The organism is Deltaproteobacteria bacterium, assembly GCA_019310525.1.
In the GTDB taxonomy this organism is placed as follows: Bacteria; Desulfobacterota; DSM-4660; order Desulfatiglandales; family HGW-15; genus JAFDEE01.
This window is the reverse complement of record JAFDEE010000014.1, coordinates 1-44,547: the sequence shown is the minus strand read 5'-3', so window position 1 is coordinate 44,547 and position 44,547 is coordinate 1. Positions and strand designations below refer to the sequence as shown.

Annotated in this window: 40 protein-coding genes; 24 read left to right on the top strand and 16 right to left on the bottom strand. The window is 53.6% G+C overall.

Features of this window, described 5'->3' with window-relative positions; translation table 11 throughout:
- Positions 1 to 315 precede the first annotated feature (315 nt).
- The 9 genes from recO to JRF57_03945 all read right to left on the bottom strand — a co-directional run bounded on the left by recO (position 316) and on the right by JRF57_03945 (position 11,135).
- Positions 316 to 1,059 carry a DNA repair protein RecO gene (gene recO, locus JRF57_03985; GenBank protein MBW2302857.1) on the bottom strand — a complete coding sequence of 248 codons (744 nt, stop codon included), beginning with the start codon at positions 1,057 to 1,059 and terminating at the stop codon, positions 316 to 318.
- A gap of 161 nt (positions 1,060 to 1,220) precedes the next feature.
- On the bottom strand, positions 1,221 to 1,820 hold the full coding sequence (locus JRF57_03980) for a hypothetical protein (protein ID MBW2302856.1): 600 nt from the start codon (positions 1,818 to 1,820) through the stop codon (positions 1,221 to 1,223).
- Between the two features lie 48 nt (positions 1,821 to 1,868).
- Entirely contained in the window at positions 1,869 to 2,681 is an 813-nt protein-coding gene (locus JRF57_03975) for an ABC transporter ATP-binding protein (protein MBW2302855.1), read from the bottom strand.
- Positions 2,682 to 2,733: 52 nt separating this feature from the next.
- A complete protein-coding gene (locus JRF57_03970) occupies positions 2,734 to 3,978 on the bottom strand; it encodes an ABC transporter substrate-binding protein (GenBank protein MBW2302854.1) in 1,245 nt (414 codons plus the stop codon).
- A 212-nt stretch (positions 3,979 to 4,190) separates the two neighbouring features.
- Complete coding sequence (locus JRF57_03965; GenBank protein MBW2302853.1) at positions 4,191 to 5,291, bottom strand: branched-chain amino acid ABC transporter permease; 1,101 nt, start codon at positions 5,289 to 5,291, stop codon at positions 4,191 to 4,193.
- Positions 5,292 to 5,420: 129 nt separating this feature from the next.
- Positions 5,421 to 6,305, bottom strand: coding sequence for a branched-chain amino acid ABC transporter permease (locus tag JRF57_03960; GenBank protein MBW2302852.1), 885 nt, complete (start codon positions 6,303 to 6,305; stop codon positions 5,421 to 5,423).
- Between the two features lie 79 nt (positions 6,306 to 6,384).
- A complete protein-coding gene (locus tag JRF57_03955; protein ID MBW2302851.1) occupies positions 6,385 to 8,307 on the bottom strand; it encodes an AMP-binding protein in 1,923 nt (640 codons plus the stop codon).
- A 7-nt stretch (positions 8,308 to 8,314) separates the two neighbouring features.
- The gene (locus JRF57_03950) at positions 8,315 to 9,136 is read right to left on the bottom strand and encodes an ABC transporter ATP-binding protein (protein MBW2302850.1); all 822 of its coding nucleotides are present in this window, start codon (positions 9,134 to 9,136) and stop codon (positions 8,315 to 8,317) included.
- A gap of 892 nt (positions 9,137 to 10,028) precedes the next feature.
- The gene (locus JRF57_03945; protein MBW2302849.1) at positions 10,029 to 11,135 is read right to left on the bottom strand and encodes an HD domain-containing protein; all 1,107 of its coding nucleotides are present in this window, start codon (positions 11,133 to 11,135) and stop codon (positions 10,029 to 10,031) included.
- 475 nt (positions 11,136 to 11,610) lie between these two features.
- Here JRF57_03945 and rpsB point away from each other — a divergent pair, with 475 nt between their 5' ends.
- The 14 genes from rpsB (at position 11,611) to coaD (ending at position 22,987) form a co-directional block, all read left to right on the top strand.
- Entirely contained in the window at positions 11,611 to 12,459 is an 849-nt protein-coding gene (rpsB, locus tag JRF57_03940; protein ID MBW2302848.1) for a 30S ribosomal protein S2, read from the top strand.
- 1 nt (position 12,460) lies between these two features.
- A complete protein-coding gene (gene tsf / locus JRF57_03935; GenBank protein ID MBW2302847.1) occupies positions 12,461 to 13,066 on the top strand; it encodes a translation elongation factor Ts in 606 nt (201 codons plus the stop codon).
- Positions 13,056 to 13,787, top strand: coding sequence for a UMP kinase (locus tag JRF57_03930; GenBank protein ID MBW2302846.1), 732 nt, complete (start codon positions 13,056 to 13,058; stop codon positions 13,785 to 13,787). Before tsf ends, JRF57_03930 begins: the two co-directional genes overlap by 11 nt.
- On the top strand, positions 13,784 to 14,341 hold the full coding sequence (gene frr, locus JRF57_03925; GenBank protein ID MBW2302845.1) for a ribosome recycling factor: 558 nt from the start codon (positions 13,784 to 13,786) through the stop codon (positions 14,339 to 14,341). Before JRF57_03930 ends, frr begins: the two co-directional genes overlap by 4 nt.
- A gap of 166 nt (positions 14,342 to 14,507) precedes the next feature.
- Positions 14,508 to 15,287, top strand: a complete 780-nt coding sequence (locus JRF57_03920) for an isoprenyl transferase (GenBank protein ID MBW2302844.1) — start codon at positions 14,508 to 14,510, stop codon at positions 15,285 to 15,287.
- On the top strand, positions 15,287 to 16,087 hold the full coding sequence (locus JRF57_03915; GenBank protein MBW2302843.1) for a phosphatidate cytidylyltransferase: 801 nt from the start codon (positions 15,287 to 15,289) through the stop codon (positions 16,085 to 16,087). Before JRF57_03920 ends, JRF57_03915 begins: the two co-directional genes overlap by 1 nt.
- Before the next feature lie 102 nt (positions 16,088 to 16,189).
- Positions 16,190 to 17,155: an SDR family oxidoreductase gene (locus JRF57_03910; protein MBW2302842.1), complete on the top strand. Its 966-nt coding sequence runs from the start codon at positions 16,190 to 16,192 to the stop codon at positions 17,153 to 17,155.
- The gene (locus tag JRF57_03905; protein MBW2302841.1) at positions 17,152 to 18,312 is read left to right on the top strand and encodes a 1-deoxy-D-xylulose-5-phosphate reductoisomerase; all 1,161 of its coding nucleotides are present in this window, start codon (positions 17,152 to 17,154) and stop codon (positions 18,310 to 18,312) included. Before JRF57_03910 ends, JRF57_03905 begins: the two co-directional genes overlap by 4 nt.
- Positions 18,313 to 18,379: 67 nt before the next feature.
- Positions 18,380 to 19,459 (top strand): RIP metalloprotease RseP, encoded by a 1,080-nt coding sequence (gene rseP, locus JRF57_03900; protein ID MBW2302840.1) that lies wholly within the window; start codon positions 18,380 to 18,382, stop codon positions 19,457 to 19,459.
- 6 nt (positions 19,460 to 19,465) lie between these two features.
- Positions 19,466 to 20,200, top strand: a complete 735-nt coding sequence (gene tsaB / locus JRF57_03895) for a tRNA (adenosine(37)-N6)-threonylcarbamoyltransferase complex dimerization subunit type 1 TsaB (GenBank protein MBW2302839.1) — start codon at positions 19,466 to 19,468, stop codon at positions 20,198 to 20,200.
- A 173-nt stretch (positions 20,201 to 20,373) separates the two neighbouring features.
- Positions 20,374 to 21,051: a phosphatidylserine decarboxylase family protein gene (locus tag JRF57_03890; protein MBW2302838.1), complete on the top strand. Its 678-nt coding sequence runs from the start codon at positions 20,374 to 20,376 to the stop codon at positions 21,049 to 21,051.
- Complete coding sequence (pssA, locus tag JRF57_03885) at positions 21,048 to 21,911, top strand: CDP-diacylglycerol--serine O-phosphatidyltransferase (GenBank protein MBW2302837.1); 864 nt, start codon at positions 21,048 to 21,050, stop codon at positions 21,909 to 21,911. The genes JRF57_03890 and pssA overlap by 4 nt, the downstream gene beginning before the upstream one ends.
- Before the next feature lie 27 nt (positions 21,912 to 21,938).
- The gene (rsmD, locus tag JRF57_03880) at positions 21,939 to 22,499 is read left to right on the top strand and encodes a 16S rRNA (guanine(966)-N(2))-methyltransferase RsmD (GenBank protein MBW2302836.1); all 561 of its coding nucleotides are present in this window, start codon (positions 21,939 to 21,941) and stop codon (positions 22,497 to 22,499) included.
- The gene (gene coaD / locus JRF57_03875; GenBank protein ID MBW2302835.1) at positions 22,499 to 22,987 is read left to right on the top strand and encodes a pantetheine-phosphate adenylyltransferase; all 489 of its coding nucleotides are present in this window, start codon (positions 22,499 to 22,501) and stop codon (positions 22,985 to 22,987) included. The genes rsmD and coaD overlap by 1 nt, the downstream gene beginning before the upstream one ends.
- 32 nt (positions 22,988 to 23,019) lie before the next feature.
- Here coaD and JRF57_03870 read toward each other — a convergent pair whose 3' ends face one another.
- From JRF57_03870 to JRF57_03860, 3 genes are read right to left on the bottom strand one after another with little or no spacing between them, the layout of a single operon-like run.
- Entirely contained in the window at positions 23,020 to 23,805 is a 786-nt protein-coding gene (locus JRF57_03870; protein MBW2302834.1) for a septal ring lytic transglycosylase RlpA family protein, read from the bottom strand.
- The gene (locus JRF57_03865; protein ID MBW2302833.1) at positions 23,802 to 24,305 is read right to left on the bottom strand and encodes a cyclic nucleotide-binding domain-containing protein; all 504 of its coding nucleotides are present in this window, start codon (positions 24,303 to 24,305) and stop codon (positions 23,802 to 23,804) included. Before JRF57_03865 ends, JRF57_03870 begins: the two co-directional genes overlap by 4 nt.
- Complete coding sequence (locus JRF57_03860) at positions 24,302 to 25,510, bottom strand: NAD-binding protein (protein MBW2302832.1); 1,209 nt, start codon at positions 25,508 to 25,510, stop codon at positions 24,302 to 24,304. The genes JRF57_03865 and JRF57_03860 overlap by 4 nt, the downstream gene beginning before the upstream one ends.
- 417 nt (positions 25,511 to 25,927) lie before the next feature.
- On the opposite strand from JRF57_03860, the gene JRF57_03855 reads away from it, so the two are divergent.
- The 4 genes from JRF57_03855 (at position 25,928) to JRF57_03840 (ending at position 29,913) form a co-directional block, all read left to right on the top strand.
- Positions 25,928 to 26,680 (top strand): 3-oxoacyl-ACP reductase FabG, encoded by a 753-nt coding sequence (locus JRF57_03855; GenBank protein ID MBW2302831.1) that lies wholly within the window; start codon positions 25,928 to 25,930, stop codon positions 26,678 to 26,680.
- 35 nt (positions 26,681 to 26,715) lie between these two features.
- Positions 26,716 to 27,822 (top strand): 6-hydroxycyclohex-1-ene-1-carbonyl-CoA dehydrogenase, encoded by a 1,107-nt coding sequence (gene had / locus JRF57_03850; GenBank protein MBW2302830.1) that lies wholly within the window; start codon positions 26,716 to 26,718, stop codon positions 27,820 to 27,822.
- A 74-nt stretch (positions 27,823 to 27,896) separates the two neighbouring features.
- The gene (oah, locus tag JRF57_03845; GenBank protein MBW2302829.1) at positions 27,897 to 29,048 is read left to right on the top strand and encodes a 6-oxocyclohex-1-ene-1-carbonyl-CoA hydratase; all 1,152 of its coding nucleotides are present in this window, start codon (positions 27,897 to 27,899) and stop codon (positions 29,046 to 29,048) included.
- A 97-nt stretch (positions 29,049 to 29,145) separates the two neighbouring features.
- Positions 29,146 to 29,913, top strand: coding sequence for an enoyl-CoA hydratase/isomerase family protein (locus JRF57_03840; GenBank protein MBW2302828.1), 768 nt, complete (start codon positions 29,146 to 29,148; stop codon positions 29,911 to 29,913).
- 100 nt (positions 29,914 to 30,013) lie between these two features.
- Here JRF57_03840 and JRF57_03835 read toward each other — a convergent pair whose 3' ends face one another.
- Positions 30,014 to 30,412, bottom strand: coding sequence for a cobalamin B12-binding domain-containing protein (locus JRF57_03835; GenBank protein MBW2302827.1), 399 nt, complete (start codon positions 30,410 to 30,412; stop codon positions 30,014 to 30,016).
- Between the two features lie 151 nt (positions 30,413 to 30,563).
- Complete coding sequence (locus tag JRF57_03830; GenBank protein MBW2302826.1) at positions 30,564 to 32,243, bottom strand: methylmalonyl-CoA mutase family protein; 1,680 nt, start codon at positions 32,241 to 32,243, stop codon at positions 30,564 to 30,566.
- A 665-nt stretch (positions 32,244 to 32,908) separates the two neighbouring features.
- Here JRF57_03830 and JRF57_03825 point away from each other — a divergent pair.
- Together JRF57_03825 and JRF57_03820 are read left to right on the top strand one after the other, a co-directional pair.
- Entirely contained in the window at positions 32,909 to 34,051 is a 1,143-nt protein-coding gene (locus JRF57_03825) for a sodium ion-translocating decarboxylase subunit beta (protein MBW2302825.1), read from the top strand.
- 37 nt (positions 34,052 to 34,088) lie between these two features.
- Complete coding sequence (locus JRF57_03820) at positions 34,089 to 34,565, top strand: hypothetical protein (GenBank protein ID MBW2302824.1); 477 nt, start codon at positions 34,089 to 34,091, stop codon at positions 34,563 to 34,565.
- 244 nt (positions 34,566 to 34,809) lie between these two features.
- On the opposite strand, the gene JRF57_03815 is transcribed toward JRF57_03820, so the two are convergent.
- On the bottom strand, positions 34,810 to 36,360 hold the full coding sequence (locus JRF57_03815) for an acyl-CoA carboxylase subunit beta (protein ID MBW2302823.1): 1,551 nt from the start codon (positions 36,358 to 36,360) through the stop codon (positions 34,810 to 34,812).
- A gap of 57 nt (positions 36,361 to 36,417) precedes the next feature.
- Positions 36,418 to 36,630, bottom strand: a complete 213-nt coding sequence (locus JRF57_03810; GenBank protein ID MBW2302822.1) for an acetyl-CoA carboxylase biotin carboxyl carrier protein subunit — start codon at positions 36,628 to 36,630, stop codon at positions 36,418 to 36,420.
- Positions 36,631 to 36,913: 283 nt separating this feature from the next.
- Here JRF57_03810 and JRF57_03805 point away from each other — a divergent pair, with 283 nt between their 5' ends.
- The 4 genes from JRF57_03805 to JRF57_03790 all read left to right on the top strand — a co-directional run bounded on the left by JRF57_03805 (position 36,914) and on the right by JRF57_03790 (position 44,146).
- Positions 36,914 to 38,122 (top strand): type II secretion system F family protein, encoded by a 1,209-nt coding sequence (locus JRF57_03805; GenBank protein MBW2302821.1) that lies wholly within the window; start codon positions 36,914 to 36,916, stop codon positions 38,120 to 38,122.
- 11 nt (positions 38,123 to 38,133) lie between these two features.
- Positions 38,134 to 39,843 (top strand): PAS domain S-box protein, encoded by a 1,710-nt coding sequence (locus tag JRF57_03800; GenBank protein MBW2302820.1) that lies wholly within the window; start codon positions 38,134 to 38,136, stop codon positions 39,841 to 39,843.
- 194 nt (positions 39,844 to 40,037) lie between these two features.
- Positions 40,038 to 42,554, top strand: a complete 2,517-nt coding sequence (locus JRF57_03795; GenBank protein ID MBW2302819.1) for a TIGR03960 family B12-binding radical SAM protein — start codon at positions 40,038 to 40,040, stop codon at positions 42,552 to 42,554.
- Positions 42,555 to 42,613: 59 nt separating this feature from the next.
- Positions 42,614 to 44,146 (top strand): Rne/Rng family ribonuclease, encoded by a 1,533-nt coding sequence (locus JRF57_03790; protein MBW2302818.1) that lies wholly within the window; start codon positions 42,614 to 42,616, stop codon positions 44,144 to 44,146.
- Positions 44,147 to 44,547: the final 401 nt, after the last annotated feature.

Sequence of the window (44,547 nt, the reverse complement as noted above, 5' to 3'; positions counted from 1 at the left end):
ACTACCCGCACTAACTGCTTGAAATGTCAAGCAAAAAATGACGCCGCCATGAACTTTTTCTCAAACTTTCCACTCATCTTATGCAAAAACTTAACCGGACATTACTGAATAAATCTGATATTTCCTGAACTGCACCTTTTCGGTGAATGTAATTTGATCTGGAAAGATGTCCAACAATCCACAATCATTAAAGAAACAGCTTCTTTCAAAATTTGTCATGCATAATCTGGGTTTAATCCCTTGTGCCGCCCTGCCCGTTAGGGACTGTAAAATGACATAGAGATCCGTGGAATCCGGGGGGCCTGAAGACTGAAATTACACGCCGAGATGGTGGAGACTCTTCAGCCTCAGACCGAGATGGTATTCCCTATGGAGTCTCAGGACGGATCCCAGAAGGTCCATGATTTCCTTCCCCGCTGCGGCGGACAAGGCGGATTTCAGGGCCCCGGATTGCAGGTTCGCCAGATATTTCACCGCTTCCGGATTCAGCTCAGGCGCCTCCTTGGACGGCCGGGCGCACCTAAGACAAGCGATTCCCCCCTTTTCCTTCAGGAATACGGCTGTTCCCTTACCCTCGTAGTCGCGGCCGCAGTGACAACATTTCTTGAGATCCATCCCGTATCCTCCCAGCTCCATGGCCCGCAGCTCAAAGGCCATTAGGAGGCTCCGGGGGTTCGGATCTTCCTCAAGGAAGCGAAGGGATTCGCGGAGAAGGTCAAACATCTCTTTTGACACGACTCCCCATGGAAACAGGATCTCGGCGAGTTCAACCATGTAACTGGCCCTGGCAAGGGCGGAAAAGTCCTTTCTAAGACGGGGATGGGCATGGAGTAGTTTTCCGGAAGTAATCAGGCAGAGATCCCCTTTGCCCGGCCTGTATTCCAGTTCGGCCAGACAAAGGAGATCCAGGCAATTCACAAACCGTTTGCGGCTCTTCCGCGCTCCCTTTGCCACTCCGCGGCGGAGTCCCCGGTCCCGGGTGAAGAAGGTCACCAGGAGATCGGACTCCCCGATTTCCCTGACCCGAACGATGATCGAGGGTGAAATAAAGGTGTTCATGTATCCTGTGTTTTTATTAGTCGTTAGAACACTAAAAAATAACAGATAGGAATAGCGGGGTCAAAGGTGGAGGCCTGAAAAAAAGAGGCACCAGGAGGAGTAAATCCCCCTGCTGCCTCTTTTTCCCCTCTTATTCCTTGGGAGGGTGTAATCCGTAAGGATTAAGGATACTTGATGTTGATGGGAACCACCTTTACCACTCCGTCCGCGCTGAAGGTGAAACTACCTTCCTTGAGATCGATGGGGAAGGACATATCCGGCAATTCCTTCCACCATTTCTTGATCTTATCCCAGGGCTTGTCTCCCCTTTGCACGGCCAATTGTTTGCCTGCCAGCAGGAACTTGGCATAGGTGGAGAAAGGCGTCAGGGTGACGGTCAACACTTTGTCGTTGGTCTTTCCCGGGGGGATCCACATGGGGTTGGAATCCTGCACAATCCGTAGTTCATAATCTTCGAAATAAAGAAAGAAACTGCCGGATTGATACTGAATGGGATAGGGGTTGGGATTGGTGATCTCAAAGACGAAGTTCAATGTGATCGGTGAGGACCCACCGCCCTTTGGCGCTTTTCCCATAGCTGGCTTGGCCTTTCCGTAATACCAGAAGCCTTCATAATAAGAGAGTTGGATGGAGTCCAGGGTGATCTCCGGTGCCTTGAAATTGGACTCGCTGGGTTTCGTCATCATGCCTGCACAGGAGACCAGGAAGGTCCCCAGGACGAGCACGAAGGTCAATGACAGCAGTTCTCTTTTTTTCATCATAACCTCCCTTTTTTTAGCTTGCCCCCTTGAGACAAACTTTGCAGCTGTTCAAGTAAGCCATCGTTTTCTGCGCTTGTAATGTTTCACGTCCCGAAAGTTTTTCCTCCGGCCACCCTTATCGGTCAACCCGAGGTAGAAGTCCTTGATGTCCTCGTTTTCACGAAGTTTTTCCGAGGTGTCATCCATTACGATGCGGCCCGTCTCCATGACATAAGCATAAGGGGCCACGTTCAAGGCCAGTTTAGCGTTCTGTTCCACGAGGAGGATGGAGATCCCCTGTTCGTGGTTTAGCAGCATGATGATGTTGAAGATCTCGTGGATGAGCTTCGGCGCCAGCCCCATGGAGGGTTCGTCCAGGAGCACGAGCTTGGGTTCCGTCATCAAGGCCCGACCCACGACGGTCATCTGCTGTTCTCCCCCGCTCACGAATCCGGCCACTTCATTGCGTTTGACCTTCAACCTCGGGAAGTAATGGTAGACCAGGTCGAGCCCCTCCTTAACGGAACCGCTCTTTCGAAGATGGGCGCCGACCTTGAGGTTTTCTTCCACGGTCAGGTGTTCGAATACCCTGCGTCCCTCGATCACCTGGACTATCCCCATCCTGGCGATATTGGCCGCACCCTGATGATGAATCTGCTGCCCTTCGAACAGGATGGCGCCGTCCGTGACTTCCCCGTCCTCGGTCTTCAAAAGGCCGGAAACCGCCTTGAGGGTCGTGCTCTTCCCGGCCCCGTTGGCACCAAGGAGGGCGACGATCCCTCCTTTCGGCACCTCGATGGAAACGCCCTTCAGGACCAGGATCACCTCATGGTACTTGACCTCTATATTGTTGATTTTCAGGATTGCTTCCGCTGCTTCCAAGGGACTCACCTCCAAGGGTGTCGGTTCAAATAAAAAATTGCCCGGGAGGGATCTACCAGCCGAGCCATTCCTTTTCCCACTTCTCCGGCCAGCGGGCCTTGAGGTCAACCCTCTCGACCTCCTGGAATTTCCCGTTCTTCCATTCCTGAACAAGGCATCCGGTCGTGGGCCTGTGATCACTGGCAGTATAAGTTATTGGAGAGGCACCGAGTCCGATATCGAAATTCTTCATTGTCTCAAAGCCTTTTACCATGATCCCGTTTCCGGAAAGATCCCCCGCCTTGTCTGCCCGTTTCAGGGCTTCCCATACTATCAAGGCATCTCCCCAGGCCTGGACCGTACGGATCAGCCTCTTTTCCTGGGGAATTCCAGGATGGTATTTCTTGGCCGTCGCCACGACTATGTCCATGTTCTTGTAAGGCTGGCCATAGAATGCACACGGGGTGGCGCCCATAACACCTTCGGCCGCTTCACCGGCCAGGCGGGGAAGATTTTCATCAAAACCCCAATTATTCACGATCCAATCCGCACCCAGCCCGAGGGCGTAAGCATCTCTGATGGTGGCTGACACCGACATCGTCGTGTTGCCGTGCCAGACCACATCGGGTTTGAATTCCTTCAAGGCCATGATCTGGCTCTTGGTGTCCAGGGCAAAGAGTGAGACATCCTGGTCTGGGCCGATTTCAAAGCCAAGAAGCTTAGCCTGATCCTTTATGGCCTTGATGGGCGCGCTGCAATAAGGTGATGCAAACATGTAAGCGCATGCGAACCTCGGCTTCCTCTTCCCGTAATCCGGGTGCTTGGGCCATTTTTTGTCAAACCAAGCCGTGAGACAGGCTCTCGCATTTGTGGAATAGTCGGAAGAGAAAAACAGGTTATAACGCGATTTCTTCGGATTGGTGAGGTGGGCCGAGTAAGAGGCTGAAACATAAGGGATCTGATCCTTGTTGACTGTAGGTGAAAGGGCTTCGGTGTCACCGGTCCCCCATCCCATGATCACGAGGGCTCCCAGCCTCTTTAGGAGCTTATATTTAGTTATGGCCTCTGGAATACGATAACCATAGTCAAACCATGTATACTTGATTTTTTTCCCGTTTACACCGCCCTTTTCGTTGATGTACTTGAAGGCCTCTTCCATGCCGATGGCGTAGTCTTTTCCGACATCCGACGTGGCGCCGGTGGTGTCCATGATCCCGCCGATCTTTATGGCCTTGGCAGAGGCCAGACCGGAGAAAGCCAAGATCAAGGCCGTTGCCAGAATCGGGACGAGCAGGTTCTTAAAGACCGTGTTTTTCATGTTCCTTCCCCTTTCCTTAATCGGTTATCAAACTGACAAAACGTGGACATCCATTACCCGAGGACCTTTCTGAACTCCGTTCACCTCCTTTCCTTGTCCTTTCCGGTTGAAAAACAATGAAGGCGGCGGTTTTTTTCCTTTCCCCGAAAATTGGACGGTTCGAGGGGCGAATAGGATTCATGAACCGCTCGAATGCTCTTCCATACAGGTGCCTAGTAGGAGAATGGCCACAGGTTGAAATAGTTCTTGATCTGCCACCACCGGTACGCCAGCCCGTTGGGTTCGTAAATCAGAAATGCGCAGATAGCCAATCCGAAGGACATGTCTTTGACATAGGCGAAATCGATGAGAAGTTTGGGGTAATACTCAGCAAGAGGGATAACACCAAGTTGCAGCAGCTCCATTATGACGACCATGAACATGGAACCGTATATGGCCCCGTGGATCGATCCGACCCCACCGATCAGGATTACCCCGACCAGCCACAGGGACCAGAACCAGGGAAAGTGCTCGGGGCTCAGGGCTGCCGTGTTGCTGACCCAGAAGGCACCCGCCACCCCGCCGATGAACCCGGCCACGAAAAAGGCCAGGAGCTTGTACCAGACGATGTTGATGCCTAGGGCCTCGGCCGCTATGTCGTTGTCCCGAATCGCCACCCAGGCCCTGCCGACCCTCGAGCGAAGCAGGTTGGCCATAACGATCACAACCAATGTGAGAAGCACGGCCATGACGTAGTAGATCTTGACTTCCGAGTCGATGGTCCAGGGGCCGATCTTGATGGTCCCGGGGGGAAGAGAGAAGGCCTGGCCCCGTCCGCCGATCTGACTGACGTACTGGGTCAGGATAAAATCGACGGTAATGAACTGGGCGGCGATGGTGGTCAGGATCAAGTAGAATCCTTTCACCTTTGCCGAAGGGAGTCCGAAAAGTACGCTCCAGAGTCCAGCCACTATCCCGGCCGCCATAATGCTGATGGGGTAGGCGAGCCCCCAGCGGACGATGAAAGGGGGCCATGGATATTGCAAAACCAGGAGAGTGCTGGTATAGGCCCCCACGGCTATGAATGCGGCGTGTCCAAGGGTGATGAGTCCGGTATAACCGATCAGCAATTGAACCCCCAGCGCCCCCATGGCCGTGTACCCTACCATGGTTCCTACCCCCACCCAGTACTCGGGGGCAAGGAGCGGGATGCCTATGAACACGGTGGCAAGCAACAGGATCATCTTTCCTTTGATGACTGGAGTCTGCCACCATCCCTGGTCATGGGCGTAATCCTGATGGTATTTCCCGCAAGGCAACCAGACACTGGACATAGGAACTTCTCCTCGATAGATTTGGGAAGGATTATTTATTTATGGACGGCCATCTCCACGACGGACGTCCTTGTTCTTTTATCCAAAGTTTCGGGTCCTTCGACATCCCTTCAATACGACAACCACCGGTTACACCCTCTCTATTCTCTCCCAACCCCAAAGCCCGTATGGCTTGAAGAGCAAGAAAACGGCCATAAAGGCATAAGGAACTATTTCCTTCACACCACCCGGAAAGTATTGGTCGAGGTAGGAGCCGGAGAGATTCTGGAGAACACCGATAATGATTCCCCCCACGATGGCCCCTGGAACCGAATTGAGACCCCCGAGGACCACGGCCGGAAGCACAAGCAATCCCAGGTGTCCAACGGAAATATTGATTCCGTTGATGTTCCCAAGGAGGGCCCCACCCACTCCAGCGCTCATGAAGGCAATGGCCCAGGCCGCAGCGTAAACGAAACGGGCGCTGACTCCCAGGGAGAGGGCCGCGGTTTCATCGTCGGCCGTTGCCTGCATGGACAGGCCCCAGCGGGTATACTTGAAGAAACACACGAAAATGATCAGCAGAACGATGGCGAGGATGAAAGACCAGAGGTAAACCGGGGATACCTTAAGAAAACCCATGGTGATGGGTTTGATGGAAAAGATCGGCGGGTCGAAGACCTTGGTGTCCGTACCCCATATGAACTCCACAAGGCCTTTTAAAAAGAATGAAAGCCCCACCGTTACCATGATCACCGTCAGGATGGGTTCGCCTATGAGCTTGTCGAGGAAGATCCTCTCGGTGAGGAACCCCAAGACGATGCCGACGAGCAGGGTGCAGACAACCGCGAGGATAAAGGGAAGTCCCATCTCATAAAAACTCAGGGTCACGTAGGCTCCGATCAGGGTCAATTCCCCCATGGCCAGATTCAGGACCCCGGAACACTTATAAATTAAAACCCATCCAAGGGCCACCAGGGCATAAATTCCTCCCACCATGATGCCGGTAATCAAAGTCATCAAAAAAAGTTCCATGGACTTCCTCCCGAGTCTCAAAGAAAAACCGAGTACTCCTTAAGTGCCGGAGTTCCCGTTAATCTCCGTCCAGGTACGCCTAATCCTCCACCTTTTGAATCCTGAGATCTGTCTTGATCCGCTGCTCTCTTCCGTCCTCATAAGTGATGGTGGTATCCATGTGGACCGAGTCCGTGTCTGAGTAAAGGGCATCCACGATATCCCGGTAGCGGTTCTCCACAAAAGCACGCCTTAATTTGCTGGTCCGCGTCAGCTCTTCGTCGTCCGCGTCAAACACCTTGTACAGGTTCACGAACTTCCGGATCTTGGCGGGGGTGGGTAGGTCCTTGTTGGCTTCCTCGATCTGCTTTTGCACCAGATCATAGACCTCCGGTTTCTGGGAAAGCTCGTGGTAGCTTGTATAGGTGATCTTTTTGTCATCGGCCCACTTTCCGACGACCGCGTAATCGATACACATGACGGCGGTCACATACTCCCGCTTGTCACCGATTACCCAGACCTCCTGGATGTAGGGGCTGAATTTGAGCCGGGTCTCCAGATACTGGGGTGAGAAGGGCCTCCCGTCGCTGAGGGTCATCACGTCCTTTGAGCGGTCGAAGACCACCAGGTGCCCGTCTTCGTCTATGAAACCCCGGTCTCCCGAGTAAAGCCATCCGTCCACAAGAGTTTTTCGGGTCGCCTCCTCGTTCTTGTAATAACCCTGGAACACCGATGGGCTTCGGGAGATGATTTCTCCATCTTCGGTGATCCTGACCTCTGTTTCAGGAAGGGGCGTCCCGACAGTATCGAACTTTACGTCTCCGTCACGGTGAACTATGGAGATGCCTGCGATTTCCGTCTGGCCGTAAATCTGCTTGAGGTTCACCCCCAGGGCATGAAAGAAGCGGAAATGATCCGGCCCCATGGCCGCTCCCCCAGTGTAGGCATGGCGGAGACGTGACATACCCAGGTGGTCCTTTAACTTTTTTTGGACGGTGATATAGGCGATCCATCCGAGGATTTTCAAGTACCAGGGGACAGGTTGTTTTTCGAATTTCAAATCGGCGATCTTGTAACCTACCTTGGTCGCGAACTCGTAACATTTTCTTTTTATCCAAGTCGCATCTATGTATTTGACCTGTACTTGGCGGGTCATGCCCTCGTAAAGCCTGGGCGGTGCGAACATCACGTGGGGGCCGATTTCCCGGAGGTTTTGGAGGGCGGTTTCTGGTTCTTCCGGAAAATTGAGGGTGTAACCCACCTGGAGCCCGCAGGATATGGACATCATCTGCTCGCCGATCCATGCGAAGGGGAGGTAGGAGACAAAGTCGTCCGTGTCGTAGCAAGGATCAACGGCCATGAGATTTTTCCCCATGGTCAGCATATTCCAGTGACTCAGGAGGGCCCCCTTGGGAAGGGCCGTAGTCCCCGAGGTATAAAAAAGGAGGCAGATGTCGTCGCCGTGCCCCTCATTGATCCTTCTTTCGAAAAGTTCGGGATCTTCCCTGTCCAGTTCCCTCCCGAGTTCCTGGACCTTTTTCAGACTCATGAGGAAATCTTGATTGTAGTTTCTCATCCCCTTGGGATCATCCCAGAGAATCCATTCCATTTTGGGACAGTCGTCCTTGATGGCCAGGGCTTTGTCTACTTCCTCCTGTGTTTCTCCCACAAAGAACTTGGCGTCCGAATGGTCGACGATGTACTTCACCTCGTCCATCATGCAGTCCTGGAAAAGCCATACCCCGATCCCTCCGGCGCAGATAGCCGCCATCTCCGCCCAGAGTCCCTCCGGACGGTTGTCCCCTATCATGGCGACCTTGTCCCCTTTCTCCAGCCCGAGGCGGATCAATCCCAAGCTCAGGTATTTTACGTTCTCGTAATAGTCCTTCCAGGTATAAGGGCGCCAGATGCCGAACTCCTTTTCCCTCATGGCCACTTTCTTGTCCCAGTATCTCTTGCACTGGTGGACGAAAAGCTTGGGGATAGTGAGGTCTTTTGTGATCTCCAGTTTGGATCCGCCCATTTCGTGATTACCTCCTCGTGGCATAGAGGTCTTCTTCGCCCAGGTAGGCCTTTATGACGTCTGGGTTGTTCTGAACCTCCTCAGGTGTTCCGTCGATGATCTTATTCCCGAAGTTCAAGACAAAGACTCTGTGGGAGATGTCCATCACTACGCCCATATCGTGTTCCACCAGAATGCATGTGACCTTCCACCTCTCTTCTTCGTTGATATCCAGGATGAAGCGGGCCATGTCTTCTACTTCTTCCAGGTTGAGTCCGGCCAAGGGCTCATCCAGTAGAAGCAGTTCAGGATTCAGGGCAAGGGCCCTTCCCAGTTCCACCCGTTTCTGGAGACCGTAGGGGAGCATATGAACGGTTTTGTCCCGGATACTCTCGATCTCCAGGAGATCGATGATTTCCTCCTCGATGAATTTCCGGGTCTCCAGTTCCTCCCGTTTGGTTTTCCCTACGTAAATAGATCCGCTGAGGATCCCTGATTTGAGGTGAATGTGCCTGCCCAGGCGGATGTTGTCCAGGACAGTCATACCCCCAAAAAGCTCGATTTTCTGGAAGGTCCTGGAAATCCCAAGCCTGGCCCGTTGGTGGGGGCGCAGATCGTTGATTTTTTTTCCTTTGTAATAGATGGACCCACGCTGGGGTTTGTAAAGGCCGTTGATGCAGTTCATCATCACCGTTTTTCCTGCTCCGTTGGGCCCGATGATGGAGTGAATCTCTCCTTTTCTCACCTCGAGATCCACACCTGCCAGCGCGGCCACCTTGCCGAAGTACATGTGGATGTCTTCTAGTTTCAACAAGGGCTCGGTTTCCGGAAGATCATTGGTTGGACACATACTGAAAGGCCTCCCCTCTGGAAGTCACTGTTTGTGTAAAAGGAGGATAGAGGTTGGAAAAACCTGTTAAAAAGGAGAAAAAGATGGTTTTCTCCAAACCAGCGATCCACATTGACGGTTCAAGGCATACCTCGAATCGGATCTTTTGAGAAAGGCATGCCTCAGTTTCCGGGGGCACGACAACTCTAAAAACAGGACGAATCATTCCGGTTTCTAAGGAGGGGAGGTTCGAGACCGCAGGTTAAAGGAATAGAAAAGAAAGGGGCGCCGAAACACCTCCTGCCAACCGTGTCGTTTCTCATGTTACGTTTGAAGGGCACCCGAAAGGGAGTGCTGGCTGAAACCGGCTGATCGTCATTTAGTTTCGTGTACAGGATTTATGGGTAACGTCCGATGTTTGAAAAAAGATGCTTTCCGACACAAGCGGTGCATTGAGAAGCTTATGTGACACGCCCCTTCCCCGGGCCGGGAAAGGGCTTAATTCATACCCCAGGTTGGACCATTAAAAGGTTTCTTTATGCTTAACGTTTTTAACCACTTTTTGTCAACCCAATTTCTTCAGGCATTCCCACAGGTTGGGATTCAGTTATGAAATAGCTGTTTTGTGGCTATTTTATGGCTGATTTATGGCTGATTGTTCCGGCCTGAAATGGGTATCCGTGCTGTTGTTTTTATTATATGGATTCCTTGCCATTGAGTGTTTTGCGTTTCAAAGTGCGGTGTGATTCTTTCCTCCCTGATGCTGGAATCGATGATTTTCCCGGTCGGCCAGTCACCTGAGTGCACCATGCAACAGGAGCGTTGGGAGGCGAGGTGTCTTTCCATGTTGAAAGTGCATTTCCCAGGGTGCATCAAGGATCCAGGCGGGTGCCGGTGAGTCCTGGGGGCGGATTCAGGAAAGGGACCACTGGACCAGACCGCGTTCTTTTCGGGTGGGGATAAGGCGTTTTCGGCATTGCCCAAGGAAATATTCATCCGTCATCCCGGCGATGAAATCCCTTGCTATGGCCGGAGGCGGTGTTTCATTTCTGTAAGTGTCAGACATCCCGTCCAAAAATTCGTGGTAGACATCGGATGCCTCATTTCCCGTTTCCAGGTCCTGGAGGTACTTTTCGAAGAGGAGTTCGAACATGAGGCGGATTTTTTCGGTCTGTTTCCATCCCTTTTCGTCTTGGTATATCCGGGACATGTTGAAATCCTTCAGTTTTTTGAGGCTCTCGCCGACCTCCCCGCTGAAACGGAGGTAGGGAGACTCCAGGCTGTTGGCCACCAGATCCTCCACCAAGGTGTAGACGATGGTTCCGTTGGTGGATCCCAGGATGCGCCTGCAATCCTCTGGGATTTCCTCTCTTCGGATAAGTCCCAATCGGATGGCGTCCTCGATGTCCCTGCCAACGTAACTAATGGTATCGGCCATTCGAACCACGCATCCCTCAAGGGTCATGGGGCGGATATTCGTGGAGGGATCCTTTTCCTTCAGGGCTATCTCCATATCCAATTTTTCGAAGGTTTTTTCCCCATCCGGTGTCAGGGTTTGGGTGTGAACCTCCCCGTCATGGGAGAGGATGCCGTCCAGAACCTGCAAGCTCAGGTTCCATCCTTTTCCCTTTCTCTCGATCTTTTCCAGAAACCGAACCCCCTGAACGTTGTGCAGGAAGTGACCCAGGCCGTGGCGCAGGGAGATGTCGGAGAGGAACCTCTCCCCGTCATGGCCAAAGGGACAGTGACCGATGTCGTGCCCTAGGGCGATGGCCTCTATCAAGTCCTCATTGAGCCGCAAAAGCCTCCCGATAGTCCTGGCGATCTTGGAGACGAGTTGAACGTGAAGAACCCGGTGGGTGATGTGGTCATTCTTGATCAGGTAAAAGACCTGGGTCTTGTCAATGTATCGGGAATAAGCAAGGGAGTGAAGGATACGGTCTGTGTCCAGGGAAAAATTCTGCCGGTGTCCTTCCTCAACCTTTTCTTCGGGGTGCCTTCTGACCGCAGAGAGACTCATGCACGCCCATGGAGAAAACCTGTCCCTTTCCTGGGCGTCCAACCTAATACGGATATCTCGCAAGCGTCTGGATTTCTTCACGGATGCTTTTCCTTTGAATCACTCCAACAGGCCAAGGGAAGATGTACGCTTACCGGCCAGCCGGTTTTTTGAATCAAAGCCCCTTTTCTTTTGCGGAACCAGTATACTCTATCGTATCCTGTCCCACTCGGGAGTATGAAAAATATTATGATCGGGACAAGGATTCACCGCGTTGGGCATTTTTCCCTTGATAAAGAGTGTGGTTAATGTTAAAAAACCAAGTTTATTGATTTTTTGACCCCTTTAAGGGGTTGGTGCAGGGTGGTTACACCCATTTCCATTATACCAAATTACGCACGTTCAGGTCGAACCCCGGTGCCTTTCTTAATGAAAGGGTAAGCAGGTTGGATAGGCCCTGAACGGAGGAAAAAAACCGCGGGAAAGGGAGGAACACATGCCATTATCCATCAACATGAAGCAACTGTTGGAGGCCGGTGTCCATTTCGGGCATCAAACGAGACGTTGGAACCCCAAGATGAAGCCGTACATTTTCGGCTCTCGAAACGGCATCCATATTATTGACCTTCAAAAAACTGTCAACCTTTTTGCTTCAGCTTACGATTTTATCGTCCAGACTGTGGCGGACGGGTATTCTGTTCTCTTCGTTGGTACGAAAAAACAGGCCCATGACTCCATTGTCGAGGAAGCGGAGCGATGCGGAATGTTTTATGTGGTGAACCGTTGGCTGGGCGGTACCCTGACCAATTTCCAGACCATTCGGCGTAGCGTGTCTCGACTGAAGGAGTTGGAAAGCATGATCCAGGACGGAACCATCAGCCGTTACACGAAGAAGGAAGCGCTCAAGATGGAGAAGGAGTTGGTCAAGCTGGAGAAGAATTTAGGCGGAATCAAGGATATGGACGAATTGCCGGGAGCCGTTTTCATCGTGGATCCGAAGAAGGAACATATAGCGGTGAGAGAGGTGAGAAAACTGGGTATTCCCCTGGTGGCCATCGCCGACACGAATTGTGATCCCGATGACATCGACTATATCATTCCGGGCAATGATGACGCCATCAGGGCCATCCGGCTGATTTCATCCAAGATCGCCGACGCTTGTATAGAAGGACACAAGATTGCGGAGGAACGACTCAGGGCGGAAGCCGAGGCCGAAAAAGAGGAGGAAGAAAAGCAGCCCGTAACCACCCCCCCTTCGGAGGATGAAAGCGGACCGGAAGTGATCGTAGTCGGAAAGCGGGAGGGTGAACCGAAAACTCAAGAAGAGATCGCGGAGGAATCGTAAATTGGAAATCAAAGCGACATTGGTTAAGGAGTTGAGGGAAAAGACCGGCGTGGGGGTCATGGATTGTAAAGAGGCCCTCCAGGCCTGTGACGGCGATATGGAAAAGGCCGTGGAATATCTCAGGAAGAAAGGGATCGCCACAGCCCAGAAGAGGGGAGGTCGGGCTACTTCAGAGGGACAGATTCAGTCCTACATCCATGCAGGCGGAAAGATAGGCGTCCTGGTCGAGGTGAACTGCGAGACGGATTTTTCGGCCAAGACCGATGACTTTTCTGAATTCGTCAAGAATATCGCCATGCAGATTGCGGCCACCAATCCACTCGCCATCGACCGGGAAGGCGTGCCGGAGGAAATCCTGGCAAAGGAAAAAGAGATTTACGCAACCCAGGCTAAGGCCTCCGGTAAACCGGAAAAGGTGATCGATAGGATCGTCGAGGGAAAATTGAAAAAGTTCTATTCCGAGGTCTGCCTGCTGGAACAGGCCTATGTGAAAAATCCCGATATCACGGTCCAGGACCTTCTCAATGAACTGATGGCCAAAACCGGAGAGAATATCGTGATTCGGCGTTTTGTCCGGTATCAACTGGGGGAGGCAGATGCCAAGTAAGCCCCCCCGATACAGGCGAGTCCTGCTCAAAGTGAGCGGGGAGGCCTTGATGGGGGATCAGTCCTTCGGTATTGAACCGGAGACCCTCGGAAAGGTGGCCCGCGAAATTCAGGGACTCCAAACTAAGGGCATAGAGGTGGCCGTGGTGGTCGGCGGAGGGAATATCTTCAGAGGGTTGAAGGCCGGCGAGTACGGCATAGGCCGGGTACCCGCCGATCACATGGGCATGCTTGCCACGGTAATAAACGGTATCGCGTTGGGTGAGGCCCTAAAGGGACGGGGAGTTGAGACGAGGGTCATGTCTGCGGTTGAAATGAACGAGATCGCCGAACCCTATATCCGATCCCGCGCCGTGGACCATCTCCATAAGGGGCGGGTTGTGATCTTCACGGCGGGGACCGGTAATCCTTTTTTCAGTACGGATACGGCAGCCACCCTGCGGGCCCTGGAGATCCAGGCCGGCGTTTTTTTGAAGGCAACAAAGGTGGATGGAGTGTTCGATGCCGATCCTGCGGAGGTCCCCACGGCCAAGCGGTTTTCAAGATTGACCTATGACCAGGTTTTGGCCATGAATCTCAAGGTCATGGACTTGACCTCGGTCTCCCTGGCGAAGGACCAGGGACTACCCATCGTCGTCTTCAATATGAAAAGACCTGGAAACATCGAGAGGGCGGTTTTCGGGGAAGACGTGGGAACACTCATTTCAGGAGGCGAATCATGAAAGAAGAGATTCTATCTGAGACGCGGGAAAAGATGAACAAGACCATCGAAGCCCTCAAGAGGGAGTTTTCCAAGCTCCGCACCGGCAGGGCCTCGACGGCGCTCCTGGATGGGATACGGGTCGATTGCTACGATACACAGATGCCCCTGGACCAAGTGGCGTCTCTTTCGGTGCCGGAAAGCCGCTTGATCCTCGTTAAACCCTGGGACCAGTCCATTATTGGGGAGATTGAAAAGAGTATCCTTAAGTCGGAATTGGGCCTGACCCCCATGAACGATGGAAAGATGATCAGGATTCCAATTCCACCGCTCACTGAGGAACGGAGAAAAGAATTGGCCAAACTGGCCAAAAAGATGGCTGAAGAAGGTAAGATCTCCATTCGAAATCACAGGCGGGAGGCGAACGAGTACCTGAAGGAATTGAAGAACGAAAAGGAGATCTCCGAGGATGAAGCCTTCAGGGGGCAGGAGGAGGTCCAAAAGATCACCGATGAATTTATCAAGAAGATCGACGAGATCACCTCGGAGAAGGAAAAAGAAATCATGGAATTCTAGGATTCCCATCGGAGTCGGGATACCCTTTTCCCCGCCCCACAGAGAACCGCGCAACCTGTGCCGTTGGATCGCCGGCCCGGCGGGATCCGGGGAATATACCGGGGAGCATTCCTCCGCATTAGGCCGGCATGGCGGCACTCCCCCATCCATTCATAAACCTTGAAGAATGCCCAATATCGATCCTGAAAAATTACCGAAACACGTGGCCATCATCATGGACGGAAACGGCCGGTGGGCCAGGCAAAGGGCCATGAACCGCGTCCGGGGCCACGAAGTGGGGGCCGAATCGGTCCGGGTGATTGTACGCACCAGCAGGGAACTCGGGATCCGCTGGCTCACCCTTTATGCATTTTCAGAGGAAAACTGGGTGAGGCCGAAATACGAGATCCGGGCCCTGATGGGATTGCTGAAGCGTTTTTTGAAGTCCGAACTCCAGGAGATGCTGGAAAACGGAATACGCCTGAACACCATCGGGAGGATCGGAAAGCTGCCCGCGGACGTGCAGGAGACCCTGAGGGAAACCAAGGAACTTACCTCCGGGAACAGCAATATGGTCCTCACCCTCGCCCTGAGTTACGGATCGCGCCAGGAAATATTCGATGCGTTCCAAAAGCTGGCCGCCCGCATTGAGGCAGGAGAATTGTCGGCCAAGGCAATCACGGAAGGGATGATCTCCGATGCCCTTTATACGGCCGGAATGCCGGATCCCGATCTGTTGATCAGGACCAGCGGGGAGTTCCGATTGAGCAACTTCCTCCTTTGGCAAATGGCCTATACGGAGATTTACATCACCCCGACCTACTGGCCGGATTTCAGGAGGGAGGAATACCTCAAGGCCCTCGAGGAATTCCAGAAAAGGGAAAGGAGGTTCGGGGCCACAGGGGATCAGGTGGCGGAAGGCGGAAAACCCATTTCTCCACGGGACGCGGGGCATGTGACGCAGTGATGCACCTCAAGAGATGGCTCACAGGAATCGTCGCGGTGCCGGTGCTGATCTATCTCATCGGAATCGGCCCCAGGTGGTGTTTTCATCTCCTCGTGGCCATTTTTGGCGTCATCGGCCTTTGGGAATTCTTTAAAATCGCTTGCCCCGGATCGCCTGCCTGGATCAAGGGTGGAACTTATGGCCTGGCTCTTTGCCTCTTTCTCTCAGCCTCCCTTGGAAATTTCTATTCTGTTCCAGTGCTGATTTTCCTTTTCGCTGCTTTGCCGCTGGCCCTTTTAATGCTGTTCACCGGCATATCCTTTCGGGAATCAATCGATTGGGCCGGAAGGACGGTTTTGGGGTCCGTTTATATCTGCGTACCACTCTCCTTTCTTATCATCATTGATCGTTTCCCTAAGGGTAATTACTGGATTTTTTTCCTCCTTTTTGTGGTCTTTGCCAGCGATACAGGGGCCTTTTATGTCGGACGCACCGTGGGAAAACACAAGCTCTACCCTTCGGTCAGCCCCGGAAAGACCTGGGAGGGGGCTGTGGCTGGATTGTTGAGTGGCATTGGAGGAGCATTGGTTTTCCCCTTCCTCCTGCCCCTTTATCGGGTTCGACCGGGAATCCTGCTTCTCGCGGGTGCACTGTCCGTTTTGGGTCAGATCGGTGATCTGGTTGAGTCCATGATCAAGAGGCTTTGCGGGGTCAAGGATTCGGGAGGTATACTTCCGGGACACGGAGGGGTGCTGGACAGGATCGACGCTCTTCTCTTTGCCGTACCCCTTTTATATCTATATCTGTCCTGGTCGGCATGATCCCGGGAGATTCGGAATCGAAGATAAAGACCCCCACAGCACTGCGAAATACCCACCCATAAATTCTCAATGAGGATCCGAAAGGAGAAAGGGAAGGATTTCATGAGCAGAACCTCGAAATTCGACAGGGTAAGGGTCCTTGTCACAGGGGGTGCCGGCTTCCTGGGGTCCCATCTATGCGAACGACTCCTGAAGGACGGATGTGATGTCCTTTGCCTGGACAACTACTTCACCGGACAAAAGAGGAATATTTTCCACCTGTTGAAGGACCCCGGCTTTGAGGTCATCCGTCATGATATAGTGAATCCCATCTTCCTAGAGGTGGACCAGATTTACAACCTGGCCTGTCCGGCATCTCCCATACATTATCAATTCAACCCGGTCAAAACGACCAAGACCAGCGTCATGGGCGCGATCCACATGCTGGGGCTGGCAAAGAGGGTGAAGGCCAAGGTCCTTCAGGCCTCCACCAGCGAGGTTTACGGAGATCCGACGGAACATCCTCAGGGAGAGGCCTACTGGGGAAATGTCAATCCAATCGGCCCGAGGGCCTGTTATGATGAGGGGAAACGGTGTGCGGAAACCCTTTTTTTCGACTACCACAGGCAGAACGGAGTCAATATCCGGGTCGTACGGATTTTCAACACCTACGGCCCGCGGATGCATCCGGATGATGGAAGAGTCATCAGCAATTTCATCACCCAGGCCCTGCATGGTGAACCCATCACCATTTTCGGGGACGGCAGTCAGACGAGATCTTTTTGCTATGTTGAGGACATGGTCGATGGTATTGTCAAGATGATGAATGCCGGGGATGATTTCACAGGCCCTGTGAACCTGGGAAACCCGGCGGAATCGAGCATCCTGGACCTGGCCAAACTCATCATCCGGTTGACCGGTTCCAAATCCAGACTTGAATTCAAACCTACCATCCCGGATGATCCCAAGAGGCGGCGCCCCGACATAACTTTGGCCCGGGAGAGGCTCGGGTGGGAGCCCCGGGTACCCCTCGAAGAGGGATTGAAGCGGACGATCGATTATTTCAGAGGACTATTTGAAGAAAAATGAAAAATGTCGCTCTGTTGGGCTCGACCGGATCTATCGGCACGAGCGCCCTTGGCATTATAGAGCAGTTCCCGGACCGATATCGCGTTGTGGCCCTCAGTGCCGGGAAGAACCTTGACCTATTGGCCTTCCAGATTCGGAAATTCAAGCCCCGGGCGGTGGCGGTGCTTGAAGAGGCGGACGCATCGAGCTTAAGGGAAAAAATCCCCGGTGGGCTGCCGTATGTTTTCGCAGGGGTGGAGGGGTTCGCCCGCCTTGCCGCCCTCGATGAAGTGGACACGGTGATTTCCGCTATTACGGGTTCTGCAGGATTGATCCCTACCTTCGCCGCCGTCGAGGCAGGGAAGAACGTCGCCTTGGCTAACAAGGAGACTATGGTGATGGCCGGAAGTCTAGTCATGGAAAAGGCGCGGGAAAAGGGTATTAACATCCTTCCCGTGGACAGCGAGCACAGCGCCATCTTCCAGTGCCTTCAAGGTCACCCGAGGGAAGATCTCAGGAGAATCATCCTGACGGCTTCCGGGGGGCCGTTTAGGAACATGACATTGGAGGAACTGGTCTCCGTGACTCCGGAGCAGGCCTTACAGCACCCAAACTGGAGCATGGGACGGAAAATCACTATCGATTCCGCGACCCTTATGAACAAGGGGCTCGAGGCCATTGAGGCCCGATGGCTCTTTGACCTGAAAATGGATCAAATCAGTATCCTGATCCATCCCCAGAGTATCATCCATTCCATGGTGGAATATAAGGATGGGTCCGTAATCGCCCAGTTGGGGGTGCCGGATATGGCCACTCCCATCTCTTACGCCTTGTCTTATCCGAACCACCTGGAAACCCATGTTCCACCCCTGCGTCTGGAGGATGCGGCTGCTTTGAGCTTCGAGCGTTGCGACCGGCGAAAGTACCGCTGCCTGGACCTGGCCCTTCGGGCGGCGGAAATCGGGGACAGTATGCCCGCCGTTATGAACGGGGCCAACGAGGTGGCTGTAGAGGCCTTTCTCGAAAAAAGGATCGGATTTTTACAGATTCCACAGCTCATCGAGAAGGCCATGGAGGCCCATGCCCCTTTTCAGGTGGAGAATATCGAGAGTGTCATGGAAGCGGATGCATGGGCTAGGCGGAAGGCGGAGGATCTTCTCAAAAAGATGAGTCGTTGACCCGGTCTGGGGGAAAGTACGGGAACCGAGGGTTTAGTTCCAGGGCGGGGATGCGCGAAGGAGAATCATGCATTTTTTCCTGTATTATACTCTTCCTTTTATTGTTGTGTTGGGGGTGTTGATTTTTTTCCACGAGCTGGGACACTTTCTCATGGCCAAATATTTTCGGGTGAAGGTCCTTAAGTTTTCCCTGGGTTTCGGTCCCAGGATCGTGGGCAAGACCATAGGTGAAACGGAATATGTCGTTTCCGCCGTTCCCCTCGGGGGTTATGTGAAGATGCTGGGAGAAGACGGGGAAGAAGAGGAACCCATCGCCCCGGAAGACGAGGAGCGTGCTTTCCAGAACCAGCACGTGCTTAAACGGATGGCCATCGTGGCTGCGGGCCCCGTATTCAACCTGATCCTCGCCCTTTTCTTGTTTTTCGGTATCTACTGGGTATCGGGGGCCTACGTGACCCTTCCCGAAATCGGGGAAGTGACCTCCGGATCCGCGGCGGCGGAGGCGGGATTGAAGAAGGGTGACGTGGTCTTGTCCATACAGGGGAAGAAGATCGAGGAATGGCTGGAGATGCGGGAGATCATCCGGGACAAGGCCGGGATACCCCTGGAGATCACCGTTCGGAGGGGCGGAAAGGTGTTGACTTTCAAGGTCACCCCGAGGGAACACATTGAAAAGGTTTACGGGCAGGAAATCAAGAGCGCCCTTATCGGGATCGTTTCGAGCGGAAAATACAAAAAGATCGAATTCGGTCCCCTTTCCGCTTTCCAGAGGGCCGTTCTGGAGACCTGGAAGTGGATCGAGAGGACCTGCATGGTGGTTGTCGATCTTGTGCGGGGCCGCTTGTCCCTGAAACTGCTGGGAGGGCCCATCATGATCGGGAAGATGACGGGGGATGTGGCCCAGGAAAGCCTTCCCCTGCTCCTTCCCTTTATGGCCATGGTGAGCGTCAACCTCGGCATTCTCAACCTTTTTCCCATCCCGATCCTTGACGGCGGACTTCTCCTCTTTCTCCTCGTGGAACTTGTCTCCGGGAGGCCGATCAGTCTGAAAAAGAGGGATCTTGCCCAGAAGGTAGGCCTTGCAATCCTCATCTTTCTCATGATTTTCGTGACCTACAACGATATCTTGAAGCTGATTAAACAATAGGAGGTCTTGATCGCCGTGTTGTTGGCCTTGAACACTTCGAGCAGACAGTTCAGTGTGGCTCTCCTGAAAGAGGAGGGCGACCTGGTGGGAGAACTCTCTCTGGCTCCCCAGGGGAAGAACTATACGGGGTTGATGCCTGCCGTGGACTACCTTTTAGAGCATGCAGGGGTTCGTCCCCGGAATCTCAAGGCCGTTGCAGCGGCGATCGGCCCCGGAAGCTTTACGGGTTTGCGGGTGGGTCTTGCCGCAGCCAAGGGGTTTTGCCAGGGCCTGGATATCCCTTTGATCGGAATTTCCAGCCTCGAGGCCCTGGCCCTGCAGGCGCCCTGTTGCGCTCTTCCGGTATGTGCGATCCTGGAATCCAGGCGTGGAGAGGTCTTTTCCGCCCTGTTCCGAAGGCTTGAAGATGAGAAGGTTGAGAGGGTCACCGAAGATATGAGTATTAAGATTGAAAGGCTCTCTTCCATTGTAAGGGAGAGAACCTTTTTCCTGGGCAACGATTTCGGGAGGCAGGGGTCACTTATATCAAAGGCGCTCGGGGAAGATGCGCTCCTGGCCCCATCGAGCCTCTGGAATCCAAGGGCCTCTTCCGTGGGGTGTCTGGCCCTCAAGCGTTTTCACAAAGCCGATTTTGACGGCCTGCCTGATCTCGTTCCTACCTACATGAGGCCCCCGGACATCCGGCCGAATCCCTACCCGGTCATTTCTCAGGGTGAAACCTCGATCGCCCCAGGAGATTGACAAACAATGCTCGGGACATATAATGAGTGATCTGTCCCTTCCGCTCCGGTGTGGAAACGGACGGATCTTTCAAAGGGGGACGGCGGTCTCAGGGCTCTCCAGGAAAGGTGATCCCCCTGAAGATTTGAAGGCGAACTCCAGACTATAATTCCCGGAGACGGGATCGGCGGGAAATGAAGACCCGATCAAAGGTGGAAAGAACGAAGATTCATAACAGGCTGCCCGTTGCCCGTGAAGGGTTTCCGTTTATCCTGATAGGCATCCTCATCACGCTTTCCTGTCTGCTTTTTCACTTGCTGGTCCCGGGGATCTTGGCAGCCGTTCTCACCCTTTTCACAATCTATTTTTTTCGGGATCCCGATCGAAGGGCTGAGGTGGAGGAAAAGGTGATCCTGGCCCCGGCCGACGGAAGGGTCGTTGAGATCCGTACGCTGGAGGACGGGGAAAATCCTTTCGGTGAACCTGCATTTAAGGTGGGCATCTTCATGTCGATTTTTGACGTTCACGTGAACCGGATCCCCACGACCGGCAGGATCAGTAAGATCCAATATCGCCCGGGTAGATTCCTTTCCGCAAACCTGGACAAGGCTTCCGAAGAAAATGAGAATAACCGGATCACCTTGGAGACTCCCGATGGCGGAAGACTCCTGGTGGTTCAAATCGCAGGGCTGATCGCCCGGCGGATCGCCTGCTGGGTCCGGGAAAACGATCTGGTCAAAGCTGGGATGCGGTTCGGCCTGATCAGGTTCGGATCACGCCTGGATGTCTACCTTCCCCGTGAAAGCCGCGTCCTTGTCCAAAGAAACCAGAAGGTCAAGGCCGGCCTGACGAAACTGGGGTATCTGCCATGAGTACGAAAAGAAAAAAGAGAAACCGGACCAGCCGTAGAAAGGGGATCTACCTCCTTCCCAACCTCTTCACATCCGCCAGCCTGTTCGGAGGATTTTACGCGATCATAGCCTCAATGCAGGATAGGTACGAAGCGGCGGCGATCGCTATTCTTGTTTCCGCCCTTTTCGATGGATTGGATGGCAGGGTAGCGCGTTTTACCCATACGACCAGTGATTTCGGAGTCGAATACGATTCCCTGTCGGATCTCATCGCTTTCGGCGTGGCTCCGGGAATACTCGCCTTCAAGTGGGCCCTTGCCCCTTACGGGAGGCTGGGATGGCTGGCGGCATTTATGTACGTGATTTGCGGAGCCCTCAGACTCGCGCGTTTCAATATTCAGAAAAGCGTGGTCGAGCCCAATTACTTCCGGGGTCTTCCCATCCCGGCGGCCGCCTCCCTGGTTTCTTCCTGGGTCCTTTTTGCAAACGAAATGGGCGGAATCCTTCAGAGCAAACCCTTCATGGCTTTGACCCTGATCTATATCCTCTCATTTTTGATGGTCAGCACCATCCGTTACCTGAGCTTCAAAAAGTTCGACATACGGCACCGCAAACCATTCAATATGCTGGTCTCCGTCATCCTGGTGGGGATCGTCATAGCCTATCGTCCGACCTTTATGCTCTTCCTGATCACCCTTGCTTACACGATTTCAGGCCCGGCTATGACCCTTTTCCGGCTCAGCAGGCGACGAGTGCGAGCGGGACGGGGTGTAATAAGGGAAGGACCTGAAAGGGTGATCCCGGTGACCGGGAGCCCAGGAGGCGACGGGGGGATTGATTATACGGATACGCCCGGGGGGTCGAACCCTGAGGGGCGTTAGCTTTGAGGAACCGAATGAAGGGGCCGAATGAGGATTACCGGTGGACGGATGAAGGGGCGACGCCTCGCGACCTTGAAGGGGATGGATATCAGGCCCACCGCGGACAAGGTCAGGGAGGCGATGTTCGATCTTCTCGGGCAGGACATGACTGAAGCCCGGGTCCTGGACCTTTTTGCCGGGACCGGAATCCTTGGAATCGAGGCCCTCAGCAGGGGAGCATGCAAGGCCCTGTTTGTTGACCGTTCACTTCGATCGGTCCGTCTTGTGAGGAAAAATCTCAGGGTCTGCGGGTTTGAGGCCTTTTCGGTCGTGGTAAAGGGGGATGTCAGTCGGGTTCTGAAATCCAGGGCGATTCTCAAAGAGGACAGATTCGACCTGGTATTTGTTGATCCCCCGTACGGGAAGGGTTTGCTCCCACCTGTTTTGGAATTGCTTCAGAGCGCGGAAATCCTCGCATCTCCATCGATCGTGGTCGCCGAGTCATCAAAGGGGGACGAACTTCCCGGGAAGATCGGCCGGCTCGAGACGGCGGGAAGAAAATATTACGGTGAAACCAAGCTAACTCTTTACCATTACGAGGATGATTGATGAGTACGCAGACGGTGATTTATCCCGGGACCTTCGATCCCATCACCAACGGTCATTTGAGTATCATCACAAGGGCCTTGAAGATATTCGACAAGGTCATTATCGCACTCCTTAACAACCCCAACAAGGTGCCCCTTTTTTCCATGGACGAGCGCATGGAGATGATCAGGGAAGTCTGCAAGGATATTCCCAACGTGGAAGTGGACACATACGACGGGTTGTTGGTGGACTACGTGGTGGAGAAGGAATCCAACGTGATCCTCAGGGGGTTGAGGGCAATGTCGGATTTCGAGTACGAATTTCAGATGCAGCTCATGAACCGGAAGTTGAACCGCAACGTCCAATCCGTCTTTTTGATGACCGACTACAAGTGGTTTTACACCAGTTCCACCATCATCAAGGAGGCGGCCAGTCTTGGGGGAGATATCAGCGGATTGGTGCCTTCCATTGTCTGCCGTAAACTCAAGGAAAAATACGGGTACGGCTGATTAGGGCACGAGGAGGGTAACACTTTGAAGTCTTAGATCCTTACTATAAAGGCCCCTGTGAAACCGGTCTCTTCAAGTTCCTTCTCGATGCGCCGCGCCCGTTCAAGGGTACCGCATTGGGACACCCACACCTTGTAATAGTTCTTTCCGTTTCGGGCGCGGTGGACAATGACCCTGACGTAATCATAGAGGACCTTTAATCGCCTGGCGAGTTCCAGGGCGTTCCGCTCATTCTCGAATGCCCCTACCTGCACAGTGAATTTCCCCCTCCCAAAATTCCCTACCTTTACCACGGGAGGTGAAGTTCCCTTTTCCCCCTGCTCCCCGACCTCCTCGGCCAAGGCCACTATTTTGACCTCGGCCACCCCCTTGTCGACCAGATCAATCTCCTTGGCCGCCGCATAGGAGAGATCAATGATGCGGTCCTTGACAAAAGGGCCGCGGTCATTGATGCGAACGATGGTATGTTTTCCGTTTTCGAGATTGGTAACCTTCACGAGGGAACCCAGGGGAAGGGTTTTGTGGGCGGCACTTTTCTTGTGCATGTCGAATGGTTCACCACTGGATGTAAGGCGCCCGTGGAACCCGTCCCCGTACCATGAGGCTTTTCCATATTGAACGAATCCAATGGATTCAGGAAGGGGGTAGTATCTCTTTCCCCCTACTTCGTAAGGCGCGGGGTAGGCTCCTGTCTTGTCCCTGGGAAGGACGATCCTCTTGGAAGGCGCAGGTGGGAGGGGAGGCCTCGTAACTTCCTTCCTCGCACAGGAGACAAAGGAGACGGAAAGAACCAGCAACGGCAAAAGGATTTTTCTCATTTGCTCAATGCGATTGAAAGGGCGGTGGTCAGCTTGACGACGTCCTCGCTGGATTGCCTGAGCCGTCCGATCAGCAGCTCGGACAAATTCAGCAGAATCTTGACCCCGAGTCGGGGGTTCTCTTCCACAAGTCTTATGAAATCATCCCGGCGGATCTCAATCAACCGGCAGTCCGTCCTGGCCATGACCGAGGCCGATCGCTTGTCCCGGCAAATCAGGGCCATCTCGCCAAGCACTTCGTGGTCTTGCGGCCTAATCCGGGTCAGAACCTTATCGGTTGTTCGAAAATCGTCATCTCCAAATTTCATGGTCAGGCTTTTGGAAACATCCAGTTCCCCCTCCAGGACCATGTATAGGGTATCGCCTTCTTCTCCTTCCTCCATGATCAAGGAATCCTTGGGAAACCTGGTTTCCCTGGCGATCTTCAGGACTTCGTCGATCTCCCGGTCCTCGAGCCCCTTGAAAAGAGTGGAAGCCTTCAGTGCAGCGAGCAGATTCATAAGCGAGGTCTTTTCTTAGACACCACAACGAGCCAGTCGTTTTTGTGGAAGAGATAATCGTCTGGAGGATTGAGTTGAACGGCAAAGTCTTTCTTGCCGCTGAAATAATCCTTCCCCGACTCCTCGAATTTTCTTCTGATAAAATCGTCCACGAAGGTGGAATCCCCTGTGAGGATGTCCTCCAGCCGGATTTTTTCCTTTTCCCGGACCACGGCCAGTAGAAGGGCCTGGTATTTACCCCTGAGAAAACCGGTACATTCACTCGCTGGACGGCCTACGTATTTGGCTGGAAGCGGAATTCTCCATAACCTGTTTTCGTCCCTGTTCTCCACAAGGAGCCTGACAGAATCGACTACCCCCGGCGACAAAGCCGCTGTTGCGATCAGGGACCCGGCGGATTCTCCGCGAACGATCACCTCATCCACGTTGGCGCGCAAGAGATGTTCCCGGTTTTCCTCGTGGATGAGTTCAGCACAGGTTCTTACCTTGGAGGCCATAGACTTGATCGCCATGGTGGCGAATATAGTCCGCTCATCTGCCTTTTCAAGGGAGTGCCCCCCCGAGGTGTCCGCCAGGACGATCGCTGCTGCAGCCCTCGGGAGGTCGGCCCTGGCCAGGACGTCCTCCTTCACGAAGTTGCCCCTCAAAAAGACCAGGTCGTGTTCTTTATAGCGGTATTGAATGGACTGGACCTCGTCGCGGGAAAGCTCGTTGATCAAGACGATTTTTGGCGGGTGCCCTCCGGTCTGAAAGATCAATCCTTCCAGGACAGTTTCGGCATGTTCATTCCACCCGCAGATAACGATATGGTCTTTTCCTTTTATGGATTCCAATCCCTTGCCCTCCCTGATCTTCCTTTCTACAAACGCTGAAGCGATGGAGGCCGTAACGAGGGACAGAAGGGCGGGTCCGCTCAGGATGATCATAAGGGCGAACACCTTCCCTGCAGTGGTGGTTGGGACGATGTCCCCGTAGCCGACGGTGGCGATGGTCACGACGGCCCAGTAAAGGGCGTCGAAGAGCCCGCCGGCGCCCTTGGTTTCGTAAAATCGCTCGGTAAAAAAGATGGCCAGTGCCCCGTAAAGGATGAGGGCGCAGGTCACTCCGAAGATCTTGAAAAAACGTTGCTTCCTTAAGGAGGCATAGAATTGACGGACCTGCCGTGCGGCCTTGAACAAGAAGGAGTGTCCGGGATCGGTGAACAATGTACCCTTCTTTCTCTGTATGGATGCCTGTCCCGCTCGGCATCTCTCACGGGGCGGTTAAAATTTTCGCCTTCCTTGACCTTGCACAAATTTTCTCATTTATGGATGGACGCATATTAGCAAAACAGCAAGGTTTATCAACTCCATTTTATGCACCGGTATGAAGGCCGTCCACGATTGGAGCCCGCTCGTTTCTTGGCCTTCGGGCCTTCTTTTGCCTCCCAATTTTTCTTGACATCATGTCCGGAATTATTTACCTTTCACGAATAACTATAATGTAGTTATAATGTAATCATTTTGTCTGCTCACGGTCGTACTCAGTGAAAAAATCCTTGGTATGAGACCTTTGAAAAACGTTCGATTTTGTTCAAGCTCAAGAAGGTCTCGGTATGACTATAGATAGAAGGGGAGAAGTGTATGAAACTTAAAAATAAGGTAGCTTTGGTCACGGGAAGCAGCCGGGGTGTCGGAAGGGCCATCGCCATCGGGTATGCCAAAGAGGGTGCGAAGGTGCTGGTCAATTACACCTCCAATGAAACGGCGGCAATGGAAGTGGTCAACGAAATCAAGCAGATCGGCAGCGATGCTGTGGCCGTCAAGGCCGACGTGGCCGTTAAGGCTGAGGCCGAGAATCTTGTGCAGGCTGCCGTCGAACAATTGGGAGGACTCGACATCCTGGTGAATAACGCAGGATTCACCCGGCCCGCCATGATGCTCAAGATGACGGAAGAGCAATGGGATCAGGTGGTGGATATTCATCTTAAAGGGGCCTTTCTGTGCAGCCAGGCCGCCGCTCGCCACATGTCCGAAAAGAAGGCCGGCAAGATCATCAACGTGACCTCCGTTGCGGGAATCGTCGGAACGGTAGGGCAGATAAATTATAGTGCGGCCAAGGGCGGGGTAATCAGCATGACCAAGTCTATGGCCCGGGAACTGGCGCGATATAACATTTGCGTCAATGTCATTTCATTGGGGATCGTCGCCACGGACATGACAGAGAAAATAAGGACGGATGAAAAGCTCAGGGAAATTTACATGAACAGGATTCTTCTCAAGCGCTTTGCAGAAGCCAAAGACATCGCTCCGGCCTTTGTTTTCCTGGGCTCCGATGACGCCGATTACATAACCGGCCAACTCCTTTGCGTGGACGGCGGCTATGGAATGATCTAACGCAAACGACAAACTTTGCACGAAGGAGGGTACAAATGGGAGCAATACCGGATAAAATCCAGACATGGCAGATGGTACAGCCTACGGTGTACAACAGAGAAACCAAAGAAACCACTCCGGGTAAACTGGAGAAGAAAGAGATCCCGGTCCCCGAACTCAAGCCCGGCGAGGTTCTGGTGGAGGTCGCGGGTTGCGGCGTATGCCATACGGACCTGGGATATTTTTATGATGGGGTTCCCACTGTGAGCAAACCCCCCCTCACCCTGGGCCATGAAATCGCGGGAACCGTGGTTGCCGGGGACGAAGCCTGGATCGGGAAAGAGGTGATCATCCCGGCCGTGATGCCGTGCCGGCAGTGTATCCTTTGTAAGACAGGGCGGGGCAATCGCTGCCTGAGCCAGAAAATGCCCGGTAACAGCCTTGGGATTTACGGGGGCTTTTCAAGCCATATCCCCGTCCCCTCCATTGATCTATGTGAGGTGAAGAACCGGGGAGACATCCCTTTATCACACCTGGCGGTCGTGGCTGATGCGGCCACAACGCCTTACCAGGCGGCCAAGAGGGCGGATCTTCAGCCCGGGGATAATGTGGTCGTCGTCGGGATTACCGGTGGAGTGGGCCAGTACATGGGACAGATCGCCAAGGCACTGGGGGCAAAGACGGTCATCGGGATCGCCCGCAACCAGGAGAAGCTGGACAGGGCCCTCCGGTTCGGCGCAGATTTCGTGATCAACTCTACGGACAAGGATGCAAAGGCGGTTTCAAAGGAATTCAGGGGCATCTGTAAGGAGAACGGCCTGCCCAACACGGGATGGAAGATCTTCGAGGTTACAGGGGCCAAGGCGGGGCAGGAGATTGCCCTGACCCTGCTTAGCTTCACGGGAAAATTGATCGTCGTGGGCTTCAGTCTGGCCAAGACGGAATACGCCATCGGTCGGCTCATGGCCTTTGATGCGGAGATCATCGGGACTTGGGGTTGCCTGCCGGAGTACTACCCGATCGTCCTGGACATGGTCCTGAACGGAAAGATCAATATCGAGGAGTTCGTGGAGACCCGACCCATGAGCACTATTGCGGAGACCTTCGCCGAGGCGCACAAAACGCCTCCTATGAAACGGATCGTCCTGACTCCCGATTTCTAGTGCAGAGTCGTTTCCCTGAAGATTGGAAACGGCAGGTACATATCAAACGAAAACAACAATAAGGAGGTAACACTATGTCATTGACGGGTGGTTTGGAATGGGTACCAAGAGAAGACGGAAAAAAGGATCACTTGCTCCATACAGATGTGCACTGGGGAACGGAAGCTCCCTGCACCGTGTATGAGAAGAAACCTATCGTCGATCCCAAGACGGGGAAGGAAGTGGACGGCCTTTATACGGCCTGGATCCGCCTGAACAACCCCAGGCAGTACAACTCCTACACCACGGAAATGGTAAAGGGCGTCATCGCCGGCTTTGAAAACGCCTCCCTGGACAGGAGCGTCGTGGCGGTGGTTTTCACCGGCACCGGTCCCTATGCCTTCTGCACGGGTGGAAACACCAAGGAATACAGCGAGTATTACAGCATGAGGCCGGATGAGTACGGGCAGTACATGGAGCTGTTCAACCACATGGTGGATTCCATCCTGATGTGCAAGAAGCCGGTCATCTGCCGGGTTAACGGAATGAGGGTGGCCGGCGGCCAGGAGATCGGAATGGCTTGCGATATCGCCATCTCTTCGGATCTGGCCATCTTCGGCCAGGCAGGACCCAGACACGGTTCCGCGCCGGACGGCGGTTCCTCCGACTTCCTGCCCTGGTTCCTCAACATGGAAGATGCTATGTGGAACTGCGTCTCTTGCGAGATGTGGTCGGCTTACAAGATGAAGGCCAAGAACCTCATCAGCAAGGTGGTGCCCGTCCTCAAGATCGACGGCAAGTGGGTGCGCAATCCTACGGTGGAGACCGAGACCTACGTCAGGGACGGCGAGATCGTGTACGGCGAATTCAAGACCGGCGAGGCCTTCAAGGAAGGCAGGGCCATCTTGAAGGAGTACCAGGACAAGGCCGATTTCGAACTGCTTGACAGGGAAGTGGACAAGATCGTGTGGACCTTCACCAACCTCTTCCCCGGGTGCCTGATCAAGTCCATCGACTCGGTCCGGGCCAAGAAGAAATTCTTCTGGGATTACTCCAAAAACTACAACAGGCACTGGCTGGCGGCCAACATGGCCGGGGAGGCCTTCCTTGGGTTCGCGGCCTTCAACACCAAAAAGATCACCGGCATGGACACCATCGACTTCATCAAGTTCCGCCAGAACATCGCAGACTGCAAGATCTGGGACTACAATATGTATGCAGAGGTGCTTGGGAAACCTCAGAAGTAGTCCGGGTGGTCTCTTTTCTGTGTTTGACCATGGCAGGCAGGGCCGGAACGGCAGGCCCGCCTGCCCTTTTTGTTTGATGGAAAGGAGTGGATAGGTCATGGGATACGAACACATCGAGGTCGAATTGAAGGACGGGCTGGGGACCATCACCCTCAACAGGCCCCCTGTTAATGTCCTGAATATCGCCATGATGAACGAGATCAACGGGGTCCTTGAATCCTGGCAGGGGCAGAAAGACCTGAAGATCGTACTTTTCAACGCCAAGGGCAAGTGTTTCTCCGCGGGCGTGGACGTCGGCGAGCATATGGGCGATTTGGCCCCTAAGATGATCGAGGCCTTTCACAAGATGTTCCGGCTGATGGACAGGCTGGGGATCCCCACTGTGGCATCCGTGTTCAGCTCGTGCCTGGGAGGCGGGTGCGAATTGGCTGTATTCTGCGACTTGGTTATCGCCGAAGAAGGTGCCAAGTTCGGCCAGCCCGAGATCCAGGTGGGGGTGTTTCCCCCTATCGCCGCCCATATCATGCCCCGGATCATGGGGCGTAAGGCGGCCATGGATCTTATCCTGAGCGGCAGGATTATCTCGGCGGAGGAGGCCAGGGCCATGGGGCTGGTCAACAAGGTGGTTTCAAAGGAGGAACTGGAATCAGCAACCGAGGAATTCATCAAACCATATCTCGGCCTGAGCGCGGAGGTCTTGAGGAAAACCAAGAAGGCGATCATGGTCGGGTTGATGGACGACCTGGAGCCCTCGCTCCAGGCCATCGAGAAGATTTACCTGGACGAACTAATGACCAGCCACGATGCAATGGAAGGATTGAAGGCCTTCCTGGAAAAACGAAAGCCGGTCTGGAAGAACGAATAAAGGAATCCTTTTTCTAACCGAATATAAATCTATTGCGGCCCCTCGTCTCCCCTTGCCGGGGAGAAGGGGGGCTGTTTTTATTTCAGGATCAGTCGGAACTTCACTTGACCCTTGAGCGGATGAAATCGATGATCGTGGTGGTGGGAGTGCCGGGGCCGAAGATCTCGGCTATCCCACAGGCCTTGAGGGCAGGAACATCCTCCTCCGGTATGATTCCTCCTCCCAGGACAAGGATATCGTCGGCACCCCTTTCCCGAAGCAATTCCATAACCTTGGGGAAGAGATAGTCATGGGCACCGGAGAGGATGCTCAGGGCGATCACGTCCACGTCCTCCTGGATAGCGGCCTCCACGATTTGCTTGGGGGTTTGTCGGAGTCCCGTGTAGATGACCTCCATGCCCGCATCCATGAGCGCGCTGGCAATGACCTTGATCCCCCTGTCATGACCGTCAAGTCCGGGCTTTGCAGCCAGTACACGGATTTTTCTGTGGTTGTTCACCTTGTCACCTCCGTGATTCTTGAGAAAAAGATAGGTTTTCAACCTTTCCTGTTCGAGGAAAAAAAGGGTATTACTTCATGGACGGATCTGTCCCCCATTTTACCGGATGCCGTGGCATGAAATCATGACTACACCTTGAGTCGGGGGAAGGCTAGGCAAAGGGAGAGACCTGGCGATACTCGCCGAAGACCTCTCTCAAGACGCTGCACATTTCCCCCAAGGTAGCATAGGCCCTTACGGCCTCCAGGATAGGGAACATCAGGTTTTCGGTTCCCCCGGCGGCCCTTCTCAGGTCCTTCAGGCATTGCCGTACCCTTCTGCTGTCTCTTTTGGATCTAAGGCTTTCAAGCCTTTCCATTTGAGCTGTTCGGACCGCAGGATTCACCCTGAGAAGGCGCCCCGGCCTTTCCTCGTCGCTCAAGTAGCGGTTCAGTCCCACGACGATCCGTTCCTCCTTTTCGATTTCCTTTTGATAGCGATAGGCACTCTCCTGAATCTCTTTCTGGATGAAACCCTTCTCAACGGCACTCACGGCCCCGCCTATTTCATCAATTTTCCGGATGTACTCCTCGGCTCTCCGGCAGATTTCATCCGTTAGGGTCTCGATGTAATAGGAACCGCCAAGGGGATCGACTGTGTCCGCTACCCCGGTCTCGTGGGCGATGATTTGCTGGGTCCGGAGGGCGATTCGAACGGCCTCTTCCGACGGGAGGCAGAGGGCCTCGTCCATGGAATTGGTATGGAGGGACTGGGTGCCGCCCAGAACGGCAGCCAGGGCCTGAAAGGCCACCCTCACGATGTTGTTCTGGGGCTGCTGAGCGGTGAGTGTGCAACCGGCGGTCTGGGTGTGAAACCGGATCATCATGGACCTGGGGTTCTTGGCCCCGAACCGTTCCTTCATGATCCGGCTCCACAGGCGCCTGGCGGCCCTGAATTTGGCCACCTCTTCGAAGAAGTCGAGGTGAGCGTTGAAGAAGAAAGAAAGTCGGGGGCCGAAGGCGTCGACATCGAGTCCGGCATCGAGGGCCGCCTGAACGTAAGCGATGCCGTTGGCCAAGGTGAAGGCCACCTCCTGGACGGCTGTGGATCCGGCCTCACGGATATGGTACCCGCTTATGCTGATAGTGTTCCACAGGGGGACTTTCTCAGAGCAGAAAGCGAACACGTCCGTAATTAGACGCATGCTGGGCTTGGGGGGAAAGATATAAGTTCCCCTTGAACTGTATTCCTTCAGAATGTCGTTCTGGATCGTCCCCCTGAGCTTTTCCGGATTCACCCCCTGCTTTTCAGCGACCGCGATATACATGGCCAGGAGGATTGAAGCAGGAGCATTGATGGTCATGGAGGTGCTCACCTTGTCCAGGGGAATGCCGTCAAAGAGGACCTCCATGTCTTCCAAGGAATCGATGGCGACCCCCACCTTGCCGACCTCGCCGATGGCCATTTCGTGGTCTGAATCGTAGCCGATCTGGGTTGGGAGGTCGAAGGCCACGGAGAGGCCAGTCTGCCCTTGTTCCAAGAGAAAGCGAAATCTCCGGTTGGATTCCTCGGCCGTGGCGAATCCTGCATATTGTCGCATGGTCCAGTAACGGCCTCTGTACATGGTCGGCTGGACACCTCGGGTGAAAGGAAATTCTCCCGGGAAACCCAGCCCGGAGAGATAGTCAAGGTCCCGGGTATCGAGGGGAGAATAAAGTCGCTTGACAGGGATACCGGAAGTGTTTAAAAATATTTTTTTCCTTTCCGGATACTTGGCCAGTTTTTTTTCGACGCCTTCGTTCCAAGCGTCCTGCCTGGCCTGTAATCGTTTGAAATCGTTCTTTTCAGTCATTTTTGTCCCCCATGAAGGTTGATAGCGGGCGCGCGGGGTTTTTTCTTCCCCTCGCGCTCCATCGAGTAGGTGTGAATTCCCTGGTTCAAGACAGGGATCAGGTTTCCGGTGTTGGTGCTTTTAGCTTTAAAATACTGTATGGGTGAATTTTTATTATTGACAAAGACTGGTAGCTCAATTATGGCTACAATGTAACTGATTTCCATCCATAAATGGCTCTTTTTTCATAATCTTCCGCCTTGGTTACAGCTACGGCGTGACAAGGGGAGCCGATGTGCGGGATTAGTTGTGCGATGCTCCAAAGCACGTCTCCGCGCTTTGTTTGGTCTCCCGCCTTTGGGCAGGCCGCGGGTTTCCTTGATCTTGCAAAAAAAACAGATCCTTTCTGGATTAAAAACCCGGCCGGTGCCCAAAATACATTTGTGGATGGACACTACTAATTAATATCAGGCAATCGGCCTGTTTCTCAAGATCGTTCTGAAAAACGGGAGCATCGTATAGTTGCAACCGGGAATGGTCGGCGAGGCCTGCTGAATTCCGTAAACAAGAGAGTAGGCCCCTGAAGACTCCCCGGGGAAAAAGGGTAATGTCCATTTCAATCAGTCGGGGCAGAGAGTCCTTCAGGCCCCTAATCTTTTGAAAACCTGGAACGGGAGTACGGGAACATGAATGCCAATGAAATTCTGGACATGTTGTCGGGCATCATCTACACCACTGGAGTAATGAATTTCAGTTTCAAGCTGGTCATCATGTGGGGAGTCGGGTGTTTTTTTATGTACCTGGCCATTGCCAAGAAATATGAGCCGCTTCTCCTCCTTCCCATTGGATTCGGGATCTTCATCGTCAATTTTCCATTGGTTCCCCTCATGGGATGGTCCGATGGCCACGGAGAGCTGTTGCGTATCTTCTATCATTACGGGCTCGAATGGGAGGTCATCCCCTGTATCATTTTTCTGGGATTGGGGGCCATGACGGATTTCGGGCCCCTCATCGCCAATCCCAAGACCCTGTTGATCGGGGCAGGGGCCCAGCTCGGGGTCTTCGTTACCTTCACCGGTACAGTCCTTGCCGGTTTCACTCTTAAGGAGGCGGCTTCCGTGGGAATCATCGGTGGGGCCGACGGTCCTACGACTATCTACCTGACGCAGCATCTCGCCCCGCAGTTGTTGGGGCCGAATGCCTTGGCCGCCTATTCTTACATGGCCATGGTACCCCTTATTCAGCCGGGTATCATGAAGCTCATGACGACCGCCGAGGAGAGAAAGATCAGGATGCGGCAGCTCAGGCCTGTATCGAAGCAGGAAAAGATGCTCTTTCCCCTGGTGACCGCCGGAATTATCACCCTCCTCGTTCCCTCGGTCACCCCTCTGATGGGCATGTTCATGCTGGGTAACCTGATGAAAGAGAGCGGTGCGGTGGCGCGCCTTACAGAAACAGCCCAAGGGGCCCTCATGAATATCGTTACCATATTCTTGGGCATCTCTGTAGGGGCTACAATGCATGCGGATAACTTCCTTAGCTGGAAACCGCTGTTCATCTTCGGTCTGGGTCTCATCGATTTCGCAGTCTGCACGGTCGGCGGCATACTCACGGTGAAGATCATGAACCTCTTCTTGAAAGAGAAGATCAATCCCCTTATCGGGTCTGCCGGCGTTTCGGCGGTTCCAATGGCAGCGCGGGTCTCCCAGGTGCAAGGGCTTCGTTACGATAAGACCAATCACCTGCTGATGCATGCCATCGGCCCGAATTTGGCCGGCGTAATCGGTTCGGCGGCGGCCGCCGGGATGTTTATCGCAATGTTCGACTAGGGCAAACCCGTTAAGAAGAAACGCAGGGGGATAAAAAATGAAGAAAATATTGCTGGTGATGGTTTCATTGGTTTTCTTTGGGGCCGGTCCGGGCATTTGTGGGGAAAGTTTCCTGGATGTTCCGTTGGTTCCTGGGGGCAAGCTGATCAAGAAGACGGATAAGCGCCTCGAAATGACAGTTCCCATGACCCATAACGAGGTCCTAAAATTTTATAAAGACGCCTTTAAAAAGCTGAAAGACATCAAAATTCGGGATTGGAAGGATGCCACTTATATCGAGGATGATTCCAACTTGAAGTGGCACTCCGTAACCATCTCCAAGGAGCCGGTCGATGGAGGTACCCGCATAGTCATCATGAAGGACAATTGGACCTGGATTATCGGGACTCTGATCCTGCGATTCGTGGGTGTTTTCGTGGTCCTTTTGGTTTTATTCCTGGCTATGTCCATCGCGGGAAGTATTATCTCCCGCTCCGTAAAGAAGGCCGAGGCCGTGAAAAAGACGGCCGCTTAACGCCCGGGGTGGGGGCGTTTTTCAAAGGTCTCTCTTCAGCGCTCCTCCCGTGGACCTGGACGTCAAACTACCGGGATACAAAAACCTCTTCTCCCCGTGGGGGGAAGGGGTTTTTTATACCTGAAGCTTGCTACATGGGGGAATGGCGGGTGAGCGCGCCGAAGCCCTTTTGCGCGAAAGCGGTATTGACTCTGTCGCCATTCCGCTTAAGATACTACCTCGCTGCTTGGAGCGGGGAGCTTCATTAGAGTGGGATGTTCCCGTGTCTCCGCTCCGGTATGGATTCCCTCTTGTTCTTGAGCATCATGAGGGCCTTGATGAGCAAGGGGCGCGTTTTTTCGGGGAGGATCACCTGGTCGATATAACCCAGTTCCGCTGCCTTGAAAACGGTGGAAAAGTTGTTCCTGTATTCGTTGATCAGGCGTTCCCTGGTGCCTTCCGGATCATCGGCCTCTGCAATTTCCTTCCGGAAGATAATGTTCACGGCCCCCCTGGCACCCATGACTGCAATCTCAGCAGAAGGGAAGGCGTAGTTGATATCTCCGCCGTGGTGCTTGCTGGACATGACATCATAGGCCCCGCCGTAAGCCTTCCTGGTGATTACGGTGATCTTGGGAACGGTGGCTTCACAGTAAGCATAGATGATTTTCGCCCCGTGTTTGATGATGCCGCCGTACTCCTGTTGAACCCCGGGAAGGAAGCCGGGGACGTCCACAAAGGTAATCAGTGGGATATTGAAGCAATCACAAAAACGCACGAAGCGAGAGCATTTCAAGGAAGCATCGATGTCCAGGCAGCCGGCTAGGAACTTCGGCTGGTTCGCCACGATTCCCACCACATGCCCATTCAGGCGACCGAACCCGATGATCATATTCCTGGCATAACGTTCTTGGATTTCCAGAAAGGAGTCCCGGTCAAGGACGGATCGAATAATGACTTTCATGTCATAGGGCAATCTTCGATTGTCAGGGACAATGGAGTTAAGGGATTCGTCCGTCCGGTCAGGGCTGTCGGTGCAAGGAACCACCGGCGGCTTTTCCCGGTAATTGGAGGGAAGGTAACTCAGGAGTTCCCTGACCCTGGCAAGGGCGGCCTGGTCGGAATCCTCGGCGAAATGGGCCACTCCACTCTTGGTGTTGTGGGTGAGGGCCCCCCCAAGCTCTTCCGGGGTCACCTCTTCGGCCGTGACCTCCTTGATGACCTGGGGGCCGGTAATGAACATGTTACTGGTCTTCTTGACCATGATAATGAAGTCCGTAAGCGCCGGAGAGTATACGGCTCCCCCAGCACACGGACCCATGATCACGGAGATCTGTGGAACGACACCTGAGGCCCAGACGTTCCGTTTAAAGATCTCTCCATAGCTTCCCAGGCTGACGACCCCTTCCTGGATCCTGGCTCCTCCCGAATCATTGAGGCCGATGACAGGGGCCCCGCTCTTAAGGGCCAGGTCCATGATCTTGCAGATCTTTTCCCCGAAGGGGCCACTCAAGGAACCGCCGAAGACAGTGAAATCCTGAGAAAAGACGAACACGTTGCGCCCGTCGATCGTGCCGTAACCCGTTACCACACCGTCCCCGGGGATCTTCTTTTTTTCCATCCCGAAGTCATGGCAGCGGTGCACCACGAATTTGTCTATCTCTTGGAAGCTGCCCTTGTCCAGGAGCGCATCAATCCGCTCCCGAGCTGTCATTTTGCCCTTGGCATGTTGTTGTTCTATGCGGGCCTGTCCACCGCCCAGTTCCGCCTGGAGGTTTCTTTTCTCCAGTTCCTCGATCCTTTCCCGAATGGACATCGGGGAGCCTCCAAGAAACAGGTTTTTGACGAGCCGGTATATAAAATTTGGATCGAACTATTCCAGGACGATGAGAACCGCCTCGGCTTCGACGGCATCTCCCTTGTTACACTTGATTTCCTTCACGGTCCCGGATGCCGTCGCGACAACCGGCAATTCCATCTTCATGGCTTCAAGTATCAGTACTTCGTCGCCTTCATTGACCGTATCACCCACGTTCACCTTGACATCCAGCACTTTCCCACCCATGGGAGCTGTAACTTCACTCACAACAAAATCCTCCTTTGCTGATAAAATAGAGACGTAAGCGCTCCTTATATCACTGAACGAGGTTCAATTGTCAAGAAGAAATGATCCAGAGCTCGGAAACAAAGAAGTCTCCGGGCGGGAGAGAGACAAGTCACAAGGCCTGAGGGTTGGGGATAACCATCCTTGACATTAAAAACATATTTGTATATTATGTAAAATTTAGTTTCCAATGTCAGAAATTTCCGATGGGTGGGGTAAAAGCCAATGCCTTTGGCCTGCAGGAAGGGCCTGAGGAGGAATACAAATGCCGGTATATCTGTGGGTCGCGGAAACTAAGAAGGGAAGAAAATTAAAAGGAGAAATCGAGGCCGCCAACGAGAAAATCGCGCTCAGTCAACTGAAAAAGCGCAATTTCACCGTCAAAAAACTGAAACCGAAACCAAAGGATCTCTTTGAGAATATCTCTTTTCTCCAACCGAAGGTCACGACAAAAGACCTGGTCATTTTCACCCGCCAGTTTTCGACCATGATCGATGCAGGCCTTCCACTTGTTCAAGGGCTTTCTATCTTGGCGGAACAGGCGGAGAATTCCACCTTTAAGAAAATATTGAAAGAGATTACAAGGGATGTGGAAAGTGGAACCACCCTTGCTGATGCCATGCGGAAGCATCCCCAGGTGTTCGATGATCTTTATGTCAACCTTGTGGCGGCGGGTGAACTGGGTGGAATCCTGGATACGATCCTCCGCAGACTGGCTGAATATATTGAAAAGGCCCAAAAACTCAAAGGCCAGATCAAGGGGGCTATGACCTATCCGATCGTGGTCATGGCGATCGCCATTATCGTAATCGCGGTTATCCTCATCTTCGTGATACCTGTTTTTGAAGACATGTTCTCCAGTTTCGGAGCAGGCCTGCCCGCCCCTACACAGCTTGTGGTGAACATGAGCCGCTTCGTCAAGAGCAATGTGATTTGGCTGATTTTGGCCATCGCAGCCCTTATTTACGGTTTTAAGAGGTACCGGGCCACCAAGTCAGGGCGGAAGGTCACGGACGCTCTTGCCCTGAAACTCCCCATTTTCGGGGTGCTCCTTAAAAAGGTGGCCGTGGCCCGGTTTACGAGAACCCTGGGAACCATGATTTCCAGCGGGGTTCCGATCCTGGACGCCCTGGATATCGTGGCAAGGACCTCTGGAAACGTGGTCCTTGAGGAGATCATCCTCGAGGTGCGAGGAAGCATCGCGGAGGGTCAGACAATCGCGGAGCCCCTCTCTGAAAACGACATTTTCCCCGGCATGGTGATCCAGATGATTTCCGTGGGGGAGGCGACCGGCGCCCTGGATACCATGCTCGGCAAAATCGCCGATTTCTATGACGACGAGGTGGACGCCGCGGTAGCCGCCTTGACCTCCATGCTGGAACCTCTTCTCATGGTTTTCCTGGGCGGTTCAATCGGAGGACTGGTGATCGCCATGTACCTGCCCATTTTCCAGATGGCCGCGGCAATGGGTTAGTCGCCGGTGCAATGGGCGATACAGCGCCAAACACTACTCGATTGGAGATTGCGAGGCGTCTTCAAAAACTGATGTTTTTGAGGGTGCTTTTCGTCACCCTCCTGTTGGGTGCCTCCATCTTCCTGCAGATCAGGCAGACCCAGACTTATTTCGGCCCCATCCAGGCCTCCCATTATTTTCTCATCGTAGTCATTTATTTTCTCACCTTCTGGTACATTCTTTTCCTGAAGCGCCTGCGCTCCCTCGTCAGGCTGGCCTATGTCCAGCTCCTGGTCGATACCGGGCTGGTGACCGCGATAATTTACACCACCGGGGGCATGGACAGCATCTTCTCTTTTCTCTATATCCTAACCATCATCAATGCCTGCATGCTTCTGTACAGGAGAGGAGGTCTCATCATCGCAACGGCCAGCAGCCTTCTCTACGGGCTCCTCCTCGCCCTCCATTATTACGAAATCATCCATCCTTTTGGAAGTCGGATGGTTTCCCCCCCTGCCTACCTGGAAGGGGAGATTTTCTATTCCATTCTCGTCAATTCCGCCGCATTTTACCTTGTGGCATTCCTGGCCAGCTTCCTCTCCGAGCAGGTGAGAAAAGGCAGTGTCGAATTAAAGGCCCGGCAGAATGATATCCTTAAGTTGGAGGCCCTCAATGAAAGAATTATCCGCAGCATCACCTCGGGTCTGATCACGCTGAATCACCGGGGGAGGGTGATCCTTTTCAATCCTGCTGCGGAGGCCATTTTCGGCATTTCGGCAAGGGAATCCATCGGGCGTCCCGTCAGGGATGTTCTGCCTGTTCTGGGAGATCTTCTGAATGAGGAAACCCGCCGGAGCGATTCCGAAACTTCTTTTACTCCCGGCTTCATCGATTTCCCCTTCAAGAGAAAGGACGGAGAAGAAAGGTTCCTTCGCCTCTCCGTTTCCACATTTCACCTCTCCGAGGCAGGCGAGGTGGGGCGGATCCTGGTCATCCAGGACATGACTGAGATCCGCAAGATCGAGGACGAGATGAAGAGGGTGGAGGGCCTTGCCATGGTCGGAGAATTGGCGGCCGGCATTGCCCATGAGATCAGAAACCCGATGGCCTCCATCAGCGGCTCCGTCCAGATGCTTAAGGAAGAGATGGGGCGGGACAGCATCCATCAACGGCTGATGGATATCGTCTTGAGGGAAATCAACCGGCTCAATTCCCTGGTCAGTGATTTTCTCCTCTTCGCAAGGCCGAGACCCGCCAATTTTCGACGCCTGGACCTGAATCAGTTGATCCTGGAATCCCTTGAGCTTTTTCGAAACACCGAGAGATGGCAGGATCATGTCCAGGTGAAAACCGAACTGACAGAGCCCCTGAGTATCGAGTCGGATCCCGAACAGATCAAGCAGGTCCTCTGGAATCTTTATTTGAATGCGGTGGAGGCCATGCCCAAGGGCGGAACCATTCTCGTCCGAACGGGGAAGACCGTCACAGAAAACCCCTCCTCGGGTCACCGGGAGATGGCGGAAATCGTGATCCGGGACACGGGAGAGGGTTTCAGGGAAGAGGCCCTTGAGAATCTCTTCACCCCCTTCTATACGACAAAGGCGAAGGGTTCAGGACTCGGACTGGCCATCGTCAAGCGGATCGTGGAGGGCCTGAAGGGGGAAGTCCACGGGAAAAACCACCCCGGGGGGGGTGCTGAGGTGATCATCCGCCTCCCCTTCACCGTCTCCAAACTTTCCTGATAAAAGCGCCCTGCCAGTCTCCGGAACCTGACCATTCCCGGATACCTTGAGGCTTATGCAAAAGCGGGCGTTTTGCAAGGATCTCCTTTTGGGATCGGAGGATGGGCCTCGATTCAAGGCAAAGTCTGTTTCATGATTTGAGAGTAGGACGCAGTGTGGTACATTCTCCGCTTACCAAGAAAGGATTCGGATAAATGAATTTCCTGGAGCAGAGTTGGTTCTCTTCGATCACCCGGCCCAGCAGGTACCTGGGGAACGAAATCCATTCCGTTCGAAAAGATCCCGATTCCGTTGAACTGTCCGTGGCCTTGGCGTTTCCCGATGTGTACGAGGTGGGAATGTCCCACATGGGATTGAGGATCCTTTATCATATCCTAAACGGGTACGAGTGGTTGGCCTGTGAGAGGGTGTTTTGCCCGTGGATCGACCTTGAGGAGGAGCTGAGGGAACGGGATATCCCCTTATGCACCCTGGAGACCGGGCGTCCCCTGTTCGTCTTTGACATCCTGGGATTCAGCCTTCAGCATGAGCTCTCCTTTTCCAACGTCCTCACCATGCTGGACCTGGCCCGGATTCCCTTCTTCACAAAAGACCGGGAAAAACCCTTCCCTTTGGTCATCGCGGGGGGGCCGGCCTGCTTCAACCCCGAGCCGGTAGCCCATTTGTTTGACGCAGTACTCATCGGGGACGGAGAGGAAGCGTTTCCAGAGATCTGTGAGAGAGTCAGGGAGGCGAAAAAGTCCGGGGTCAGGAGTAAAGAGGAAATCCTCGAGGCCCTGAGAGGGATCCAGGGACTTTACGTCCCTTCTTTCTTCCGGATTCATTACCGTCAGGGCGGAACCGTCCGCCGTATCGAATCGGCAGTCCCCGGACTCGAAAAGGTACGAAAGGCCCTGGTCCCGGACCTTAACCGCCATCCCTTCCCCGTTGCCCAGGTCGTTCCCTTCACCTCCCTGGTCCATGACCGGCTGGCGATCGAGATCGCGAGGGGTTGCACCCGCGGATGCCGGTTTTGCCAGGCGGGGATGATCTATCGTCCCGTTCGGGAGAGGGAGCCCGGCAAGATTTTGGAATGTGCGGAGAAGGCACTTCGACTGACAGGATTCGAGGAAGTCTCACTGCTTTCCCTGAGTACCGGGGACTATTGTTCCATCGGACCTCTCCTCAAGGCCCTTATGGATCAGCAATCGAGCTTCAAGGTGGCGGTGAGCTTCCCTTCTCTTAGGGTGGACAGCTTGGACCCCCAATGGCTCGAAGAGATCAAGCGGGTCAGGAAGACAGGGTTCACCCTGGCGCCCGAGGCCGGGAACGATCGCATGCGCCGCATCATCAACAAGGGCCTTTCCACCCAGGAGATTCTCGACACGGCCCGGGAGGTCTACCGGGCGGGGTGGCGCCTGATCAAGCTGTACTTCATGGTCGGGTTGCCCGGAGAGGAAGAGGAAGACGTTGAGGATATCATTCGCCTCTCAAGGGAGGTCCTTGGGATGGCCAGGGGCAAGGGGAAAAAGACGCAATTGAACATCAGTATCGCCCTTTTCGTGCCGAAATCACACACCCCGTTCATGTGGGTCCCCCAGATTTCCTTGGAGGAAGGGAGAAGGCGCATCGAAATGGTCCAGCGGGCCTTTAAGCGCGAGCGAAGGGTTAGGGTTAAGTGGAATCAACCCGATATGAGCTGGCTGGAAGGAATCTTTTCCCGGGGAGACAGGAGGCTCACGGAGGTCCTGGTTTCGGCCTGGCGTTCAGGGGCCCGATTCGACGCCTGGGGAGAACATTTCAAAAGGGAGGTGTGGGAGAAGGCCGTGGAGGCAGCAGGCCTTGACCCGGATTTCTACCTTTACCGGGAGAGGGCCATGGACGAAGTCTTCCCCTGGGAACATATTCAAACCGGAGTGAAAAGGGGGTTTCTCGAAAGAGAATACAAGAGGGCCCTCCAGGAACTGGGAACGCCGGATTGCCGCTCAAGTTGCCTGGAATGCGGGGTATGCGATCACGAGCGGGTGGACCCCATTCTCTTTCCGAACTGGACTCCCTCTCTCCACGAAGAAAGGGCAGTCCGGGAGCGGCCCGGTTTTGTCCCAAAGAGTTATCGGATCACCTTTTCCAAGACGGACGAGGCCAGGTTCCTGAGTCACCTGGAACTGGTGAGGCTCTTCACAAGGGCATTCAAGAGAGCGGGAATTGAAATGGCTTACTCCCAGGGCTATCATCCCATGCCGAAAATATCATTTACTACCGCACTTCCCGTGGGAACGGAGAGCCTGCATGAAACCGTAGTGATCCATTGCATGGACGACAAGATGTGCGACCCGGAAGCGAGAGATAGGATTCAGGGGCAGCTTCCTGCCGGTGTGAAAATCCTGGGAATCGAGGAGATCACGGGATTGAAGAAACGGGAACGGCTCAAGGAGAGTCACTATGTGGTAACCACCGAAGGGTGGAAAATCAATGAATTGGATCTTCGTCATTTCATGGAACAGGATCGTTTCCTGGTGAAGAAAAAAGGTCTCAAAGGAGATAGGATGGTGGATGCAAGGAAAGTGGTGGATTCCTTGCAGTGGATCGGCTCGAACTGCATGAAGATGGTGATCCGTCATACGGAGGGGCCGGAACTCAAACCTGTAGAGATTCTGAAAGAGGTCCTGCGCCTTTCAGATAAAGACCTCAGGAAAATAAAGATATTGAAGACGAGACAAGTCATGGGTTAATATCGGAGGCTGGCTGCTTGACCGGGCCGCCCCACGGGAGGAAGGATGACGATCGTTCGATGCCCAGTGAACTCGTAATCAATACAAGACCCCATGAAACTCGGGTCGCCCTTGTGGAAAACGGGGTCGTGGCCGAACTTTACATCGAAAGAAAGACCGGCCAGGAACTCATGGGAAATATCTACCGGGGAAAGGTGGTCCGGGTCTTGCCGGGAATGCAGGCCGCCTTCGTGGATATCGGGCTGGAGCGAAGTGCCTTCCTTTACGTGTCAGACGTATACAAGGATTTCCTCGACATCGAACGGAGCATGCTCCAGGGTGATGGATTCAACGAGGAATCCCCTCACCAGGATCCCCTCCACAAGGCCTCTGATACCCTGGCCGGTATCTCCTTCAACATCGAGGATCTTCTTTGTGAAGGGCAGGACATCATGGTCCAAATAGCCAAGGAGCCCATCGGAACAAAGGGGGCCAGACTTACCTCTCACATCTCCCTTCCCGGCAGGCACCTCGTCTTGATGCCTACGGTCAACCACGTGGGGGTTTCCAGGCGGATCGAAGACCAGGAGGAAAGGGAAAGACTCAGGCGTCTCGTACATGAAATCCGTCCCAACCATCTCGGATTTATCGTCAGGACGGTCAGCGAGGGTGCCGACCGGAAGAAATTGAAATCCGAAATGGACTTCCTCTTGAAACTCTGGGCAGATATCCAGGAAAGGATGTCGAAACAGACCGCTCCCGGCTTGATTTACAAGGATTTGTCCATTTCCCTGAGGGCCGTGAGGGACCTGTTCACTTACGAGGTAGATCGATTGATCATCGATTCCAGGGAGGAGTACGATGCCGTCATGGACTTCATTGAGACCTTCGCCCCAAGGCTGAGGTATTCAGTGGAGCTATACGAGGGAGAGGAGCCCGTGTTTGACTCCTTCGGCATAGAAATGGAGATCTCTCGGGCACTTGAAAAGAAAATATGGTTGAAATCAGGAGGATATATCGTAATTGAATTGACGGAGGCCCTCACGGCCGTCGATGTGAATACCGGGAGCTACGTGGGGAAAAGGAACCTGGAAGAGACCATCCTGAAGACGAACCTCGAGGCGGTGAAAGAAATCGCCTATCAATTGCGGTTGAGGAATATCGGTGGATTGATCGTGATTGATTTCATCGACATGGAAAAGCCCACGGATCGGGAGAAGGTCTTCATGGCTTTGAAGGGGGCCTTGAGCAAGGACAAGGCCAAGACCCATATCCTCAAAATGTCGGAGCTGGGGCTGATCGAAATGACCCGGAAACGGACCCGTGAAAACCTGAATCGACTGCTCACCGAGCCCTGCTGGTATTGCGAAGGAAGGGGGGTGCTGAAATCCAAGCGGACGATTTGTTATGAGATATTTCGGGACCTGGAACGTGAGAATACGTGCCGGGAGCTTGGTGACAAGATCGTGGTGGAGGTGAATCCGGAGATCGACCATGTTCTCAAGGAAGAGGAGCAGGAATCGATCCTGGATCTCGAAAGGCGGCTTGGCAGGCGGATCGTTATCCTCCCCAGGGATCACCTCCATATGGAACAATACGAAATCAGTGACTGAGGGATGGCTGATCCCGTGTATCACACTTGAGTTTCAAAAACCCTTTCTTCTACTCCCCCTCTTTTCCCCCAAAAAAACCCACCCCCCGGTTTCCAACCACTGCTTTTTTGTGCACCAGAGGACAATATAATTCCTAAAGATCCCTATGCCCCTGGGATAAAATCTAGTGAGCGCCTAACCATAAATGGCCCCTTTTTTCCCATCTTCCGCCTTCGTCACGGCTACGGGACGACAAGCAGCGGGATTTCCCTTGTAAGGTGTACCGCAGATATGCATTTTTGTAATTCGTGCCCATCCATAAATGGCCCTTTTGCCCAATCTCTGCGTCAGGCTCAGATTTTAATCCTCGAAATACTTCAATGTATTCCTGTGGTTAAAATCTTCGCCTTCCTTGACCTTGA

Excerpts from the sequence above, each read along its gene's own strand:
- JRF57_03815 (MBW2302823.1), bottom strand. The coding sequence starts at position 36,360 with ATGTCCATTCGGGAAAGGATCGAGGAACTGGAGAAAAGAAACCTCCAG.
- JRF57_03805 (MBW2302821.1), top strand. The coding sequence starts at position 36,914 with ATGCCGGTATATCTGTGGGTCGCGGAAACTAAGAAGGGAAGAAAATTA.
- JRF57_03840 (MBW2302828.1), top strand. The coding sequence starts at position 29,146 with ATGGGATACGAACACATCGAGGTCGAATTGAAGGACGGGCTGGGGACC.
- JRF57_03905 (MBW2302841.1), top strand. The coding sequence starts at position 17,152 with ATGAAAAATGTCGCTCTGTTGGGCTCGACCGGATCTATCGGCACGAGC.
- oah (MBW2302829.1), top strand. The coding sequence starts at position 27,897 with ATGTCATTGACGGGTGGTTTGGAATGGGTACCAAGAGAAGACGGAAAA.
- JRF57_03930 (MBW2302846.1), top strand. The coding sequence starts at position 13,056 with ATGCCAAGTAAGCCCCCCCGATACAGGCGAGTCCTGCTCAAAGTGAGC.
- JRF57_03920 (MBW2302844.1), top strand. The coding sequence starts at position 14,508 with ATGCCCAATATCGATCCTGAAAAATTACCGAAACACGTGGCCATCATC.
- rseP (MBW2302840.1), top strand. The coding sequence starts at position 18,380 with ATGCATTTTTTCCTGTATTATACTCTTCCTTTTATTGTTGTGTTGGGG.
- JRF57_03800 (MBW2302820.1), top strand. The coding sequence starts at position 38,134 with ATGGGCGATACAGCGCCAAACACTACTCGATTGGAGATTGCGAGGCGT.
- JRF57_03915 (MBW2302843.1), top strand. The coding sequence starts at position 15,287 with ATGCACCTCAAGAGATGGCTCACAGGAATCGTCGCGGTGCCGGTGCTG.
- rsmD (MBW2302836.1), top strand. The coding sequence starts at position 21,939 with ATGAGGATTACCGGTGGACGGATGAAGGGGCGACGCCTCGCGACCTTG.
- JRF57_03965 (MBW2302853.1), bottom strand. The coding sequence starts at position 5,291 with ATGTCCAGTGTCTGGTTGCCTTGCGGGAAATACCATCAGGATTACGCC.
- frr (MBW2302845.1), top strand. The coding sequence starts at position 13,784 with ATGAAAGAAGAGATTCTATCTGAGACGCGGGAAAAGATGAACAAGACC.
- JRF57_03910 (MBW2302842.1), top strand. The coding sequence starts at position 16,190 with ATGAGCAGAACCTCGAAATTCGACAGGGTAAGGGTCCTTGTCACAGGG.
- pssA (MBW2302837.1), top strand. The coding sequence starts at position 21,048 with ATGAGTACGAAAAGAAAAAAGAGAAACCGGACCAGCCGTAGAAAGGGG.
- JRF57_03955 (MBW2302851.1), bottom strand. The coding sequence starts at position 8,307 with ATGGGCGGATCCAAACTGGAGATCACAAAAGACCTCACTATCCCCAAG.
- JRF57_03820 (MBW2302824.1), top strand. The coding sequence starts at position 34,089 with ATGAAGAAAATATTGCTGGTGATGGTTTCATTGGTTTTCTTTGGGGCC.
- JRF57_03790 (MBW2302818.1), top strand. The coding sequence starts at position 42,614 with ATGCCCAGTGAACTCGTAATCAATACAAGACCCCATGAAACTCGGGTC.
- coaD (MBW2302835.1), top strand. The coding sequence starts at position 22,499 with ATGAGTACGCAGACGGTGATTTATCCCGGGACCTTCGATCCCATCACC.
- JRF57_03950 (MBW2302850.1), bottom strand. The coding sequence starts at position 9,136 with ATGTGTCCAACCAATGATCTTCCGGAAACCGAGCCCTTGTTGAAACTA.
- JRF57_03980 (MBW2302856.1), bottom strand. The coding sequence starts at position 1,820 with ATGATGAAAAAAAGAGAACTGCTGTCATTGACCTTCGTGCTCGTCCTG.
- recO (MBW2302857.1), bottom strand. The coding sequence starts at position 1,059 with ATGAACACCTTTATTTCACCCTCGATCATCGTTCGGGTCAGGGAAATC.
- rpsB (MBW2302848.1), top strand. The coding sequence starts at position 11,611 with ATGCCATTATCCATCAACATGAAGCAACTGTTGGAGGCCGGTGTCCAT.
- JRF57_03855 (MBW2302831.1), top strand. The coding sequence starts at position 25,928 with ATGAAACTTAAAAATAAGGTAGCTTTGGTCACGGGAAGCAGCCGGGGT.
- JRF57_03865 (MBW2302833.1), bottom strand. The coding sequence starts at position 24,305 with ATGAATCTGCTCGCTGCACTGAAGGCTTCCACTCTTTTCAAGGGGCTC.
- JRF57_03870 (MBW2302834.1), bottom strand. The coding sequence starts at position 23,805 with ATGAGAAAAATCCTTTTGCCGTTGCTGGTTCTTTCCGTCTCCTTTGTC.
- JRF57_03795 (MBW2302819.1), top strand. The coding sequence starts at position 40,038 with ATGAATTTCCTGGAGCAGAGTTGGTTCTCTTCGATCACCCGGCCCAGC.
- JRF57_03890 (MBW2302838.1), top strand. The coding sequence starts at position 20,374 with ATGAAGACCCGATCAAAGGTGGAAAGAACGAAGATTCATAACAGGCTG.
- JRF57_03830 (MBW2302826.1), bottom strand. The coding sequence starts at position 32,243 with ATGACTGAAAAGAACGATTTCAAACGATTACAGGCCAGGCAGGACGCT.
- had (MBW2302830.1), top strand. The coding sequence starts at position 26,716 with ATGGGAGCAATACCGGATAAAATCCAGACATGGCAGATGGTACAGCCT.
- JRF57_03970 (MBW2302854.1), bottom strand. The coding sequence starts at position 3,978 with ATGAAAAACACGGTCTTTAAGAACCTGCTCGTCCCGATTCTGGCAACG.
- JRF57_03945 (MBW2302849.1), bottom strand. The coding sequence starts at position 11,135 with ATGAGTCTCTCTGCGGTCAGAAGGCACCCCGAAGAAAAGGTTGAGGAA.
- JRF57_03960 (MBW2302852.1), bottom strand. The coding sequence starts at position 6,305 with ATGGAACTTTTTTTGATGACTTTGATTACCGGCATCATGGTGGGAGGA.
- JRF57_03825 (MBW2302825.1), top strand. The coding sequence starts at position 32,909 with ATGAATGCCAATGAAATTCTGGACATGTTGTCGGGCATCATCTACACC.